The following is a 55,326-nucleotide window of genomic DNA, read 5'->3' on the forward strand; positions in this document are numbered from 1 at the left end:
GGCGGCAGGCGAAGTGTTCTTCCAGCGTCTTGATGTGCCGGCTCACCGCGCTCTGGGTGATCGCCAGCTCCTCGGCGGCGCGGGTAAAGGACGCATGCCGCGCCGCCGCTTCGAAGGCACGCAGGGCATAGAGGGGCGGTAACTGGCGGTTCATGACGGGCTCCCGAAGTCTCAATCATGAGTATGACTCATGGGTGGCATCGTATTTTTCCTTTTGTGCCCGCATCCACGGGCACCGGAAAATGAGGAACTATCCAATGACGCGGCGCCTGCCGCTTACTGAGCCTGACTCATGAAACGCCTGTACCGTGACGAACTTGCCGCCATCCTTCGCCTCGCCGGCCCGCTGATCGCCGCGCAACTGGCCTACGTGGCCATGGTGTTCACCGACACCGTGATGATGGGCAAGCTCGGTCGCGAGGCGCTGGCCGCCGGCGGGCTGGGCGCATCGACCTATGCACTGGTGTCGACCTTCTGTGTCGGTGTGGTGGCGGCCACCGGCAACCTGGTGGCGATCCGGCATGGCGCGAAAGACGCACGCGGCGTCGTGGAAGCAACCCAGGCCGGACTGTGGATCGGTGGCGCGCTGGCGTTGCTGGCGGGCCTGTTGCTGTGGAACCTCGGGCCAATCCTGATCGCTTTCGGCCAGGCGCCGGAAACGGTCGCCGGCACGATGAGCTTTCTGCACAGCATCGTCTTCGCCCTGCCCGGCTACATGGCCTTCATGGTGCTGCGTGGCTTCACCAGCGCCATCGAACGCCCCGGCCCGGTCATGGCTATCAGCCTGATCGGCGCGCTGGCGAACTTCGCCCTCAACTACGCCTTCATCGAGGGCCTGTTCGGCCTGCCGCGCCTGGGGCTGGCGGGGATCGGCATGGTCACCGCGGTGGTGATGAACACGCTGCCGGTGATCTTCGCCCTGTACCTGCGCGGGCATCGGGCCTACGCGGGCTACCCGCTGCTGGCGGGTCTTTCCAAGCCTGACTTCAAGGTAATCGGCGAATCCCTGCGCCTGGGCATTTCCATCGGCGGCACCTACGCGGTGGAGTCGGGCATGTTCACCGTGGCGACCCTGTGCATGGGCGTGATCGGCAGCACCGCGCTGGCGGCGCACCAGATCGCCATCCAGTCTGTGTACGTGGCCTTCATGGTGCCCATGGGGATTTCCTACGCGGTGACCTTCCGTATCGGCCAGCACTACGGCGCCGGCCGATTGGTCGAGGCGCGCCGCGCCGGGCGGCTGGGCATAGGCTTCGGCGCCAGTTGCATGTTCGCCTTCGCCGCGCTGTTCTGGCTCGCGCCGGAGCTGGTCATCGGCCTGTTCATCGACCACAACGACCCGGCCAACCGCGAGGTGGTGCAACTGGCTGTCAGCCTGCTGGCCATCGCCGCGTGGTTCGAGCTGTTCGACGGCACCCAGTGCATCGCCATGGGCGCGATCCGTGGCCTGAAGGATGCGCGCACGACCTTCATCGTCGGGTTGGCCGGCTACTGGCTGGTGGGCGTGCCGATGGCGCTGCTGCTGGCCTTCCCGCTGGGCTGGGGACCGAGTGGCGTGTGGTGGGGCCTGGCGTCGGGTCTGGCCTGCGCGGCCATCGGCTTGACCCTGGCCTTCGAGGCGAAGACGGCGCGACTGCTACGCCCGCGCACGGCCGGCACGGTGCTGGTCGCTAGCTGACCGAGTCCTGCAGGCGCAGCGCACGGTTGGCGCCGAACACCAGGAAGCGCGCCAGCTCCGCCAACGGCAGCGGGCGGCTGATCCAGTAGCCCTGCACCTGATCGCAGCCGAACTGGCGCAGCTCGTCCTGCTGGGCGGCGGTCTCGACGCCTTCGGCCACCACTTCCAGGTTCAGGTTGTGCGCCAGGTTGATCATGGCCCGCACCAGTTGCAGGTTTTCCGGGCGCTCATGCATGCCGCCGACGAAACTCTTGTCGATCTTCAGCAAGGTGATCGGCAGGCTGTTGAGGTGGACGAAAGAGGAGAAGCCGGTGCCGAAATCGTCCAGCGAGAAGCGCACGCCCAGCCGGCCTAACGCCTGCATGGTCTGCAGGACCTGATCGCTGCGGCGCATCACGGCGGTTTCGGTGAGTTCGAATTCCAGCCACTGGGCGTCGACGCCGCGCTCGCGGATCAGGCGCTCCAGGGTCGGCAACAACTGGCTGTCCTGGAACTGGCGGAACGACAGGTTCACCGCCATGTGCAACGGTGGCAGACCGCGCCCGCGCAGCCACTGCATGTCCCGCAGAGCGCGGGAGATGACCCAGTAGCCCAGCGGCACGATCAGCCCGCTTTCCTCGGCCAGCGGCACGAAGTCGCCCGGCGTCAGCAGGCCGCGCTCGGGGTGGCGCCAGCGCACCAGGGCTTCGAGGCCGACGATCTGCCCGGTGTGCAGATCCAGGCGCGGCTGGTAGTGCAGTTCCAGTTCGTCGCGGCGCAGCGCCCGGCGCAGTTCGCTTTCCAGATCAGCGAGGCTGCGGGCGCCGCGGTTGATGCGTTCGTCAAAGACGTGGAAGGTGCAGCCCTGGCGCGACTTGGCCTGCTGCATGGCGATGTGTGCATGCCACAGCAGGGGGTCGGCCGCTTCACCGGCGCGAGCATGGGCCATGCCCAGGCTGCAGCCCAGCAGCAGGCTTTCGCCTTCGACCCAGTAGGGTTCGCCCAGGGATTCGACGATCAGCTCGGCGATCTTCTCCACTCGCGCCGGGTCACGGCGGGTGTCCAGCAGCAGGGCGAACTCGTCGCTGCCCAGACGGGCAATGTCGTCGCCGTTGTCCAGGTGCGCCTTCAGGCGCGCCACCACCTGTAGGATCAGGCGATCGCCTGCCTGGTGGCCGAGGGCATCGTTGACGTGGCGGAAGTTGTCCAGGTCCAGGTGGCCCAGCGCCAGGCCGCGCCCTTCGCTCTCGCTGAGGCGGGCGGCGAGCAGGGTCTGGAAGCCCTGGCGGTTGGCGATGCCGGTGAGCGGGTCCTGTTCGGCCAGGCTCTGCAGGGTGTTCTGCAGCGAGGTACGTTCGCGCACGTAACGCAGGGTGCGGCGCAGGACTTCGACGCTGAGGGATTCGGCCACCAGATAATCGGCAACGCCAACCGGCTCTTCCGCGGGCTCGCGCTCCAGCAGCAGGACCAGCGGCAGATGGCATTGGTGGGCGGACGGCAGTTTGCCGGGCGTGGCGAGCACCAGGCCGACCTGGTCCTCGTCGAACAGGCTGCTGGCCGCCTGCCAGGACGGGGCAGTGATCAGCGAATAGCCCTGCCCCAACGCGGCCAGATGCCCGCGCAGTAGCTGGGCCCACTGCGGCGCTTCCGCCAGCAGGAGCAGGCGCGTTGGTTCGACCGACGCTGCCAAGCGACCCCCATGTATCTCTAGAAAGGGGAGAAACTCCAGGCACCTTCCGTGCGCCCACTTCTCCCGGTTTTGAAGCGACGTCATCCGAACATCCACCGGATGTAGACGAAACTTCAGAGAAACTCTTAAGAGTTTTCTTCAAGTAATGCTGTCACAAGCCTAATACATGTACAGATTTATCCAAAACACATAAGTACGATCGTGTCACAGATCGCCGCTATTCCGAGCGGCACCCCGACGCCCGGCACGGCCTGCTAGAATACGCGCCCGCTCCACTACAGACCCCGCCTTTCATGTCCCGACTCAATCCCCGGCAGCAAGAGGCCGTGAACTACGTCGGCGGCCCGCTCCTGGTGCTGGCCGGCGCCGGCTCCGGCAAGACCAGCGTGATCACCCGCAAGATCGCCTACCTGGTGCAGCAGTGCGGCATCCGCGCCCAGTACATCGTCGCCGTGACCTTCACCAACAAGGCCGCCCGCGAGATGAAGGAGCGCGTCAGCACCCTGCTGCGCCCCGGCGAGGGCAAGGGCCTGACCGTCTCGACCTTCCACAACCTGGGCCTGAACATCATCCGCAAGGAACACGCGGCCCTGGGCTACAAGCCCGGCTTCTCGATCTTCGACGAGAGCGATGTGAAGGCACTGATGACCGACATCATGCAGAAGGAATATTCCGGCGATGACGGTCTGGACGAGATCAAGGGCCTGATCGGCAGCTGGAAGAATGACCTGATCCTTCCGGAAGAAGCGCTGGAAAAGGCGCGCAATCCCAAGGAACAGACCGCCGCGATGGTCTACCTGCACTACCAGCGCACGCTCAAGGCCTACAACGCGGTGGACTTCGACGACCTGATCCTGCAGCCGGTGAAGCTGTTCCAGGAGCATCCGGAGATCCTCGACAAGTGGCGCAACCGCGTGCGCTACATGCTGGTGGACGAATACCAGGACACCAACGCCAGCCAGTACCTGCTGGTGAAGATGCTGGTGCAGCAGCGCGCGCACTTCACCGTGGTGGGCGACGACGACCAGTCGATCTACGCCTGGCGCGGCGCGCGGCCGGAAAACCTGATGCAGCTGAAGGAGGACTTTCCCTCGCTGAAGGTGGTGATGCTGGAGCAGAACTACCGCTCCACCAGCCGCATCCTCAAATGCGCCAACATCCTCATCGCCAACAACCCCCACGTGTTCGAGAAGCAGCTGTGGAGCGAGATGGGCGAAGGCGACCCGATCCGCGTGATCCGTTGCCGCAACGAGGAGTCCGAGGCCGAGCGGGTAGCGATGGAAATCCTCACCATCCACCTGAAGACGCAGCGGCCCTACAGCGAATTCGCCATCCTCTACCGGGGCAACTATCAGGCGAAGCTGATCGAGCTGAAACTTCAGCACCACCAGATTCCCTATCACCTGTCAGGTGGCACCAGCTTCTTCGGACGGCAGGAAGTGAAGGACCTGATGTCCTACTTCCGCTTGCTGGTGAACCCGGACGATGACAACGCCTTCCTCCGCGTGATCAACGTGCCGCGCCGGGAGATCGGTTCCACCACTCTGGAGAAGCTCGGCAACTACGCCACCGAGCGCGGCTGCTCGATGTTCAACGCCTCCGGCGAGCTGGGCCTGTCCGAACACCTGGACGCCCGCTACATCGAGCGTCTGCAGCGCTTCAAGCGCTTCATCGACAAGGTCCGCGAGCAGTGCGCCGGCAGCGACCCGATCGGCGCGCTGCGCAGCATGGTGATGGACATCGACTACGAGAACTGGCTGCGGCAGAACGCGTCCAGCGACAAGATCGCCGACTTCCGCATGGGCAACGTCTGGTTCCTCATCGAAGCACTGAAGAACACCCTGGAGCGCGACGAAGAAGGCGACATGACCATCGAGCAGGCCATCGCCAAGCTAGTGCTGCGCGACATGCTCGAACGCCAGCAGGAAGAGGAAGAAGGCGCCGACGGCGTGCAGATGATGACCCTGCACGCCTCCAAGGGCCTGGAATTCCCCTACGTGTTCATTCTCGGCGTGGAAGAAGAAATCCTCCCGCACCGCTCCAGCATCGAGGCCGACACCATCGAGGAGGAACGGCGCCTGGCCTACGTGGGCATCACCCGGGCAAAGAAGAACCTGGCCATGACCTTCGCCGCCAAGCGCAAGCAATACGGCGAGATCATCGACTGCTCGCCCAGCCGCTTCCTCGACGAATTGCCACCCGAAGACCTGGTCTGGGAAGGCCAGGAAGACGCGCCGCAGGAGGTCAAGGTGGCCAAGGGCAACTCGGCCCTGGCGGATATCCGGGCGATGCTCAAGCGCTGAGGCTGTTCCCTGTAGGAGCGAGCTTGCTCGCGAAGCTCTTCGCCGTGCGGTTCGCGAGCAAACTCGCTCCTACAGAAAGGCACCGCACCGGGATCACGCGCGGCCATCCATCGAAAAACTGTCCACTCGATCAGCAATTGCATTGGTCGGAACGTCGCGCAGATGGCCACTGGCGTTGTAGAATTACGCGCTTCATCAGCGACAGCCGCTCCGGAAGCACCCCCCGTGAACACTCTCAAAGACAAAATTCGCAGCGAAGGCATCGTTCTTTCCGAACAGGTCCTCAAGGTAGACGCCTTCCTCAACCACCAGATCGACCCGGCGCTGATGAAGTTGATCGGCCACGAGTTCGCCGAACGCTTCAAGAACCAGGGCATTACCAAGATCGTCACCATCGAGGCCTCGGGCATTGCCCCGGCGGTCATGGCCGGCCTCGAGCTGGGCATCCCGGTGATCTTCGCCCGCAAGTTCCAGTCGCTGACGCTGAAGAACGACCTGCTGATCTCCAAGGTCTTCTCCTTCACCAAGCAGACCGAAAGCACCATCGCCATCTCCGCCAAGCACCTGACCGCCGCTGACCACGTACTGGTGGTGGATGACTTCCTCGCCAACGGCCACGCCGCCAAGGCGCTGATCGACCTGATCCAGCAGGCAGGCGCCAGCGTCGCCGGTCTGGGCATCGTCATCGAGAAGTCCTTCCAGGAAGGCCGCGCCCTGCTGGAAAGCGAAGGCTACCGCGTGGAATCCCTGGCTCGCGTGAAGTCCCTGGCCAATGGTCAGGTCGAGTTCCTCGAAGACTGATCCACCGCTCCACGAAAAAGGCGGGCGTCGACAGGGCCCGCCTTTTTTACGCCCGCAAGCCAGCCTTGCGTAGGGCGCATAACCTGGAACAGGTTATCCGCCGGCTCCTGGCGGCGGATAACGCTGGCGCGTTATGCGCCCTACCGGCTTGGCTCGGCACTGGCTTTCAGGCCAGCCAGCACCAGCCGCTGATAAAGCTCTTCGCGCAATCCATCCGGCTTCGCCAGCCCCATACGTTGCAGATGTACCGGAAAGGCTTCCGGCTCCGGCGCATCCAGCGTCGCCTTGCCCAGTTCGAGTATCTCGCTTAGCTTCAGCTTGCTCTTGAGCCAGCCCAAGGCCCGCAGCAACTCGCGCTCATGCTCGGTGAAGTCGCACCCCAGGGGGAACTCCGGCAGCAGCTCGCGCAAGTCACGAGTCGCTTCGCGCAGGCGCTCCGGCGTGTTGTCGCGGTAGCGGGCATCGAGCTCAAAATCCTTCGGCAGCTTGCCGGCCTCCTGGGCCTGGGCGATCAGCTCGTCCTGGAAGCGCGAGTCGGCGATGGCCAGCAGCGCGGCGATTACCTCGGCATCGTTCCTGCCGCGCAGGTCGGCGACACCGTACTCGGTCACCACCATGTCGCGCAGGTGCCGGGGGATGGTGGTGTGGCCGTAGCTCCAGACAATGTTGGAACTCAGCTCGCCCTCGGACTCGCGCCAACTGCGCAGCATCAGGATCGAGCGCCCACCTTCCAGCTCATGGGCCTGGGCAACGAAGTTGTACTGCCCGCCGACACCGCTGAGCACGCGACCGTCTTCCAATTGGTCGGCCACACCGGCGCCCAGCAGCGTCACGGTGAAGGCGCTGTTGATGAAGCGCGCATAGCGGCGCTGCTCGCGCTTGAGCTCTTCGTCGCGGTAGAGGTTGTTGACGAAGCCGATGCCGGTCATGCCGATCCCGGCCAGCTCCTCGCGCGGCATCTCGCGGAGGCGCCGGTAGAAGGCCTGTGGGCCGAGGAAGAAGCCGCCGTGGAGCCAGACGCCCGGCTCGCTGGGCGATGAACCCGGCCGCGCCGCGACCCGCCGGCTCAATACGCCCGCTTCGGCCAGCGCCAGCAGGCCGGGAACGAACATTTCACTGCAGCCGTAGAGGCCTTGTTCGAAGGCAGCGAGACCACCGTCGCGTTCGATCAGCTCGGCGTGGCGGGCGGTGGAATCGAGGCTATCGAGCAGCGCCCGATAACCGGCGTTGTCGCGATGGCGGGTAAGCAGGGCCGAGGTCAGGGCGTCGCCCATGGAGCCAATGCCGACCTGCAGGGTGCCGCCGTCACGCACCAGCGCGCTGGCGTGCAGGCCAATGCAGTGATCCTGCAGCCCTACCGGCATGTTGGGTGTGGAAAACAGCGTGCTGCTATCGCCCGGCGCGTCCACCAGCAGGTCGAAGAAGTCTTCGTCCACTTCGGCGTCGCCGGGCATGTAGGGCAACTGGTCGTGGACGACGCCGATGGTGACGATGGTTTCGCCCGCTGCACGGCGGCGCTGCAGCATCGGCAGCAGGTCGAGGGTGATGTCCGGGTTGCAGGCCAGGCTGAGCTTGCCCGGCCGGGCCGGGTCGCGGGCCACCAGCTGGGCAACGGCATTGACGCCCTTGGCGTTGATATCGCGCGCCACGTGGCTGTAATTGCAGCTGATGTAGTTCTGCTGCGCCGGGGCGCTGTCCAGCAGGCTGCCGGGCTGCAGGTAGAACTCCTCGACGCGGATGTTCTCCGGCAGGCTGCCGCTGCGCAGGTCGCGCAGGTAGTCCAGTTCGGGGTAGTCATCGTAGATGCGCTCGACGAAGGGTTCGAGGAAGCGCCGCTGCAGCTCGCCGCCGGCCTGCGGGCGGCCCAGCGACAGCGCGGTGTAGAGCGTCAGCTGCCGGCGAGGGTTCTCGCGGATGTGCCGGTACAGCGCGTTGGCCAACTGGTTGGGCTTGCCCAGCCCGAGCGGCAGGCCAAGGCGGATAGGCCCCTCCAGGCGCTGCAGCAGGTGTTCGACGGCAGTTTCGATCGAGCAGGATTGCACCGGGCGTCCCTCCTGGTTCGTTTCAACGACTGGAGTTTGGACCGGCTTTACGCAAAAGTTGCTCCCGCGACTCACACGGTGACAAATCGCGGGCATGAAAAAGCCGCCCTTGGGCGGCTTTTTCGCACAGGCCGGCTGTTACAGGCCGGACATGTGGTGAATCGCAGCTTTCAGCTCGTCATCGGAGCAATCAGCGCAGGTGCCCTTGGGCGGCATGGCGTTGATACCCGAGATGGCCTTGGCCAGCAGGCCGTCGATACCGCCCTGCTCTTTGGCACGCTTGCCCCAGTCAGCCTTGTCGCCGACTTTCGGCGCGCCCAGCAGGCCGCTGCCGTGGCAAGTGGTGCAGACCTTGCCGACAATCTCTTCGCCCGAACGCGGGGCACCGCCACCGCCGGCAGAAGCGACGGCGCCAACGCCTTCGCATTCCTTGCCCTGGACGCAGACTTTGCCGACAGGTTCGAGACGCTTGGCAATGGCGTCATCGTTGGTCGCGGCCTGAACGCTCACTGCCCACAGGGCCAGTACGGCAGCTTGGGCTGCCAGGATTTTTCTAATCAGGTTCACCCTTTCACCCTCATCGTGGCTTATCACGCCCGGTCGCGGTGCAGTCACAGTCTCGGGCCGCGCGAGCGGGCGCAAGTATAACGGCAAAGCCGGGAAGCTCGAAACAATTGCACCCTCTAGCGGGGTCTTGCGGCATTAGGTCGCAGCGGGTCTGGCCGGTCCTACCGGCTGTTCAAAAATTTGCCGGTGTGGTCGCGCTGATCAGCCGAGCCGGGGCTTCGAACGGGTTGCGGAAGCGGTGCGGCTTGGTGCTGTCGAAATAGTAGCTGTCGCCGCATTCGAGGACGAAAGTCTCGTCGCCGACGGTCAGTTCCAGGCGGCCTTCGACCAAAACGCCGGTCTCTTCGCCTTCGTGGGCGTACATGTCGTCACCGGTGTCGGAGCCTGGCGGATAGGTCTCGTCGAGCAGGGTGATGGCGCGGCTGGGGTAGTCCTTGCCGATCAGCTTCATGATGATCGAGCCGCTGGACAGGTCGCTGAGCTCGTCTGCCTTGTAGACCACAGGAGTGTTGCTGCTCTGCTCAAGATCGAGGGAAAAGAACTCGACCAGGGACATCGGAATACCACCCAGCACTTTCTTCAGCGAACTGATGGAGGGGCTGACGCTGTTCTTCTCGATCATCGAGATTGTGCTGTTGGTCACACCCGCCCGTTTGGCGAGTTCGCGCTGGGACAAACCTTTGAGCTTACGGATGGCTTGCAGACGAGCACCGACGTCCAAGGGTGGGGTCCTCCTTATTCTTGTGATCAGGCAGGCTCTGAAAGGCAGAACCCGCAACGGCTTGAGCCGAGCGGGTTCCAAGTGCCACGTATCATGGCAACACCGTTCAGTATTTACAACAGATCGCCCGTCGATCCTGCGCAAACTTTACGGGCGGTATCCGTCATTCGCCACTATAGACCCGCGGGACGCGCTTGAGGTTGCAGAACAGCTGGTAGGGGATGCTGCCGCAGCGGGCGGCGAGGTCGCTGGCTGGCACATTCGGGCCCCAGAGCTCGACGCGGCTGCCCAGGCCGGCAGCCGGCAGATCGGTCAGGTCCACGGTGAGCATGTCCATGGAAACGCGACCGATGATGCGGCTGGGCTTGCCGTCGATGAACACCGGCGTGCCGTCCGGCGCATGGCGCGGATAGCCGTCGGCGTAACCCATGGCGACCACGCCCACGCGCACCGGGCGGTCGGCGATGAAGCGCGCGCCATAGCCCACCGGCTCGCCGGCCGGCAGTTCGCGGATGCTGATGACCTGGGACTCCAGGGTCATCACCGGGCGCAGCTGGTCGGCCAGCGGGTGTGCCTGTTCGAAGGGGGTGGCGCCATAGAGCATGATGCCGGGGCGCACCCAGTCACTGGGCACTTCGGACCAGCCGAGGATGCCGGGAGAGTTGCGCAGGCTGACTTCATGGCCCTGGCCCGCGACTTCGCGCACGGCCTGGAAAGCGGCGACCTGCTCCTCGGTGCGCGGGCAGTCAAGCTCGTCGGCACGGGAGAAGTGGCTCATCAGCACGACCTTGGCCACGTGGGGCAGCGCCTTCAGGCGCGCCAGCGCGGCGGCGTAATCCTGCGGGAAGAAACCGACGCGGTGCATGCCCGAGTCCATCTTCAGCCAGACGGTCAGCGGCTTGCTCGGGCGCGCTTGCTCGATGGCCTCCAGCTGCCAGGCCGAATGCACCACACACCAGAAGTCATGGGCGTCGATCAGCTCCAGCTCGCTGGCTTCGAAGAAACCTTCAAGCAGCAGGATCGGTGCGCGGATGCCGGCTTCGCGCAGCTCCAGCGCTTCCTCGATGCAGGCCACGGCGAAACCGTCGGCCTCACCCTCCAGCGCACGAGCGCATACCACCGCACCATGGCCGTAGGCGTCAGCCTTGACCACCGCCAGCGCTCGGGCGCCGGTGACTTCACGGGCCAGGCGGTAGTTGTGGCGCAGGGCGGCGAGGTCGATCAGGGCACGGGCGGGACGCATGGCGAGGCTCTCTTAGAGTGGGTGGAACAGAAACGACGGACGAAAAAAACCCGGCGCTCCGGCCGGGCCACGCAAAACAGTCAGGGCAGTGCGGCGACGATGGAGACCTCGACGAGGATCTCCGGGTAGCACAGCGCCGCCTGGACGGTGGCGCGCGCCGGGGCGCAGCCCTGCGGGACCCACTGGTCCCAGACGCCGTTCATGCCGGCGAAGTCGGCAGCGACGTCCTTGAGGTAGATGGTTGCCGAGAGGATCCGCGACTTGTCAGTGCCGGCCTCATCGAGCAGACGCTCGATACTGGCGAGGACTTCGCGGGTCTGCTGCTCGACATCGGCAGTAAGGTCATCGGCCACCTGGCCGGCCAAGTAGGCCGTGCCGTTGTGGACGACGACCTGGCTCATCCGCTGATTAGTGTGCAGGCGCTGGATGGCCATTCTGTGCCTCCGAAGTGGAACCGTAGCGGGAGATGTCCAGACCTTCGGTGCTGATCTGCGGGCGCTTCTTGGCCATCAGGTCGGCGAGATAGCGGCCCGAGCCGCAAGCCATGGTCCAGCCCAGGGTACCGTGGCCTGTGTTGAGATACAGGTTGCGGAAGCGGGTGCCCCCCACGATCGGGGTGCCGTCCGGGGTGGCCGGGCGCAGGCCGGTCCAGAACTCCGCCTGGCTGACGTCGCCGCCTTCCGGGTAGAGGTCGGTGGTGATCATTTCCAGGGTGGCGCGGCGACGCGGGTTCAGCGACAGGTCGAAGCCGGCGATTTCCGCCATGCCGCCGACGCGGATGCGCTGGTCGAAACGGGTGATCGCGACCTTGTAGGTCTCGTCGAGGATGGTCGAGGTCGGCGCCATGTCCGGGTTGGTGATCGGCACGGTCAGCGAGTAGCCCTTGAGCGGGTAGACCGGGGCGTCGATACCCAGCGGCTTGAGCATCTGCGGCGAGTAGCTGCCCAGCGCCAGCACGTAGCGGTCGGCGGTGACCAGCTGGCCATCGACCCAGACGCCATTGATGCGGTCGCCGGCGAAGTCCAGGCGCTGGATGTCCTGGCCAAAGCGGAATTCGACGCCCAGGGCCTTGGCCATCTCGGCCAGCTGGGTGGTGAACATCTGGCAGTCGCCGGTCTGGTCGTTGGGCAGGCGCAGGGCGCCAACCAGCTTGTCGGCGACCTTGGCCAGGGCCGGCTCGACGCGGGCGATGCCGGCGCGGTCCAGCACTTCATAGGGAACGCCGGTGCTTTCCAGGACGGCGATGTCCTTGGCGGCGGAGTCCAGCTGGGCCTGGGTGCGGAACAGCTGGGTGGTGCCCAGGGAACGGCCTTCGTAAGTGATGCCGGTCTCGGCGCGCAGTTCGTCGAGGCAGTCGCGGCTGTACTCGGACAGGCGCACCATGCGCTCCTTGTTCACCGCGTAGCTCTTGGCGTTGCAGTTGCGCAGCATCTGCCACATCCAGCTGTACTGGCTCGGGTCGCCGGTCAGCTTGATGGCCAGGGGGGCGTGGGTCTGCAGCAGCCATTTCATGGCCTTGAGCGGGATGCCCGGGGCGGCCCAGGGCGAGGCGTAGCCAGGGGACACCTGGCCGGCGTTGGCGAAGCTGGTTTCCAGGGCCGGGCCGGGCTGGCGGTCGACGACGACCACTTCGAAGCCGGCACGGGCGAGATAGTAAGCACTGGCGGTACCGATCACACCGCTGCCAAGCACCAGAACGCGCATCTTTGCCTCCTACGTCGCGCCAGGGGCGCGGACGTTTCTTATTCTGAACGTAGATGCGCGCAGTATAGGAAGTCAGGCTCAGCGATATTCACTGATTGCGATGCATGTTTTGACGAAAATTCCTGGCAAAAGTCGCTTTCACGGAGTGACATCCACCATGGTTGCGCTCATTTCACCCAAGACCGGATGGTCGAGGATCTGGCGAAAGTTTCATCAAGTCGAGAGGAAATAGCGAACAGGACGGTATTGACCAGAACTTCTCGCGCCAACCCCTTCACCAGCGGGAATTACCTGCTTTCGCCGAAGTATCCGTGACTCGCCGCCAGACACGGCGGCGAGCAGGGAAATCCCCTTGGCGCGCTTACTTGCGCACCCACTGGCCGTTGACCTGCACATACTGCCCCGAGGGCGTGCGCTCGATGGCCTTCTTGCCGGCCAGGGATTCCACGTCCTTGAGGGTGGCGCCACTCTGGCTGGCGACCTTCTGGTACTCGGCGCGGCGCGCGGCATTGATCTGCGCGGCAACTTCGGCGGCGTCACCGCCGTTCTTCACGACGCCCAGGTAACCGTCGGCCTGCTCGCCGACCAGCCCCTGGGACTTGGCGCCACCCAGCGCGGACATCGCCTGCTCCAGGCTCATGGCCATGACCGGCAGGCTAAGGCAGAGGGCGACCAGCGCGACGCCCAGTTTGCGGTGCAATCTCATGCAAAGACTCCTTATCAGAACAGGCCGCTGTTCTCGTTGATGATGCCGTCGAGCGCCTTGTCGACCTTGATATAGATCTCGTGCTCGATCTTCACGTTGAGGTTGATGTTGATCGGCTCCTTGGGAGCTGCCAGCTGCACGGTGGGCGTGCAACCCTGGGCAAGGCCTGCCAGGAGCAGTAGTGCGAATAGGGCGCGGAGGCGCATTTCAGGTTCTCCTTGCGGTCATGGCGCGGCGGCCGGGTCGTTGCGCAGGCGATCCTGCACGCGCTTGCGGATGGTGTCGCTGACCCGGTCGCTCAATTGCAGGCTGGTGAGCAGCTTGGGCACGTTCTCCTCCAGGTTGACGTTGAGGTTGATCGGCCGGCCCTGTTCCAGTTCGGGATTGCGCCCGCTCAGGCTCAGGGCGAGAAGCAATTTGCCGGATTCATCATAATCCACACGGCTGCTGAGCTTGTCGTAACGGAAATCGTCGATGGCCGTGGCCACCAGCTGCATGGCCGGGTTGCTCTGGCCGAGCGCCTGGATCTTCGCCGAGCGGAACTGCAACACACCCGGTTCACGAGCCGCTACCTCGCCACCCTGGATGACCAGCTTGCCATCGTGGAGGCCGAGCGGCAGGTTGCCGTCGATGATCCCGCTACCGGACAGCCCTTCGGCCGGATAGGCCGCCAGAATCGCCTCCAGTGCCAACCCTTCCAGCTTCAGGGTAAGACCCTGGCCACGGGTGGAAAGATCCACGGTACCGGCCGGCAACCAGGCACGTCCGTTGAACAAGCCGAGTTCCGCCTGCTGCCAGTCGATCCGCCCAGCCAATGGCGCGTCCAGCGAAGCCTTATAGCGGCCCTGCAGGGACAGCGGGCCGAGGGTGACGCCGGGGTTGAGCGAGGCGACTTTGACCTGCGGTAATTGCAGGTCCATCTGCGAGCCATTAAGGGCGAGCTTCGCCTGCAGGTCGAGGCCATGGACCTCGCTGCGGTCATAGACACCCTCCAGCCCGCTGCCGCGCAGATTCAGGTCGAAGCTCTGCGGCGCAGTACCCGGCGGCAGTCGCCAGTTCAGGTCGAAGCTCGCCTTGCCATTGTTCAGGCTGAGCAGGCCCGGCCAGTCGGCCAGGGACTTTTCCACCGGGTTGCCAGTGCGCAGGAAGAACTCCGCCTGCCGCGCGAGCAACGCGACGCCCTGCTTTGTCGAGTTATTCAGGTCGACCTCGGCATTCAGCCCGCCGCTGTTCAACAGGCGGCCCTTGAACTGCTGGGCGTCGAGGCTTGCGGCGAATGTACCCATCGCATTCCAGGACAGCGGTTTGACGTGGGGCTGACGCAGCTCGCCCACGGCCAGTTTCAGCGGGGCATTCAGTTGCAGGCTGACGGGCGCCTCGCTCGCATAGCCCAAGTTCAGCGTGCCTTTACCCAGAGTAGCGACGAGCTTGCTGGCCTTGAGCGACTGCGGGCCGATCAGCGTGCCGACCTGCAGTTGCCCACCATCGGCCAGGTTGAAACTCGCCGACTGCTGATCCACCCGGGCGTCGAAGCTCAGGTCGACGCGGCTGTTATCACCGCGCAGGCCGGCCAGTTCCATATGCGGAATCTTGCCCTCCAGCCGTGAGTCATTCAGTTGCAACGCCAGCGGGGTCGCCTCCAGCAGGGCCACACGGGAGCGCAAGCGCAGGTCGGCGGCCCCCACGGCGCGCAGGTCGGCGCGTACGCTGCCAGTCTCTTCTTCTACCCCGGGCTCGAGGTGCAGCGTCAGGCGTGCCGGGCGCAAACCGACCGGCAGCGCCTGCAGCCAGTCGCCGTAGAGATCGGAAAGACGCAGGTCACCACTGATCACCGAGGGCCGCCAACCGATATCGGTGCCACTGGCAATCAGTCGCAGATCGCCCTGCAGGCTGCCCGCGCCCGGTAGCGGCCAGGGTTGCGGCAGTTGCAGGGACAGATCGACGCTGCCACGGCCATCGCGCAGGCCCGGCCAGTCCGGCCAGGCGGCGTCGCCGGCCAGTTGCGTGTCCCAGCTCAGGCGCAGGCGCCCGGCCTCGGGGATCGGCAACGGCAGGTTCGGCGTCGGCAGCCACATGCCCAGCCAGTTGCGCACTGCCTGCACCGGCGGCACGGCGGGGCTGGCGATGTTGCCGCTGAGCTGGCGGCTGGCCGGCGCCCAGCTGGAGTCCAGGGAAAGCAGCTGCTCGTTGTCCAGGTAGCTGTCCAGTTGCAGGCGCCACCGGCCATCGCCGGGTTGCAGCAGGCCGTTGAACGCCAGTTGCTGGCCGCCCTGGCGCAGCTCTCCGCCCAGCGCGGCGGCGCCGCCCTGGATCTGCTGCCAGTGCGCGCTGCCATTGAGGGTGCAGCGCTGCTCGCGGGCACAGGGCAGCTCGACGGCGATGTGCTCCAGCGCCAGCCGACCGGGCAGCAGGGCCAGCCAGCGGTTGAGCTGGGCAATATCCGGCAGCGCGGCGTCTTCCTCCAACGCCGCTTGCCCCGGCCATTGGCGTACATCGACGCTGCGGGCGCCCAGTTCCTTGAGCCGCCAACGCCCGTCTTCATGCTCGGGCCAACCGACGCGCAGGTCCTGCAGTTGGATCGCGAGTCGCGAACCGTCCGGTGTCTGGCGCTGGAGGGCCAGGCGCTGCAGCGCCAGGCCTTGCCGGGAGACGCCCAGGCCCTGCCATTGCTCGACGCTCACCCCGGCATTCGCCAACAGGCGCGGAACCGCCAGCCACACAGCACCGACCGCCATTGCCAGGAGCAGCAATAGCAGCAGGAGAACGGTGCGCCAGCGGGGAAGCGACATGCGAAAACCTCGGCGGAAAGCGGCCGGCCTCGCCGAAAGGGACGAAGCGTTGGCCTACAGGCTGGCCGTCCGGCGCGGGAAGTTCAAGGGATGCCAGTGATATTCCCTGCACAACCGACTATATTGCCGACATTCCCCCAAAGCTCATCGCTCGACTTCAGAGTCCCTCCCATGAGAACCCAGCACCAAAGCCGTCGCGAACTGGACAAGATCGACCGCAACATCCTGCGTATCCTGCAGGAAGAAGGTCGCATCTCCTTCACCGAACTGGGCGAGCGCGTCGGCCTCTCCACCACGCCGTGCACCGAGCGCGTGCGCCGGCTGGAGCGCGAGGGAATCATCATGGGCTACAACGCCCGGCTGAACCCGCAGTACCTCAAGGCCAGCCTGCTGGTGTTCGTCGAGATCAGCCTGGACTACAAGTCCGGCGATACCTTCGAGGACTTCCGCCGCTCGGTGCTCAAGCTGCCCCACGTGCTGGAATGCCACCTGGTGTCGGGCCACTTCGACTACCTGGTGAAGGCGCGCATCTCCGAGATGGCCTCCTACCGCAAACTGCTGGGCGACATCCTGCTCAAGCTGCCCCACGTGCGCGAATCCAAGAGCTACATCGTGATGGAAGAGGTGAAGGAAAGCCTCACGCTGCCCATCCCCGACTGAAAAGCGGGCTGATTCCCCGCCGTTTGCGGCAAGCTCATTCGATCTATTTACGACGTCCCGGCGCTTTTTCCGGCCAAGGCTATTGGCTGGGCGGGAAGTCGGCGTTTATCCTGCGTAAAATTTTAACAACACAAAAATCAGGATATCGCACATGAACGCCCGCGTTCACCAGCCGGTGCACACCGACCGCCACGCCCCGTCCTACTACGCCGCGAGCGTCAACCGCCGCCTCGAAGTACCGCCCCTGGCCGGCGAGGAAAAGGCCGACGTGTGCGTCATCGGCGGTGGCTTCTCCGGGCTGAACACGGCCATCGAGCTGGCCGAGCGCGGGCTCTCGGTGATCCTGCTGGAGGCCCACCAGATCGGCTGGGGCGCCAGCGGGCGCAACGGCGGTCAACTGATCCGCGGCGTCGGCCACGGCCTGGAGCAGTTCGAGCCGGTGGTGGGCGCCGACGGCGTCCACGCCATGAAGCTGATGGGCCTGGAAGCGGTGGAGATCGTCCGTCGCCGCGTCGAGCAGTACACCATCGATTGCGACCTGACCTGGGGCTACTGCGACCTGGCCAACAAGCCCTCGGATGTCGAGGGCTTCCAGGAAGATTTCGACGAACTGAAAGGCCTCGGTTACCGCCACGAACTGCGCGTGGTCCCGAAAGAGGATATGCGCTCCATCGTCGGCTCCGACCAGTACGTCGGCGGCATGGTGGACATGGGCTCGGGCCACCTGCACCCACTCAATCTCGCCCTCGGCGAAGCCGCCGCAGCGCAGAGCCTGGGCGTCAGGCTGTTCGAGAACTCTGCCGTCACCGGCATCGACTATGGCAACGAAGTGCGTGTGCGCACCGCCAACGGCAGCGTGCGCGCCAAGTCCCTGGTGATCGCCTGCAACGCTTACCAGAACCGGCTGAACCCCTATCTCGACGGCAAGGTACTGCCCGCCGGCAGCTACGTGATCGCCACCGAACCGTTGTCCGCCGAGCAGGCGCACGCGCTATTGCCGCAGAACATGGCAGTGTGCGACCAGCGCGTGGCGCTGGACTACTACCGGCTTTCCGCCGACAACCGTCTGCTGTTCGGCGGCGCCTGCCACTACTCCGGGCGCGACCCAGCGGACATCGCCGCGTACATGCGACCGAAGATGCTCAAGGTGTTCCCGCACCTGGCGAACGTGCGCATCGACTACCAGTGGGGCGGCATGATCGGCATCGGCGCCAACCGCCTGCCGCAGATCGGTCACCTGCCCGACCAACCCAACGTGTACTTCGCCCAGGCCTACGCCGGCCATGGCGTCAACGCCACCCACCTGGCCGGCAAGCTGCTCGCCGAAGCCATCGCCGGGCAGCATGGCAGCGGCTTCGAGCTGTTCGCCAAGGTGCCGCACATCACCTTCCCTGGCGGCAAGCTGCTGCGCTCGCCGCTGCTGGCCCTGGGCATGGCCTGGTACCGCTTCAAGGAAACCCTCGGCGGCTGACCGCCGCTGCGTTCCAGCGGCTAGAATCTTCCGCAGCCCGTCACCGGCGGGCTTGTCGGAGACTCCTCTTTGCTTCCACGCCTGCTCCTGCTGATCCTGCTGGCCCTGGGTGGCTGCGCCAGCGCGCCGCCGCCCGAGCCTTCGCACGTGCTGCCGGTGCAGGGCACCCGGCTGGACAACCAGATCAGCGAGCAGGCCGCCTCCCATCCCGGCCAGTCAGGCTTCCACCTGCTGGCCTCCAGCGTCGACGCCTTCCTCGCCCGCGCCGAGTTGATCCGCAAGGCCCAGCGCAGCCTCGACGTCCAGTACTACATCGTCCACGACGGCCTCACTACCCGGGCGCTGATCCGCGAGTTGCTACACGCAGCGGACCGCGGCGTGCGCGTGCGTATCCTGATCGACGACACCAGCAGCGATGGCTGGGACTACGAGCTGGGCGCCCTCGCCGCCCACCCGAACATCCAGGTGCGCCTGTTCAACCCGCTGCACCTGGGCCGCAGCACCGGTGTGACGCGCAACCTCGGGCGACTGTTCAACCTCTCCGAGCAGCATCGACGGATGCACAACAAGCTGCTGCTGGCGGACAACAGCGTGGCCATCGTCGGGGGCCGCAACCTGGGCGATGAGTACTTCGACGCCAAGGCCGAGATGAACTTCAGCGACCTCGACCTGATGGGCGTCGGCCCGGTGGCGCAGTCGCTGGGGCAGAGCTTCGACCAGTACTGGAACAGCCGCATCAGCCGCCCAATCGAGGACTACCTGTGGGGTGAGCCGGACCTCGACGAACTCAACCGCATGCGCCGCAAGCTGGATCACTACCTGGCGAAGGAGCGGGTGAAAAGCTCCAGCTACATTGCGCGGCTGAACCGCAACAGCGATCGCCCGCACCTGCAGAACTGGCTGGACGACCTGGTCTGGGCGCCGGGCAAGGCGGTCTGGGATACGCCACTGAAAGTGCTCGACCAGGGCGACCCGAAGGGTGAGCAGCTGCTCAGCACCCAGCTGCAGCCGCTGTTCGATGGCGTGTCGAAGGAGCTGATCCTGGTCTCGGCCTACTTCGTGCCGACCAGCGCCGGCGTCGACTACCTGACCCAGCGCGCGGACAGCGGCGTCAGCGTGCGCCTGCTGACCAACTCGCTGGAGGCGACCGATGTGCCCGCCGTGCACGCCGGCTATGCGCCCTATCGACTGGAACTGCTGGAGCACGGGGTGAAGCTCTACGAGCTGCGCGCCGATCCGGACCAGCGCCTGTCCGGGGCGCCATGGATGGTGCGCGGGTCGAGCAGCGCCAGCCTGCACAGCAAGGCGGCGGTGTTCGACCAGCAGAAAGTGTTCGTCGGCTCGCTGAACTTCGACCCGCGCTCGGTGCTGTGGAACACCGAGGTCGGCATCATCGTCGACAGCCCGGAGCTGGCCGATCAGGTGCGCCGCCTGGCGCTGGCGAGCATGTCGCCGAGCGTCAGCTACCAGGTGAAGGTCGCGCCGAACAGCGACCCGCCGAAGCTGGTCTGGATCGAGGAGCGCGGCGGCAAGCTGGTGGCGCTGGATCGTGAGCCGGGCAACGCCTGGCGCCGGCTCAACGCATGGATCGCCGGCGCCATCGGGCTGGAGAAGATGCTCTAGGAACGCTCCTGTTGCAGTTCGGCGTCGGTCGAGCGCATCACCGGCGGCAAGCCGCGCAGGCTCACCAGGATCACAAAGCCGACCGCCCCCAGCGCCATCACCAACGGCAGCGCGTGGCCGCTGATCCACTGGCTGGCTGCTCCCGTGGCCAGCGGCCCGATCAGGCAACCGATGCCCCACAGCTGGGCAATGTGGGCATTGGCGCGGACCAGCGCGTCATCGCGATAACGCTCGCCGATGAGGATCAGCGACAGGGTGAACAGCCCGCCGGCACTCGCGCCGAACAGCACCAGCACCGGCCAGATGGCGATGTGATGCAGCAGTGGCGGCATGGCCAGGCTACTGAGGAACAGCACGATGCCGCAGCCCTTGAACAGCGTCTGCCGCGAGATACGGTCAGCCAGCCAGCCGATGGGCAGTTGCAGCAGCGCATCGCCGACCACCACGGTGCTCACCATCGCCAGCGCCACCGCCTGGGTGAAGCCCTGCTGGATGCCGTAGACCGGCAGCAGGGTGAGGATCATCGCCTCGAAGCCGGCGAACAGCACCACCGCCCAGGCAATCGCCGGGAGCTGGCCGCAGAAGGCGAAAAGCCCGCGCCCATTGGCGCTGTGCGGGTCGACCTTGGGGGCGCCGGTACGGCCGAGCAGCAGCAGGGAGCCGCCCACCAGCAGGCAGACGCTGAACCAGAAGCCACGGTTATCGACGGTGCCGATGAAGGTCAGCAGCACCGGGCCGGACAGCTGGCTCAACGCGTAGCCGGTACCGTACAGGGCAACCAGGCGACCGCGCCATTTCTCGATGGCCAGCTGGTTGATCCAGCTCTCACCGAGGATGAACACGACGGTCAGTTGCACGCCGATCAGCAGGCGCAGGAACAGCCAGATCGGGTAGCTCTGCAGCAGCGCCAGCAGGCCGACCGAGAAGGCCCCGGAAAGCAGGCACAGGCGCATCAACAGCGGCGTGCCGACGCGCGCCGCGAGGCGCCCGGCAATCATCGCACCCAGCAGCACACCCACCGCCGGCGTGGACGCCATGACGCCGATGGCGAAGTTGCCATAGCCCCAGCCTTCCAGGCGCAACGAGACCAGCGGCATGGTCAGGCCCAGGGCTAGACCGATGCTGATGACGGCAGCACACACAGCAAAATATGGACCCCAACGCATTGTCTTTCTCCCGTTCCATCCGGAGCGCACGCCAGGCGCGAGGGTGCCCGATGCGCAATGCACAGCGGCCGGGTTTCCCTGAGGGAAACCCGGCCGCGGGTGTGGCTCTTTGTCAGAGCCGGCCCCTGGATCGGGGCCGACCTGCTTCAGCCGAGGATCAGAGCTTGATCCAGGTGGCTTTCAGCTCGGTGTACTTGTCAAAGGCGTGCAGCGACTTGTCGCGACCGTTGCCGGACTGCTTGAAGCCACCGAACGGAGCGGTCATGTCGCCGCCGTCGTACTGGTTCACCCACACGCTGCCGGCGCGCAGCGCCTTGGCGGTCAGGTGGGCCTTGGACAGGTCGCTGGTCCACACCGCGGCGGCCAGGCCGTACGGAGTGTCGTTGGCGATGCGCACGGCTTCTTCGGCATCGGTGAACTCGATGACCGACAGCACCGGGCCGAAGATCTCTTCACGGGCGATGCGCATGGCGTTGGTCACGCCGTCGAAGATGGTCGGCTCGACGTAGGTACCGCCGGTCTCTTCCAGGGTGCGCTTGCCGCCGGCCACCAGCTTGGCGCCGTCGTCGTGGCCAGCCTGGATATAGCTCAGCACGTTGTTCATCTGGGTGGTGTCGACCAGCGCACCGACGTTGGTTTCCGGGTCCAGCGGGTTGCCCGGCTTCCAGGCCTTGATGGCTTCGACGACCATCGGCACGAACTCGGCCTTGATCGACTTCTCCACCAGCAGGCGCGAGCCGGCGGTGCAGACTTCGCCCTGGTTGAAGGCGATGGCGCTGGCGGCAGCTTCAGCAGCGGCTTTCAGGTCCGGAGCGTCGGCGAAGACGATGTTCGGGCTCTTGCCACCGGCTTCCAGCCAGACGCGCTTCATGTTCGATTCGCCCGCGTAGACCATCAGCTGCTTGGCGATCTTGGTCGAACCGGTGAACACCAGGGTATCGACGTCCATGTGCAGGGCCAGGGCCTTGCCGACGGTGTGGCCGAAGCCCGGCAGGACGTTGAACACGCCTTTCGGGATACCGGCCTCGATGGCCAGCTGGGCGATGCGGATGCCGGTCAGCGGCGACTTCTCGGAAGGCTTGAGGATCACCGAGTTACCGGTGGACAGCGCCGGGCCGAGTTTCCAGCAGGTCATCAGCAGGGGGAAGTTCCACGGCACGATGGCGGCAACCACGCCGACCGGCTCGCGGGTGACCAGGCCCAGTTCGTTGTGGGCGGTGGCGGCGACTTCGTCGTAGATCTTGTCGATCGCTTCACCGCTCCAGCGCAGGCTGTTGGCGGCGCTGGACACGTCGATGCTCAGCGAATCGCTGATCGGCTTGCCCATGTCGAGGGTTTCCAGCAGGGCCAGTTCCTCGGCGTTCTCCAGCAGCAGCTCGGAGAAACGGATCATGACCTTCTTGCGCTTGGCCGGGGCCAGGCGCGACCAGGAGCCGGAATCGAAGGCGGCACGGGCAACCTGCACGGCACTTTCGGCATCGGCCAGGTCGCAGCTGGCGACCTTGGCCAGGAAGCGGCCATCCACAGGGCTGATGCAATCGAAGGTGGCGCCGGATGCGGCGTCGACGTATTCACCGTTGACGAAGGCGCGGCCTTCGATCTTCAGGTCCTTGGCGCGAGCTTCCCAATCGGCGCGAGTGAGGGTACCCATGACAACGTGTCCTCTTATTAATGTACTTATCAGGTGCAGGCGCCCGGCGGGCGCACTGTCAAAAATATCGCAAGGCGGAGCGAACGCATGCTGTTCGCCACCCTAAACCGGAGGCAGCCAATTTTCAATATTTTTTACACTAAGCGGCCAAATGGCCTTGTCACGTTCGTTTTATTAAACATAGACTGCCTTGATTCGTCGGCTGATGGTTTTCCGACAGCCGCTTCGGAGTAAATATCCAACAGCGCTGCGCGTGCCCGCACGCACTCTCGCCAACAACTCTAAAGAACCGAGACCGCCATGAACGTCGAGCAGATCGTCGATTTCGCCCAGGCCACCACCGCCCCCGAACACTACCGTCCCGCCCCGGACCGCATCATCAAGGGCGACCCGGCGCAGAACGTACGCAACCACTACGCCAGCGACTGCGGCCAGTTCAACGTGGGCATCTGGGAAGGCGAGCCGGGCCACTGGAACGTCAGCTACACCGAGCACGAGTACTGCGAGATTCTCCAGGGTGTGTCGGTGATCCGTGACGCCAATGGCGGCGCCAAGACCGTGCGCGTCGGCGACCGCTTCGTCATCCCGGCCGGCTTCAGCGGCACCTGGGAAGTACTGGAGCCCTGCCGCAAGGTCTATGTGATCTTCGAGCAGAAGGCCTGAGCACCCGAACCTGAAAAAGCCCGCCGAATGGCGGGCTTTTTTGTGCCTGCCGTTTCACAGGAAAAACGGCAGGCAAGAAAAAACCCGCCACGAGGGGCGGGTTTCTTCACAAGGGCGAAGATCAATTACTTGATCTTGGCTTCCTTGTAGATCACGTGCTTGCGAACAACCGGATCGTATTTCTTGATCTCGATTTTCTCAGGCTTGGTACGCTTGTTCTTGTCGGTGGTGTAGAAATGGCCGGTACCGGCGCTGGACACCAAACGGATCAGTTCGCGCATGACTGCAGCTCCTTAGAATTTTTCGCCGCGGGCGCGCAGGTCGTTCAGAACGGCCTCGATGCCACGCTTGTCGATGATACGCATGCCTTTGGCGGAAACGCGCAGACGCACGAAGCGCTTCTCGGATTCAACCCAGAAACGGTGGTGCTGCAGGTTCGGCAGGAAACGGCGGCGGGTTTTGTTGTGTGCGTGGGAAATGTTGTTCCCGGTAACCGGACCCTTACCGGTCACTTGGCAAACTCTCGACATGGCTCAGCCCTCTGTAAACCACATGCCAAACCCGGCATGGGTTGGCTGCTTAACTCAATAGGATTCTCAGTTTCACCGGGGTCTTAACTGCCGCTTCGCCGCGATCGAGTCGCAGGATCAGAGCAGGGCCCCAGAAAAGAGCGCAGCTTTATATCAGAAAGACACTTCCAGCTGCAAGGGAAAGCATGACTCGAAAAAGCCGACGCCAGCCCCCGCGGGCCGCGGCACTGGTGCCGTTCGTCGCCTGTCATCGTTGTGACGGGCGGCGGCTTGGTCTAGGGTAGCTCCTTCGAGGCTGCCAACAGCCTTGCATGACCCGCCCAGCCTCGCGGATGGGCATCTTGCCAGCTTACACGGAGTCCGTCATGCGTCTTGCCCTTCTCGCCCTCCTGCTTTCCCCTGCTCTCGCCAGCGCCGCCTCGCTGAGCGTGTGCACCGAAGCCAGCCCCGAAGGCTTCGACGTGGTCCAGTACAACTCGCTGACCACCACCAACGCCTCGGCCGACGTGCTGATGAACCGCCTGGTGGACTTCGATGCCGCCCGCGGCGAAGTAGTGCCGAGCCTGGCCGAGAGCTGGAAGGTCTCCGACGATGGCCTGACCTATGACTTCCAGCTGCGCGACGGCGTGGCCTTCCACCACACCGACTACTTCAAGCCGAGCCGGACGCTTGCCGCCGACGACGTGGTGTTCAGCTTCCAGCGCATGCTCGACCCGGCCCAGCCCTGGCACAAGGTCGCCCAGAGCGGCTTCCCCCATGCCCAGTCGATGCAGCTGCCGAGCCTGGTCAAGGCCGTGGAGAAGGTCGATGAGCACCATGTACGCTTCAGCCTCAACCACCCGGACGCCACCTTTCTGGCAATGCTCAGCATGGGCTTCGCCTCCATCTATTCGGCCGAGTACGCCGACCAGTTGATGAAGGCCGGCACCCCGGAGAAGCTCAACGCCCAGCCGATCGGCACCGGCCCCTTCGTCTTCAAGCGTTTCCAGAAGGACGCCGTGGTGCGCTACGCCGCCAACACCGAGTACTTCGGCGGCAAGCCAGCTGTGGATAACCTGGTGTTCGCCATCACCCCGGACGCCAGCGTGCGCCTGCAGAAGCTCAAGCGCGGCGAATGCCAGATCGCCCTGTCGCCCAAGCCGCTGGACGTAGAGGCCGCTACCAAGGACGCCAGCCTGAAGGTCGAACAGACCCCGGCCTTCATGACCGCCTTCGTCGGCATCAACAGCCAGCACCCGCCGCTGGACAATCCCAAGGTACGCCAGGCGATCAACCTCGCCTTCGACAAGGGCACCTACCTCAAGAGCGTGTTCGCCGGCAGCGCCACCACCGCCGATGGCGTATACCCGCCCAACACCTGGAGCTACGCCAAGGACATCCCCGGCTACCCCCGCGACCTGGACAAGGCTCGCGCGCTGCTGGCCGAGGCCGGGCACAAGGACGGCTTCAAGACCACTATCTGGACCCGCCCCTCCGGCAGCCTGCTCAACCCCAACCCCAGCGTCGGCGCGCAGCTGCTGCAGGCGGACCTGGCACAGATCGGCATCCAGGCCGAGATCCGCGTGATCGAGTGGGGCGAGCTGATCCGCCGCGCCAAGGCCGGCGAGCATGACCTGCTGTTCATGGGCTGGGCCGGCGACAACGGCGACCCGGATAACTTCCTCACCCCGCAGTTCTCCTGCGCCAGCGTGAAATCCGGGCTGAACTTCGCGCGCTACTGCGACGACAAGCTCGACGGCCTGATCAGCCAGGGCAAGGCGGTAGCGGACCAGGCCAAGCGCAGCGAGCTGTATCACCAGGCGCAGCAAATCATCCACGACCAGGCGCTGTGGCTGCCGCTGGCACACCCGACCGCCTCGGCGCTGACCCGCCAGAACGTCAAGGGCTACACGGTGAACCCTTTCGGCCGCCAGGACTACTCGAAGGTGCAGCTCTGAGCAGCGAATTGCTCGACCATCTGCTGCCCGAGTTCCAGTTCGCCGAGCGGCACTCGCTGACCATGCGGGCATCGCCCGGGCAGGTGCTGGACGCAGTGAGCCAGCTGACCGCCGAGCACGACCCGCTGGTGCAGCGCCTCCTGCAGATCCGCGAGGCGCCTGCACGGCTCGCCCTGCACCTGGGGCTGCGCAATGCCCTGGAGGATCGTCCACGCTTCGGCTTGCATGAATTCACCCTGCTGGGCCGCCATGGCGATCACGAGATCGCCTATGGACTGGTCGGGCGCTTCTGGCGCAGCGACTTCGGCCTGCGTCCGTGCGCCGACGGCGACGCCTTCCGGCGCTTCGCCGAACCCGGTACGCCCAGGCTGATGCTGCATTTTTCCTGCGCACCGGCAGAGCAGGACGGCTTCACCCATGTCCGCACGGAAACCCGCGTGCACTGTCCGGACCGCCGCAGCCGCCTGCTGTTCACCCCTTACTGGCTCGCTATCCGCCCGGTCAGCGGACTGATCCGCCGGCGCCTGCTGCGCGACATCCAGCGGCGCGTCTCAGAGCATCCCCAGCTCGGCCATTGACTGTGGCTCGCCGTCACCAACGATGAAGTGATCGAGCACGCGCACGTCGATCAGCGCCAGCGCCTGTACGATGCGGCGGGTCAGCAGGTCGTCGGACTGGCTCGGCTCGGCGATCCCTGAGGGGTGGTTGTGGGCCAGGATCAGCGCAGCGGCGTTATGCGCCAGGGCGCGCTTGACGATCTGCCGGGGGTAGACGCTGGCACTGTCGATGGAACCGTGGAACAGCACTTCGAAGTCCAGCAGGCGGTGGCGATTGTCCAGGAACAGGCAGGCGAAGACCTCGTGGGGCTCGTGGCGCAGCCGCGCCTTGAGGAAGTCGCGCACTGCCTGCGGGCTTTCCAGGGCGGGGCCACGGTCCATGTCCTCGGCCAGGTGCCGGCGCCCCATTTCCAGCACCGCCTGGAGCTGGGTGAACTTGGCCGGACCCAACCCGCGATGGCTGCAGAACGCGTCAAGGTCGGCCTCCAGCAGCGCGCGCAAACTGCCGAACTCAACCAGAAGCCGGCGCGCCAGGTCGACGGCACTGCAACCGGTGACACCGGTGCGCAGGAAGATGGCCAGCAATTCAGCATCGCTCAGGCTTGCTGCTCCCTGTTCGAGCAAGCGCTCCCGGGGGCGCTCCGACGCAGGCCAATCCAGAATTCTCACGCAACCTCCCAGGTCTGGTCCGCCCGCTGTTCCGGCGCAGGCGCTGTGCTATCTTAGCCCCCTCGCTGCGCGCGGCCGGAGGCCTGGGGAGGCGTCATCGGCTTCAGCGCGCGTCATCCATTTCCGTATTTAAGGCTGGCCTATGCAGCGGCTCTATCGTAAACGCATCGTTCTGGGCGTCGGCGGCGGTATCGCCGCCTACAAGAGCGCCGAACTGGTCCGCCGGTTGCGCGACCAGGGCGCCGAGGTGCGTGTCGTGATGACCCAGGGTGGCCGCGAGTTCATCACGCCGCTCACCCTTCAGGCCCTTTCCGGACACCCGGTGCACCTGGACCTGCTCGACCCTGCCGCCGAAGCGGCCATGGGGCATATCGAGCTGGCCCGCTGGGCCGACCTGGTACTGATAGCCCCCGCCACCGCCGACCTGATGGCGCGCCTGGCCCAGGGCGTGGCCAATGACCTGCTGACCACCCTGGTGCTCGCCACCGACGCGCAGGTCGCCCTGGCCCCCGCGATGAACCAGGCCATGTGGCGCGACCCGGCCACCCAGGTGAATGCCGAGCTGCTGCGTAGCCGCGGCCTGCACTTCTTCGGCCCCGCCGCGGGCAGCCAGGCCTGCGGTGACGTCGGACCAGGGCGCATGCTCGAGGCCGAGGAGCTGGCACAACTGGCCGCCGACTGCTTCGAGTTCAAGGCCCTGACCGGCCAGCACATCCTGATCACCGCAGGGCCGACTCAGGAAAACATCGACCCGGTGCGCTACATCACCAACCACAGCTCCGGGAAGATGGGCTTCGCCCTGGCCGAAGCGGCCGCCGAAGCCGGCGCCCGCGTGACCCTGGTGACCGGCCCCGTGCACCTGCCGACCCCGGACCGCGTGAGCCGCGTCGACGTGGTCAGCGCCCGCGACATGCTCGCCGCCTGCGAAGCGGCGATGCCGGCCGACATCCTGATCGCTTCCGCCGCCGTAGCCGACTACCGCCCGGAACTGGTCGCCACGCAGAAACTCAAGAAAGACCCCACCACCGGTGACGGCCTGCTCTTGCAGCTGGTGCGCAATCCCGACATCCTCGCCACCCTCTCGCTGCGCGAGGACCGGCCCTTCAGTGTCGGCTTCGCCGCGGAGACCGAGAACCTGCTCGAGTACGCCTCGCGCAAGCTCAAGGACAAGAATCTCGACCTGATCGTCGCCAATGACGTCGCAAATCCGTCCATCGGCTTCAATAGTGAAGAGAACGCCATCACGGTCATCGACCGCGAATTGCACAAGACTGCGTTTGCCCAGACCAGCAAGGGCAAGATCGCCCGCCAGCTGATCGCCTTCATCGCCGAACGCATCAATCAACACTGAGAACTCAATGCATTCCCTGCAAGCCAAGATCCTCGACCCCCGCCTGGGCAGCGACTTCCCGCTGCCGCAGTACGCCACCCCGGGTTCCGCCGGCCTCGACCTGCGCGCCATGCTCAAGGAGGACTGCGTCCTCGAGCCGGGCCAGACCGTACTGATCCCCACTGGCCTGTCCATCTATGTCGCCGATCCCGGCCTGGCCGCGCTGATCCTTCCGCGCTCGGGCCTGGGCCACAAGCACGGCATCGTGCTGGGCAACCTGGTCGGCCTGATCGACTCGGACTACCAGGGCGAGCTGATGGTCTCCTGCTGGAACCGCGGCCAGACGGCCTTCAAGATCGCCATTGGCGAGCGCATCGCCCAGTTGGTACTGGTGCCGGTGGTGCAGGCGCACTTCGAGCTGGTCGAGAGTTTCGACGAAAGCCAGCGCGGCGCCGGCGGCTTCGGTCATTCCGGCAGCCATTGACCCTTTACCCTTTCAGGATGAATCGCCGAGGAGACGTTGCATGAAACTTTTCCAACGCACTGCCAAGGACAGCGCCGAACTGCCGGAACTGGTTCCGGCGGAGAAGGCCGTCAAAGGCCCCGCGGCCAAGGTCGACCTCAAGCCGCTGCTGCCCGCCCTCGCACTTACCGTCGGTGGCGTGGCGGCGGCCGGCGCGCTGCTGTGGTTCAGCCTGTTCGGTCAGGCGGACAGGACCCACGTCGCACAACTGAGCAGCGCCTGGTCGGAAAGCCAGGCCGGTACGCTGCGCCAGTCTCTCAGCCTGCTGGCCGCGGACAGCCGCGCCATGGCGAGCGACCCGCAGTTGCTGCCGGCCCTGCAGAGCAATGATCCGACACGCATCGCCGCGCTGGAGAAGACCCTGACCCAGGGCCATCTGGACGCACTGCTGGACGTTCACCTGAACGCCAATGGCCAGGCCGTGCAGGACACTTCCCGCCCCGGCCCGCTCAACTATGCCGCGCTGGACATGCTGCACCGCGTCGAGAGCGGCCAGGCCGTGGCGCCGGAGGCCTACAAGGTCGGCACCCGCTGGCTGGTCTACAGCCCCATTGCCCTGCGCGGTGCGGACAACACCATCCAGGGCTCGCTGCTGCTGGTGGTCGACCTGCAGCGCCTGCTCGGCAGTCTGCCGCCGATGTCCACCGATATCGGCCAGTTGCAGCTGTCCCAGCAGTTTGGCAACTCGCCAGCGCAGGTATTGCTGCAGCGCGGCCAGGCCGGTGACGCCGCGCCAATCAGTCTGTCCAGCGGCAACCCCAACTGGAAGCTGAGCTTCACCCCGGGCCCGACCATCACCAACCCGCTGTACTCGCCGACCCTGCTGGGCATCGCCGCGCTGCTCGCCCTGGCGGGCGGCCTGCTCGGTCTCTATCTTGCGCAAAGTGCGATGCAGCGCCGCGTCAGCAAGGATGCCCAGGCCCTGGGGCAGTTCATTCAGGAACTCGCCGGCCAACGCACTGCCAAAGCTCCTGAGCTGAGCCTGCCGAGCCTGCAGGCGCTGGCTCAGGCGCTGGCCCGTCAGCCGCGCCGCAAGACCGAAACACCCGGTGCCGGCGTCCCCGCCGCGCCTGCAGTCGCCGCCCAGCCGGTTCCGGCTGTTGCCGCTGCCAGCGCCCCGGCCGCTGCCACTGATACGCCATTGGTCGATCCGCTATTCCAGAACACCGACATTCTGGACATCGACATTCTTGATGAAGACCAGGATCTCCTGGGATTGGAGCAAACACCCGCTATGAGCACGCCTAAAGCCCCGCAGCTGCCCGCCAGCATCTTCCGCGCCTACGACATCCGTGGCGTGGTCGGCGACACCCTGACCACCGAGACCGCCTACTGGGTCGGCCGTGCGATCGGCTCCGAAAGCCTTGCGCGCGGCGAGCCGTGCGTTTCCGTGGGCCGCGACGGCCGCCTGTCCGGCCCCGAGCTGGTCCAGCACCTCATCCAGGGTCTGCTCGACTGCGGCTGCCAGGTCACCGACGTCGGCATGGTGCCGACTCCGGTCCTGTACTACGCGGCCAACGTCCTGGAAGGCAAGTCGGGCGTGATGCTCACCGGCAGCCACAACCCGCCGGACTACAACGGTTTCAAGATCGTCGTCGCCGGCGAGACCCTGGCCAACGAGCAGATCCAGGCGCTGCGCGAGCGCATCCAGAATGGCGATCTCGCCTCCGGCGTGGGCAGCGTGCAGCAGGTCGACATTCTGCCGCGCTACTTCCAGCAGATCCGCGACGACATCGCCCTGGCCAAGCCGCTGAAAGTGGTGGTGGACTGCGGCAACGGCGTGGCCGGTGTGATCGCCCCGCAACTGATCGAGGCCCTGGGCTGCACCGTGATCCCGCTGTACTGCGACGTCGACGGCACCTTCCCCAACCACCATCCGGACCCGGGCAAGCCCGAGAACCTGGAAGACCTGATCGCCAAGGTGAAAGAGACCGGCGCCGACCTCGGCCTGGCCTTCGACGGCGACGGCGACCGCGTGGGCGTGGTGACCAACGAAGGCACCATCATCTACCCCGACCGCCTGCTGATGCTGTTCGCCAAGGACGTGGTATCGCGCAATCCGGGCGCCGACATCATCTTCGACGTCAAATGCACCCGTCGCCTGATCTCGCTGATCAGCGGCTACGGCGGTCGCCCGGTGATGTGGAAGACCGGCCACTCGCTGATCAAGAAGAAGATGAAGGAAACCGGCGCGCTGCTCGCTGGCGAAATGAGCGGCCATATCTTCTTCAAGGAACGCTGGTACGGCTTCGACGATGGCATCTACAGCGCCGCGCGCCTGCTGGAAATCATCAGCCTGGACAAGCGCGACGCCGAGCGCGTGTTCTCCGCGTTCCCGATGGACATCTCCACCCCGGAAATCAACATCACCGTCACCGACGAGGGCAAGTTCGCCCTGATCGAAGCGCTGCAGGCCCGTGGCCAGTGGGGTGAAGCCAACCTCACCACCCTCGACGGCGTGCGCGTGGATTACCCCAAAGGCTGGGGCCTGGTTCGTGCGTCCAACACCACTCCGGTGCTGGTCCTGCGTTTCGAGGCGGATTCCCAGGAAGAACTGGAACGCATCAAGGAAGTGTTCCGCACCCAGCTGAAAGCGGTCGATCCCGCCCTCAGCCTGCCCTTCTGACCCTCAAGTAAGACTATGCCGGAGCCCACCATGACCCAGAGCCGCGATGACGCCGCCCAGGTTGCCCGCGTCCTTGCCGAAGCCCTGCCCTATATCCGCCGGTTCGTCGGCAAGACGCTGGTGATCAAGTACGGCGGCAACGCCATGGAAACGGACGAGCTGAAGAACAGCTTCGCCCGCGACGTGGTGCTGATGAAAGCCGTCGGCATCAACCCGGTGGTGGTCCATGGTGGTGGTCCGCAGATCGGCGACCTGCTCAGCCGCCTGTCGATCGAGAGCCACTTCATCGATGGCATGCGCGTCACCGACGCGCAGACCATGGACGTGGTGGAGATGGTCCTCGGCGGCCAGGTGAACAAGGACATCGTCAACCTGATCAACCGCCATGGCGGCAGCGCCATCGGCCTGACCGGCAAGGACGCTGAACTGATCCGCGCGAAGAAGCTCACCGTTACCCGCCAGACGCCGGAGATGACCAAGCCGGAAATCATCGACATCGGCCATGTGGGCGAAGTCACCGGGGTCAACGTCGACCTGCTGAACATGCTGGTGCAGGGTGACTTCATCCCGGTCATCGCACCGATCGGCGTGGGCGCCAACGGCGAGTCCTACAACATCAATGCCGACCTCGTGGCCGGCAAGGTGGCCGAGGCGCTGAAGGCCGAGAAGCTGATGCTGCTCACCAACATCGCCGGCCTGATGGACAAGCAGGGCCAGGTGCTCACCGGCCTGACCACCGAGCAGGTCAACGAGCTGATCGCCGACGGCACCATCTACGGCGGCATGCTGCCGAAGATCCGCTGCGCCCTGGAAGCGGTGCAAGGCGGCGTGACCAGCGCGCACATCATCGATGGCCGTGTGCCCAATGCCGTGCTTCTGGAGATCTTCACCGACAGTGGCGTCGGCACCCTGATCACCAATCGCAAGCAGCGCTGATCAAAGACACCCGCCAGGAGCGATCCTCGCGGGTGTTTTTCTGCCTGTTCGGGGCCCCTTCAGCCTGATGGACGTCCTGCCTCGAACAGGTCTTCAGGAGATTTTGCATGGCCGCGTCCCCCGTTTCCCGCAACGATTTCAGCTTCTTCCACGGCCTGCGCGTGCGCTGGTCGGAGGTCGACCCCCAGGGCATCGTCTTCAACGGCAACTACCTGACCTACGCCGATGTCGCCACCACCGAGTACTACCGCCACCTGGGCGTGAGCTACCCGGCTGACCTGCTGCGCGGCGGTGGCGATCTGTTCGCGGTGAAGACCACCCTGGAATACCTGGCGCCCGCGCGCTTCGACGACTGGCTGGAAATGGGCGTGCGCGTCAGTCGGCTGGGCCGCAGCAGCCTGACCTTCCAGGTATCGATCTGGTGTGATGAAACCCTGCTGACGCTGGGGGAGCTGATCTACGCCTATGCCGGAGAAGACCGGACAAGCCAGCCCTTGCCGGACTGGCTGCGCGGGAAGATAAACGAATTCGAGCGCGTCTCTCCGCAACAGTGAGCGGCGAAAGGCGGGCTCAGTTTCCCATCAGCTGGGCTACGCGGGCGCGGTCCTCGCCGAAGCTGCTCACCGCCTGGGTGCGTAGCTGCTGATAGCGGGCGATGTCCTGCTGCAGGCGCTGTTCGTCGCTGCGCAGGTTACTCAGTTGCGCGACCAGGTCATCCGGCACCTGGCGCCCGGCACGCTCCTGATCGGCGGCGCGGGCCTGCAGGTTGGCCTGCTGCGTTTTCAGCGACTGCAGGTTGCCCTTGGCCACGCTGGTCAGCCCATCGAGCTCGGCGAGCTTGCGGTCGCGGGCACGGTCGACGTCTTCCACGCTGGTGTACATGCGCATCAGCTGCTGGTCGGAACTGGCGCGGGCGGCGTCCGCCTTGCGCTGCTCGATCTCGGCGGCGGTCGGCGCCGGCGGCACCTCACGGATTACCCGGCCCTGGTCGTTGAGCACCTGGTAGCCCTTGCCAATGTACTGCGGCGGCACGCCCAGGCGGTCGATGACGGTGATGCCCTTGTCATTGACGTAGCGGTACATCTCCACCTGGCTGGTCGGCTGACCGGCAGCCGCCGCCTGCCCCGCGAGCACGGCCCCCAGAAGCCCCATCAACACCCTGTAGCGGTAAGCACCCTGCTTGGCCATGCCGACACCCTTGTTCCGGTTAGATACCGTACTGCGCCCGATAGGCCTCGACGGCCCCGAGGTGCTGCTTGAGCTGACCGTCGCCGGCCAGATACTCCAGCACTTGTTCCAGCGAGACAATGCTTACGACCGGGATCGAGAAGTCCCGTTCAACTTCCTGGATCGCAGACAGTTCGCCCTTGCCACGCTCCTGGCGGTTCAGCGCGATCAACACACCGGCTGCCTGGGCACCCTGGGCGTCGATGATCTGCATGACCTCGCGGATCGCCGTGCCGGCAGTGATCACGTCATCGATGATCAGCGCGCGACCGGTCAGCGGAGCGCCGACCAGCGTGCCGCCTTCGCCATGGTCCTTGGCTTCCTTGCGGTTGAAGCACCAGGGCAGGTCGCGGCCGTGCTGTTCTGCCAGCGCAATGGCTGTAGCGGCCGCCAGCGGAATTCCTTTATAGGCCGGGCCGAACAACACGTCGAAAGGTATGCCGCTATCGACCACCGCGCTGGCGTAGAAACGACCCAGCTGGGACAGCGCAACGCCGGTGTTGAACAGGCCGGCATTGAAGAAGTACGGACTGGTGCGCCCGGACTTGAGGGTGAATTCGCCGAAGCGAAGAACGCCGCGCTCGATGGCGAAGCGGATGAAATCGCGTTGATATGCGTGCATGGGAGAGAACCGGCCGGTATGAATTTAGCTAAACCGTTTGAGCTCGGGTATCATACACACACGTGATTTTGGGGGCCATTTATGCGGATCATCAGTGTGAACGTGAATGGTATTCAGGCTGCAGCCGAGCGTGGTTTGCTCAGTTGGCTGCAAGCCCAGAATGCCGACGTGATCTGCTTGCAGGATACCCGCGCCTCCGCTTTCGATCTGGATGACCCATCCTACCAACTGGATGGCTACTTCCTGTACGCCTGCGATGCCGAAGTGCCCAGTCAGGGCGGCGTCGCACTCTATAGTCGTCTGCAACCCAAGGCTGTCATAAGCGGCCTGGGTTTCGAGATGGCCGATCGTTACGGGCGCTACCTGCAAGCCGATTTCGATAAGGTGAGTATCGCCACTCTCCTGCTGCCTACCGGGCAGGAAGGGGACGAGAACCTGAACCACAAGTTCAAGTTCATGGACGATTTCGCCCAGTACATGAACAAGCAGCGCCGCAAGCGCCGCGAATACATCTATTGCGGCTCGCTGTACGTCGCGCATCAGAAGCTGGACGTGAAGAACTGGCGCGAATGCCAGCAATCTCCGGGCTTCATGGCGCCGGAGCGTGGCTGGATGGATGAGATCTTCGGCACCATGGGCTACGTCGACGCCCTGCGCGAGGTCAACCGCGAAGGCGACCAGTACAGTTGGTGGCCGGAAAGCGAACAGGCCGAGCTGCTCAACCTGGGCTGGCGCTTCGACTATCAGATCCTCACGCCGGGTCTGCGCCGCTTCGTGCGTAGCGCCAAGCTGCCGCGGCAGCCACGCTTCTCCCAGCATGCGCCGCTGATCGTCGATTACGACTGGACCCTGAGTATCTGAGTCCTTTCGCGCCGCCGCAAGGCGGACAGAAAAAAGCCGGCTTCGAGCCGGCTTTTTCGTGTCTGGAGCGCGCTTACTTGATCGGACGCCAGGTGAAGGGATAGCGGTAATCCAGCCCTTCGTTGGCCTTGATCCCGGCGATGATGGTCAGTACCAGCGCCCCGATACTCACCAGGCCCAGCAGGAAGAAGCCGATCACCACCAGCATCAGCAGGAAGCTGACCACCACCGCGAGGCTCACGGTGATCTGGAAGTTCAGCGCTTCCTTGCCCTGGCGATCCACGAACGGGTCCGATTCACGCTTGATCTGCCAGACGATCAGCGGCCCGAGCAGGTTGCCGAAGGGGAAGATGAAGCCGAGGAAGGCAGCGAAGTGGCAGAACATCGCCCACTGCCGGGCTTCCTGGCTCGGCTGAACCTGCTGTACCGGTACTTCGTCGCTCATCCTTTCGCTCCTTGCACTTGATAGTCAGGCGGCCTCGCCGCCCGTCAGATCACTCGGCCAGCGCTGCGCGTTGCAGCTCAAACAGCTCTTGCAGGCCTTTCTGGGCCAGTTCCAGCATGGCATTGAGCTCGGCCGGCTGGAAGGGGGCGCCCTCGGCGGTGCCCTGAACTTCGATGAAGCCGCCGGCATCGGTCATGACCACGTTCAGGTCGGTCTCGGCGGCGGAGTCTTCCAGGTAATCCAGGTCCAGTACCGGCTCGCCCTGGTACATGCCCACGGAAACCGCAGCGACCATCTGCTTGAGCGGGTTGCCCTTGAGGGCGCCGCGCTTCTTCAGCACGGCCAGGGCATCGATCAGCGCCACGGTGGCACCGGTGATGGAAGCGGTGCGGGTGCCTCCGTCGGCCTGGATCACATCGCAGTCGATGTACAGGGTGTTCTCGCCCAGCTTGGACAGGTCCAGCGCGGCACGCAGGGAGCGGCCGATCAGGCGCTGGATTTCCAGGGTGCGGCCACCCTGCTTGCCGCGCGCGGCTTCACGCTGGTTACGCTCGCCGGTGGAACGCGGCAGCATGCCGTACTCGGCGGTCAGCCAGCCCTGGCCCTGGCCCTTGAGGAAGCGCGGCACACCGGATTCGGCGCTGACGGTGCAGATCACCTTGGTGTCGCCGAACTCGACCAGCACGGAGCCCTCGGCGTGCTTGGTGTAATGGCGGGTGATACGGATCGGGCGCAGTTGGTCGGCGGCGCGGCCACTGGGACGGTTCATGGAGGCATCCTGTACAGATTACTGGCGGGGGAATGTCCGCCATTATAGAGGCCAGCGGACGGGCGCAACCACCGCCAGCGTGCTGCTGCGCGCTACGCTGGGGTACAATTACCGGTTTCCGACGACCTGTCGGCCGTTTTCCCAGCCCATTCAGAGAGGTGACTCCATGGTCCACAGCATGACCGCCTTCGCCCGCGTCGAGCGCGCCAGCACCCATGGAACCCTGAGCTGGGAGCTGCGCTCGGTCAACCATCGCTACCTCGAGCCCAACCTGCGCCTGCCCGAAGCCTTCCGCGACCTCGAAGGCGCGGTGCGCGAGGCCCTGCGCCAGGGCCTGTCGCGCGGCAAGGTGGAATGTACCCTGCGCTTCAACGAGGAGAGCGCCGGCAAGGCGCTGCAAGTCGATCGCGAGCGCGCCGCGCAACTGGTCGCCGCTGCCGAGACCGTCGCCGACCTGATCAAGAGTCCCGCCCCGCTCGACCCGCTGGCCGTGCTGGCCTGGCCGGGAGTACTGGTGGGCGATGCCGCCGACCCGCAGGCGCTCAACGCCAGCGCACTGGCCGCCTTCACCCAGGCCCTGGACGAGCTCAAGGCTGGCCGCGCCCGCGAAGGTGCAGAGCTTTCGAAGATCATCGATGAGCGCCTGACTGCCATGCAGGAAGACGTTGCCAACCTGCGCCAGCTGGTGCCGGAAATGCTCGCCAACCAGCGCCAGAAAGTGCTGGACCGCTTCACCGAAATGAAAGCCGAGCTCGACCCGCAGCGCCTGGAGCAGGAAATGGTCCTGCTGGCGCAGAAGAGCGATGTCGCCGAGGAACTCGATCGCCTGACCACCCACGTCACCGAAGTACGCCGCGTGCTCAAGGCTGGTGGTGCCGCTGGCCGACGCCTGGACTTCCTGATGCAGGAACTCAACCGCGAGGCCAACACTCTAGGTTCGAAGGCTTTCGACCCGCGCTCTACCCAGGCCGCGGTCAACCTCAAGGTCCTGATCGAGCAGATGCGCGAACAGGTCCAGAATATCGAGTAAGCCGGACGCCTCCGGCCCCAATCCACCGCAACTCCAGGAAAGCGCCATGTCCGGCACCCTGTACATCGTTTCCGCGCCGTCGGGCGCCGGCAAGACCAGTCTGGTCAAGGCCCTGCTCGACGCCATGCCCAACGTGCGCGTCTCCGTCTCCCATACCACCCGCGGCATGCGTCCGGGCGAAGTGGACGGGGTGAACTATCACTTCGTCGGCCACGACACCTTCCGGGCCATGCTCGAGCGCAACGAATTCCTCGAACACGCGCAGGTCTTCGACAACCTCTACGGCACCTCGCAGCGCTGGGTCGAGAAGACCCTCGCCGAAGGCAACGACCTGATCCTGGAGATCGACTGGCAGGGCGCGCAGCAGGTGCGCCGGCTGATGCCCCAGGCGCAATCGATCTTCATCCTGCCGCCGACCCAGGAAGCCCTGCGCCAGCGCCTGACCAACCGCGGCCAGGACAGCGACGAGGTGATCGAACGGCGCATGCAGGAAGCCGTCAGCGAAATGAGCCACTATGTGGAATACGATCACCTGGTGATCAACGACGATTTCGCCCACGCACTGGAAGACCTCAAGGCGATCTTCCGCGCCCGACAGCTGCGCCAGGATGCCCAGCAACAGCGTCATACCGACCTGCTGCAACGCCTGCTCGCCTGATTCGGGCGAGAGAAGGCACTTCCATAAAGATTGGCGATTTTTTAGACTATCCAGTCCGCCCGGTATTTCTCCGGGTCTCCATTTGCGTAATGAGGAACACCATGGCCCGCGTCACCGTTGAAGACTGCCTGGACAACGTCGATAACCGTTTCGAGCTGGTCATGCTCGCCACCAAGCGTTCGCGCCAGCTGGCTACCGGCGGCAAAGAGCCCAAGGTACCGTGGGAAAACGACAAGCCCACCGTTGTCGCCCTGCGCGAAATCGCCTCGGGCCTGGTGGATGCTGACATCGTTCAGCAGGAGGACGTGGTTGAAGAAGAGCCGCTGTTCGCTGCCTTTGAAGACGAGGCCAACAACGAGGCCCTGTAAGTCGATGTCCGGCCGACGAATCGGCGCACCGCGATATGCCGCTCGGCAGGGGGTAAGCCCATGCCGAGCATAGACGCCTTCGCCGACCGTCTGTCGAGCTACCTGGGCCCGGATCAGGTCAACCTGGTTCGCCGCGCCTACTACTACGCCGAGCAGGCCCACGACGGGCAGCGCCGCCGCAGCGGTGAGGCTTACGTCACCCATCCGCTCGCCGTCGCCAACATCCTCGCCGACATGCACATGGACCATCAGAGCCTGATGGCAGCCATGCTGCACGATGTGATCGAGGACACCGGCATCGCCAAGGAAGCGCTCACCGCGCAGTTCGGCGAAACCGTCTCGGAACTCGTGGACGGGGTCAGCAAGCTGACCCAGATGAACTTCGAGTCCAAGGCCGAGGCACAGGCCGAGAACTTCCAGAAGATGGCCATGGCCATGGCGCGCGACATACGCGTGATCCTGGTGAAGCTGGCCGACCGCCTGCACAACATGCGCACGCTGGAAGTCCTGTCCGGCGAGAAGCGCCGGCGCATCGCCAAGGAAACCCTGGAAATCTACGCGCCCATCGCCAACCGGCTGGGCATGCACAGCATGCGCGTGGAATTCGAAGACCTGGGCTTCAAGGCGATGCACCCGATGCGCTCCGAGCGCATCCGCCAGGCGGTGAAGAAGGCCCGCGGCAACCGCCGCGAGATCGTCGGCAAGATCCAGGAGTCGCTGGTCAACTGCCTCGCCCGCGAAGGCATGGAAGGCCAAGTCCTGGGCCGCGAGAAGCACCTGTTCAGCATCTACAAGAAGATGCGCGGCAAGCGCAAGGCGTTCAACGAGATCATGGACGTCTACGCCTTCCGCATCATCGTCGACAAGGTCGACACCTGCTACCGCGTGCTCGGCGCCGTGCACAACCTGTACAAGCCGTTCCCCGGCCGCTTCAAGGATTACATCGCGATTCCCAAGGCCAACGGCTACCAGTCGTTGCACACCACGCTGTTCGGCATGCATGGCGTGCCCATCGAGATCCAGATCCGCACCCGCGAGATGGAAGAGATGGCCAACCACGGCATCGCCGCGCACTGGCTGTACAAATCCAGTGAAGAGGAAGCGCAGAAAGGCACCCATGCCCGCGCCCGCCAGTGGGTGAAGGGCATCCTCGAACTGCAGCAGCGCGCCGGCAACTCGCTGGAATTCATCGAGAACGTGAAGATCGACCTGTTCCCGGACGAGGTCTACGTCTTCACGCCCAAGGGCCGCATCATGGAGCTGCCCAAGGGGTCCACGGCCGTCGACTTCGCCTACGCGGTGCACACCGACGTCGGCAACAGCTGCATCGCCTGCCGCATCAACCGCCGCCTGGCGCCGCTGTCCGAGCCCCTGCAAAGCGGTGCGACCGTGGAAATCGTCACTGCGCCAGGCACCCGGCCGAACCCGGCGTGGCTCAACTTCGTGGTCACCGGCAAGGCGCGCACGCACATCCGCCACGCGCTCAAGCTGCAACGCCGCTCCGAGTCGATCAACCTCGGCGAGCGCCTGCTGAACAAGACCCTGGCCGGCTTCGACAGCCACCTGGAGAAGATCCCGCAGGAGCGCATCCAGGGCGTGCTCACCGAGTACCGCATGGAAGTCTTCGAGGACCTGCTCGAAGAGATCGGCCTGGGCAATCGCATGGCCTACGTGGTCGCGCGCCGGCTGCTGTCCAGCGAAGGCGCAGAAGCGCCGAGCGCCGAAGGTCCGCTGGCGATCCGCGGCACCGAAGGCCTGGTACTCAGCTACGCCAAGTGCTGCACGCCGATCCCGGGCGACCCGATCGTCGGCCACCTGTCGGCCGGCAAGGGCATGGTCGTGCACCTGGAGAACTGCCGGAACATCAGCGAAATTCGCCACAATCCGGAAAAGTGCATCCAGCTCAGCTGGGCCAAGGATGTCACCGGCGAATTCAACGTCGAGCTGCGCGTCGAGCTGGAGCACCAGCGCGGCCTGATCGCCCTGCTGGCGACCAGCGTCAACGCCGCCGATGGCAACATCGAGAAGATCAGCATGGACGAGCGCGACGGCCGCATCAGCGTGGTCCAGCTCGTCGTCAGCGTGCATGACCGTGTGCACCTGGCCCGCGTCATCAAGAAGCTGCGCGCGCTCAAGGGCGTGATCCGCATCACCCGCATGCGCAGCTGATCCCACCCTAAGGAGTCGACATGACCAAGACCGTAATCCATACCGACAAAGCCCCGGCCGCCATCGGTACCTACTCCCAGGCCATCAAGGCTGGCAACACCGTCTATGTCTCCGGTCAGATCCCGCTGGACCCGAAAACCATGGAACTGGTCGAGGGCTTCGAAGAGCAGACCGTCCAGGTCTTCGAGAACCTGAAAGCCGTCATCGAGGCTTCCGGCGGCTACCTGCACGACGTCGCCAAGCTGAACATCTTCCTCACCGACCTGTCGCACTTCGCCAAGGTCAACGAGATCATGGGCAAGTACTTCGTCCAGCCCTACCCGGCCCGCGCCGCCATCGGCGTTGCCGCCCTGCCCAAGGGCGCCCAGGTCGAGATGGACGCCATCGTCGTCCTGGAATAAGCGTCACGAAATACCTACGGGGCCCCAGCGGCCCCGTTCCTTTGTCTGCAAGGAGCAAACATGCGTCGCGCCCTGATCCTGAGCGCCCTGATCGGCCTGCTCACCGGCTGCGCCGGCACCCCGTCCGACCCTTCCGGTGTCTGGGTCAACCAGGCCGCCATCGATGCCGCCGGCAAGGGTGGCAAGCTGCGCGAGGCGCTGCTGGCCTACGGCCCGAACCTGGAATGGAAGCTGGACACCCAGGCCAGCCAGGCCACCTTCAGCAACGGCTTCGAGCTGGGCGAAGGCCAGCTGACCCAGACCGATCCCAAGCACTACCGCGTCGACTTCTACGGCAGTAACCAGGAAGCCCTGGAGCTGGACGGCAAGGAGCTGGTGCAGGTGGGCAGCGACAACTGGCCCGAGCAGCGCTTCCTGCGTCCCAAGGAGCAGCCCGCCGCGCAGAGCCCGGCCGGCAGCACCTTCGAGAACGCCCTCTACGCCGCCTACCTCAGCGGCACCTGGATCATCGAGGAAGGCGAAGGCAAGGGCAGCAAGGTCAAGTTCGCCTCCAACGGCAGCCTCGAAGGCATGCCCGGCTTCGATCGCTACGCGCTTTGCCTGGCCGGCGACTGTGCGGCGATGAGCGGCGACAACGACAGCATCTGGCTGCAACAGGGCCAGCAGGGCCGTGAATTCCTGTTCGAGCGCGACGGCGACAAGCTGGAGCTGTTCGAGGCAGTGAACCGCGCCCAGTCCGACGAGATGCCGCAGTACGCGCCGGGCAACAAGGTCTGGACCCTGGAACGCGACTGATCCGCGAGCGAGCGGGCTGACAGGTTCAGCGCAGCCCGCTCCACAGCAGCCAGCCGCCCAGCACCAGCAGCAGGCCGCCGCAAAGGCGGTCCAGCGCCGTCACCCGGCGCTTCAGCCAGGCGCGCCAGCGTGGGCGATCCAGCAGGCGCACCAGCGCCATGTCCCACAGCAGCACCACTGCGCCCATCCACAGCACGCAGACGCCCAGCGACCAGCCCGGCAGGTGGAACTGCCCGAGCACGCCGAACAGCCCGGTGTAGAAGATCGGCAACTTGGGGTTCAGGCTGCTGGCGAGCAGACCTTCGCGCATACCCCGCAGAAATCCCCCGCTGCGTGGCTCGCCCAGCCCAGGGGGAATCTCCAGCTCCCGCTGCGCCAGCAGTGCCTGCGCGCCGAGCCAGACGAAGTAGGCGCCTCCCAGCAACTGCACTACCCGCAGCCCGTGGCTGGCCACTTCCGGCAGTAGGCCGAGGACGAACAGCACCAGCAACATGCTCGCCAGATTGGCCAGGGCGATGCCCGCCGCACAGCCGTCGGCATGGCGCCGACCCCGTAGCAGCGCAGCGCGGATCAGCAGGAAGAAGTCCGGTCCCGGTGACAGCAGGGCGGCGAAGTGGGTGCTGGCGACCAGCGCGAAGGCGGCGAACATGGTGATCTCCCGGATAGCGGCGTCGCGCAGTCTGGAAGTGCCGGGGTTCGCCGGTCTTGGAAGAAAGTCAGGTACGCGTGGCGCGCAGGAAGCGCCCAGGGGTGACGCCGGTAAAGCGGCGGAAGGTGCCGGAGAAATGCGCCTGGTCGTAGAAACCCAGGGTCAGCGCGACCTCCAGCGGCTTCTCGCCGGCCACCAGCAGGCGCTTGGCCTCGCGGATGCGTCGCTGCAGCAGGTAGGTATGCGGCGGCACACCGTACGCGTTGCGGAAAGCTTCGATCAGGTGGCGCGGATGGCGCTGCAACAGCGCGGCAAGCTCTTCGAGACTGACCGCCTCGCGGTAATGCGCTTCCAGGTAATCCCGCAACTTGGCAGTGACGCTGCCATCGCGCGATGCCGAAGCTGTCGGGCGCATGCCGCCGTGGCGGACGAACACCAGCTCCAGCAACGCCAGCAGTTCGCTCTCCAGCGCCAGCGCGTCGTTGCGCTCGAACTCCGTGGCGACGCGCCGCAGCGCCTCGGCAACCCGGCCGTCATCATGCGGATTGAGCGCCTGGAAACCACGCGGCAGCTGCTTGCGGCCAAGCAGCGGGAGCAGGCGCGATTCCTCGATGTAGAGCATGCGATAGACCAGGCGCTCGGACTCGGCATTGCCGGTGTGCGGCTCCTCCGGGTTCATCAGCGACAGGGTCCCGGCAGGCAGCACATGGTGCGCGCCACGGCACTGGTAGCCGCCGGCACCGTGGAGGATGGCGCCGATGGCAAAGGCGTCGTGGCTGTGGCGACCAAACGGCTGGCCGGAGAAGTCCGCATGGAACAACTCCACCCCCGGCAACCAGGGGCGCGCCAGCAGCCGGTTGGCGTCCATCTCAGTCCTGTTTGCCGGCGAGGATCGCCGCGTAGCCTTCACGGAAGCTCGGGTAGCGCGGCTCCCAGCCCAGCGCACGGGCGCGGGCGTTGCTGCAGCGCTTGCTGCCGGCGCGGCGCACGGTCTGCTCTTCAGACCATTGGCTGACGCCCAGTTGCTCGCGCAGCCAGCCGACCACCTCGTGCAGCGCCGCCGGGTCGTTGTCGACGCCGAGGTAGCAATCTTCCAGTGCAACGCCGCTGCGGTCGGATTCCAGCAGATGGGCCAGCAGGCCGGCGCAGTCTTCGGCGTGGATGCGGTTGGCATACAACGGCGGCTCGCTGGCCACGCGATAGCCTTCGCGCACCTGCTTGAGCAGCCACTCGCGGCCCGGGCCGTAGATGCCGGTGAGGCGCACGACGCTGGCGGGAATGCCGCTCTGCAACGCCACCTGCTCAGCTTCAAGCATCACGCTGCCGGAATAGCTCTGGGCTTCGGCGGGCGAGGTCTCGTCGATCCACTCGCCATCCTTCTGGGCGTACACACCGCTGCTGGATACGAACAACAGGCGCTTGGGTGTTTGCCCGCGCTGCTGCAACCAACCGAGCGTATTGCGCAGGCCTTCGACGTAGGCGGCGCGATAACCGGCCTCGTCGTGTTGGGTCGCGGCGGCGCAGTACACCAGGTAATCGAGCGGGCCGATCGGCCAGGAGTCGGGGCACTCCAGCTGGCCCAGATCGCCGGCCACCGGCAGCACTTCCAGCGGCAACGCGGCAATGTGGCGGCGCAAGCCGTGGACGCGCCAGTCCCGCGCGGCCAGCTGGCGTCCCAGGCGGCTTCCGACGTCACCACAACCAACGATCATCAGGCTGGGGAAGGTGCTCTTGCTCATGCTTGGCTCCGCGAATCAAAGCTCGGCAGTTTAGCGCGGTTGGTTCGCGGCGGTGCAGCCGCTATGCTTGGGCCACCTCAACGGACTTAGTCGCCATGACCCTTACCGAACTGCGCTACATCGTCACGCTTGCCCAGGAGCAACACTTCGGCCGCGCCGCGGAGCGCTGCCACGTCAGCCAGCCGACCCTGTCGGTGGGCGTGAAGAAGCTGGAAGACGAACTCGGCGTACTGATCTTCGAGCGCAGCAAGAGTGCGGTGCGCCTGACCCCGGTCGGCGAAGGCATCGTGGCGCAGGCGCAGAAGGTGCTCGAGCAGGCCCAGGGCATCCGCGAGCTGGCCCAGGCCGGCAAGAACCAGCTGACCTCGCCGCTCAAGGTCGGTGCGATCTACACCATCGGCCCGTACCTGTTCCCCCACCTGATTCCGCAGTTGCACCGGGTCGCCCCGCAGATGCCGCTGTACATCGAGGAAAACTTCACCCACATCCTGCGCGACAAGCTGCGCACCGGCGAGCTGGACGCGATCATCATCGCCCTGCCGTTCCAGGAAGCCGACGTGTTGACCCTGCAGCTGTTCGATGAGCCCTTCTACGTGCTGATGCCAGCGGACCACCCGTGGACCGCGAAGAAAACCATCGACCCGGAGCTGCTCAACGACAAGAGCCTGCTCCTGCTGGGCGAGGGCCACTGCTTCCGCGACCAGGTCCTGGAAGCCTGCCCGACGACCCACAAGGGCAGCGAAAACAAGCACACCACCGTGGAATCCAGCTCGCTGGAAACCATTCGCCACATGGTCGCCTCCGGCCTTGGCGTATCCGTGCTGCCCTTCTCCGCCGTGGACAGCCACCACTACGCACCGGGCGTGCTGGAAGTGCGCCCGTTCAGCGCGCCGGTCCCCTTCCGCACCGTCGCCATCGCCTGGCGCGCCAGCTTCCCGCGGCCGCGCGCCATCGAGGTGCTGGCCGACTCGATCCGCCTGTGCTCGGTCGCCAAACCGACCGTCAAGGGTGAAGCCGAGCCGGCATGACCGATCTGTCGAACGTCCCGGTCACCGCGCTCAAGGGCGTGGGCGCCGCGCTGGAGGAGAAGCTGGCGAAGGTCGGCCTGGAAAACCTCCAGGACATCCTCTTCCACCTGCCGCTGCGCTACCAGGACCGCACCCGCATCACCCCCATCGGCGCGCTTCGTCCGGGACAGGATGCGGTGGTCGAAGGCGTGGTCTCCGGCGCTGACGTGGTGATGGGCAAGCGCCGCAGTTTGCTGGTGCGCCTGCAGGACGGCACCGGCGTATTGAGCCTGCGCTTCTACCACTTCAGCCAGGCGCAGAAAGAGAATCTCAAGCGCGGCACGCACCTGCGTTGCTACGGTGAGGCGCGTCCCGGCGCTTCCGGCCTGGAGATCTACCACCCCGAATACCGCTCGCTCACCGATGCCGCCGCGGCGCCGGTGGAGCAGACGCTCACGCCGATCTACCCGACCACCGAGGGCCTCACCCAGCAGCGCCTGCGCCAGCTCAGCGAGCAGACCCTGGCGCGCCTGGGCCCGTCGAGCCTGCCGGACTGGCTGCCAGCGGAGCTGGCCCGCGACTACCGACTGGGCCCGCTGGACGAAGCCATCCGCTACCTGCACCGGCCACCGCCGGACGCCGACCTGGAAGAGCTCGCCGAAGGCCGCCACTGGGCCCAGCACCGCCTCGCCTTCGAGGAGCTGCTGACCCACCAGCTGTCGTTGCAGCGCCTACGCGAGAGCGTGCGTTCCCAGGCCGCGCCGCAACTGCCACCGGCCAAGCGCCTACCGGCGCTGTACCTGAAAAATCTCGGCTTCAAGCCCACCGGCGCGCAGCAGCGCGTGGGCGCGGAGATCGCCTACGACCTCGCCCAGCCCGAACCCATGCTGCGCCTGGTACAAGGCGATGTCGGAGCCGGCAAGACCGTGGTCGCCGCCCTCGCCGCCCTTCAGGCACTGGAAGCCGGCTACCAGGTGGCGCTGATGGCGCCCACCGAGATCCTCGCCGAGCAGCACTTCCTCAACTTCACCAAATGGCTGCAGCCGCTGGGCATCGAAGTCGCCTGGCTGGCCGGCAAGCTCAAGGGCAAGGCCCGCGCCAGCGCACTGGAGCAGATTGCCGGCGGCGCGCCGATGATCGTCGGCACCCACGCGCTGTTCCAGGACGAAGTGAAGTTCAAGCGCCTGGCCCTGGTCATCATCGACGAGCAGCACCGCTTCGGCGTGCAGCAGCGCCTCGCCCTGCGCCAGAAAGGCGTCGACGGCCGGCTCTGCCCGCACCAGCTGATCATGACCGCCACGCCCATCCCGCGGACCCTGGCGATGAGCGCCTACGCCGACCTGGACACCTCGATCCTCGACGAGCTGCCGCCCGGCCGTACCCCGGTGAACACCGTGCTGGTGGCCGACAGCCGCCGCATCGAAGTGATCGAGCGTGTTCGTGCGGCCTGCGCCGAAGGGCGACAGGCGTACTGGGTGTGCACGCTGATCGAGGAATCCGAGGAACTGACCTGCCAGGCCGCCGAAACCACCTACGAGGAACTCTCCTCGGCGCTGGGCGAACTGCGCGTGGGGCTGATCCACGGGCGTATGAAGCCGGCGGACAAGGCCGTCGTCATGGAAGCCTTCAAGGAAGGCCTGCTGCAGTTGCTGGTCGCCACCACAGTGATCGAGGTCGGCGTGGACGTGCCCAACTCCAGCCTGATGATCATCGAGAACCCCGAACGCCTCGGCCTGGCCCAGCTGCACCAGCTGCGCGGCCGCGTCGGCCGGGGCAGCGCGGCGAGCCACTGCGTGCTGCTCTACCATCCGCCGCTGTCGCAGATCGGCCGCGAACGCCTGGGGATCATGCGCGAGACCTGCGACGGCTTCGTCATCGCCGAAAAGGACCTGGAACTGCGTGGTCCCGGCGAAATGCTCGGCACCCGCCAGACTGGCCTGCTGCAATTCAAGGTGGCCGACCTGATGCGCGACGCCGACCTGCTGCCGGCAGTACGTGATGCGGCCCAGGCCCTGCTGGCACACTGGCCGCAATCGGTCAGCCCGTTGCTGGCGCGCTGGCTGCGACACGGGCAGCAATACGGGCAAGTGTGATCTATTTCACTTTCATCGGTCAGTTGACTGCTCGGTCACGCTGACTGCGTGGTTATACTCCGACCCAGCCGTTGATAACCGGATCACATTCATGAGCGACGCCGCACGCGCCCCATCCGACTCCTCGCAGGCCCCCGAGGTCATCCTGCAGCTGCTCGCCAAGCTGGGCATACCGTCTCGCGAAGTCTGCGATGCCACGACGCTTCCGGCCGCGCGCCGGGTGCAGGCCAGCCTGCTGGAAGATGCCGTCGGCACCCTGCTGGTGCTGTTCCCGCAAAGCCAGCTGCTGGACCTGAACCGCCTGGCCGAACTCACCGGGCGCAAGCTGGTGGCGGTCAAGCCCGACCGCCTGGAGCGCATGCTCGGCAAGCACCAGCTCGGCCGCCTGCCGGCGCTACCACCGCTGACCAGCTCGCCCTGCCTGTATGACGAGCGCCTGCTGCAGGAACCCCAGTTGCTGATCGAGTCCGGCACCGCAGGTACGCTGCTGGAGATTCCCACCGCGTCCTTCCGCAGCCTGCTGGAGAAAGCCAGCGCGGCACGCTTCGGCGTGGCGCTGGAATCGATCCGGCCGAACCTCGACCGCCCGGACGACGACCGCAAGGAAATCACCCAGGCCGTGCAGGCGTTCACCGCCCGCCGCATCCAGCAGCGCCTCGAGGAAACCATCGAGATTCCACCGCTGCCGGAAACCGCACAGAAGATCATCAAGCTGCGCGTCGATCCCAACGCCACGGTGGACGACATCACCGGCGTGGTGGAGACCGATCCGGCACTGGCCGCGCAGGTAGTGAGCTGGGCGGCTTCGCCGTACTACGCCGCGCCCGGCAAGATCCGCTCAGTGGAGGACGCCATCGTCCGCGTACTGGGCTTCGACCTGGTGATCAACCTCGCCCTCGGCCTGGCCCTGGGCAAGACCCTGAGCCTGCCCAAGGACCAGCCGCAGCACGCCACGCCCTACTGGCACCAGGCAATCTACACCGCCGCAGTGATCGAGGGGCTGACCCGCGCCGTGCCACGCGCCGAGCGTCCGGAAGCCGGCCTGACCTACCTGGGCGGCCTGCTGCACAGCATCGGCTACCTGGTCCTGGCGCACATCTTCCCGCCGCACTTCTCGCTGATCTGCCGGCACCTGGAGGTGAATCCGCACGTCGAGCACAACCTCGTCGAGCAGCACCTGCTGGGCATCACCCGCGAGCAGATCGGCGCCTGGCTGATGCGCACCTGGGATATGCCGGAAGAGATCTACACCGCGCTGCGCTTCCAGCACGACCCGACCTATGCCGGCGACTGCTCGGCCTACGCCAACCTGGTCTGCCTGGCGACCCGCCTGCTGCGCAACCACGGCATCGGCAGCGGCCCCGAGACCGACATTCCGCAGGACCTGCTGGATCGCCTGGATATCCCGCGCGAGAAGGCCGAAGACGCCGTGCGCAAGGTACTCGACGCCGAAGCGGTGCTGCGCGAGCTGGCCAGCCAGTTCAATCCCGCGCACTGAAGCGGGCCTGACCTCGCCGCAGGATGGCGTGGAGCGATACCCATCAATCCGAATGCACCGACAGCATGGGTATCGCTTCGCTCCACCCATCCTACGAGTGCCCTTCCAGCGCATTTCTTCCGGCAGAAATGAAAAAGGCCCGTCGGGGGCCTTTTTCGAGCGCGCAGGAAACTCAGGCGGCTTTCTTGTCGCTGGCCGGCGCGGCCTTCTTCTTCGGCTTGAGGTACTTCACCAGACCCTGGAACCAGATCACCAGGCCGGGGTTGCCCTGGATCTGGATGTCCTTGTTCTGGATACCCTGCATGAAGGCCAGCTGCGGATTCTTCGAGGTCATGGTAGCGAAGCCGTAGGCGCCGTCCTTGAAGCCCAGCGCGAAGGCCGGCTGCGGATGGGTGCCGCGACGGGCGCTGACCTTGAGGTCCTTGACGATATAGTGGCGGGCGACCTTGCCGTCGAGCGTGTGGAGCTGGAACACCAGGTCCTTGCCTTCGAGCTGCTTCTGGAACGCGGGGTTTTCGCGGCTGGCCTTGGCCATCAGGCGACCGAGCATCCACAGGAGTAGACGGAATTTCATGCACAAACCTCGACGTTCGAGACAATAGTCTGCGCATTGTAGCCAGTTTGAAAACGGACTACATCCGGTCTTTTGGAGGGATTATGTAACCGGAGGAAGCAACCCGGAGCCGCTCTGGCTCCGGGTCAGACGCGATCAGTTGACGGCGTCTTTCAGCGCCTTGCCTGGTTTGAAGGCAACGGTGTTGCTGGCTTTGATCTTGACCGGCTGGCCGGTTTGCGGGTTCTTGCCGGTACGGGCGCCACGGTGGCGCTGAACGAAGGTACCGAAACCGACAAGGGTAACGCTGTCCTTGCGGTTGAGCGCGCCAGTGATTTCATCCAGCAGCGCATTCAGCACCTTGTTGGCTTGTTCTTTGGTGAGGTCGGCCTTCTCGGCGATCGCGGCGGCGAGTTCTGGTTTACGCATAAATGCCTCTTTGACGGTTTGTTGTTGTTGTGTCCGTGCTGTCTTCCCAACAGCGCCCCAAGGCACCGCAGGCTTGCCGTACAGGCTCTAGGCTGCGGCAGACGGGGGGAGAATGGCACGCCGAAAGCTGGTACGCCAGTATCGTCTGACAATTTGCGGGCTCTTTCCCACGGCAAATCCGCCATAGGCGACGCCTGTCACGCCAGCAGCGCTGGCAACTCCTTGTTCAGGGAGAGTTTTTCACTCACAGCGGCCCCCGTCAGGGCGTATCCGAGCAATCGACCGGCGGTATCCCGGCACAGCACCTTGAGGTCCGGGCCAGAGCCTTCCACCTGCCATTCGCCCTCGCTGCCACGCGGCGGCGGCGACACCACCAGCGGGCAAACCGGCGTCTTCACGGTCACCGGCATGGCACCGTAGGCCACCGGCGTCGGCTTGCCGGCCAGGGTCTGCGCCAGCGCGCGGGCGCAGGACATCAGTGGCATCACGTAGAGCAGGTTGAGACCGTCGACCTCGGCGCAATCACCCAGGGCGTAGATATTGGCATGGGAGGAACGCAGTTCGCGGCTGACCATCACGCCGCGGTTGATATCCAGGCCGGCGGCAGCGGCCAGGTCGATGCGCGGGCGCAGGCCGACGGCGGAGACGACCAGGTCGCAGGCGATCACCTGACCATCGGAGAGGTGCGCTTCCAGGGCATTGTCGGCGCGAACCAGGCGGTTCAGCACCGGGCCGAGGTGGAAGCGCACGCCGAGGCCTTCCAACCCCTGCTGCACCGCCAGGGCGGCTGCCGGATGGAGCAGGCCGGGCATGACCTGCTCGCAGGGCGCCACTACGTCGATCTGGAAGCCGCCGCTGGAGAGGTCGTTGGCGAACTCGCAGCCGATCAGGCCGGCACCCAGCAGCAGCACCCGACGCTTGCCAGCGGCGGCGCTGCGGAAGCGTGCGTAGTCTTCCAGGTCGTTGATCGGGAAGATCAGGTCCTGGGCATCACCCTCGACCGGTACGCGAATGGTTTCTGCACCCCAGGCCAGCACGAGGTCGCGGTAGTGGATCTCTTCCTCGCCGATCCAGATGCGCCGATGGCCCGGGTCGATGCCGGTGACACGGGTGTGGGTGAGGATGCGCGCCTTGAGCTGGTCGGCCATGGCGCCCGCTTCGGCCATGGCCAGGCCGTCGGCATCCTTGTCCTTGGAGAATCCGGTGGAGAGCATCGGCTTGGAGTAGGAGCGACCGTCGTCGGCGGTGATCAGCAGCAGCGGCGTCTCGCTGTCCAGCTTGCGCCACTCGCGGGCCAGGTTGTAGCCGGCCAGGCCCGTGCCGATGATGACCAACGGTGCGTTTTCGCTCATTGCGCTCTCCACTTCTGAAAATGTTCATTGTCTGAAGACAGCACGGCGGCCACCGGGCCGCCGCATGAATTCGTCGTGCTGGGGCGGGCTCAGGAGATTTCGATCATCTCGAAGTCGATCTTGCCGACGCCACAATCCGGGCAGACCCAGTCCGGCGGGATGTCTTCCCAGCGCGTGCCAGGGGCGATGCCCTCGTCGGGCAGTCCCAGTGCTTCGTCGTAGATGAAGCCACAGACCACGCATTGCCATTTGCGCATCAGCCAAGCCCTCCTGCGATTGCGAAGTGAACCTAACCCACTTTACTGGCGCCGGCCAACGGCGCCCCTGCCGCCGGGCAGCGTCAGCAAAGCCAACCCGGACTCAAGCAGTCTACCGCGCCTGACCGCGGCCTGCCGGCCCCGCAAACGCAGACGGCGGCCCGAAGGCCGCCGTCGCGGGAATCCATCCTGGCGGGATCAGCCGATCTCGATCATCTCGAAATCCAGCTTGCCGACGCCGCAATCCGGGCACAACCAGTCTTCCGGCACGTCTTCCCAGCGGGTACCGGCGGCGATGCCCTCTTCCGGCCAACCCTTGGTCTCGTCATAGATCAGGCCACAAACCACGCATTGCCACTTCTTCATCAGCTATCACCCTCATGTTCTTGTCGCTTGGACGTCAGTGCATCCAATGTCCGGCTTTGTACTGGCGATACCGCCCGCGCGCAAGCCCCCGGAAAAATGCCGGCGACCGGCCAAACCTTTGGTGGGGTTTTGCGTAAGGCACTCTTGCGGACAACGCAATCGGCCGCGCAAAGGTGCCATGTTAAGCTGCCGCGTCCCTGGCCACCCGCAGTCGAAGCCGTGCCCGAAGCCGCCCTGATCCACCCGCCCCGCTGGCTCACCGCCGCCCAGTTGCACCCTGCCCCCGCCGCCCAGGTCGTGGGCTGGTTGTTCGACGAAGGCTCGCTAACGCGCCGGCTGACGGCGCTGTCCGATGGCGCATTTGCCGTGCAACCGCTGGCCGAGGGCTGGCACCGCCTGCGCACCGACGAGTGCGCCGCGCTGGGCGTGCCGGACGGCAGCCAGGGCTGGGTGCGCGAGGTGTACCTCAAAGGCCACGGCACGCCCTGGGTGTTCGCCCGCAGCGTAGCAGCGCGCTCGGCACTGGAAGGTTCCGGCTTCGACCTGCGCCTGCTCGGCACGCGCTCTCTGGGTGAGTTGCTGTTCAGCGACCGCGCCTTCCAGCGCGGCCCCATCGAGGTCTGTCGCTACCCGGCTGCCAGCCTGCCGGCCGAAGTGCGCGCCGAACGCCTCTGGGGCCGTCGCTCCTGCTTCAGCCGCGACGGCCTGGGCGTGCTGGTTGCCGAGGTTTTCCTGCCATCGCTGTGGCACCGCGTGGAACAACAGCCCGTATAATTCCCGGATCGTTTTCCGGAGGCCGCCATGTTCGTCGCCCTGATCAAACCCCTCGCCCGCCTGCATCCCCGCGCCTGGGACTTCATCCAGCTGACGCGCATGGACAAGCCGATCGGCATCTACCTGTTGCTCTGGCCGACACTCTGGGCGCTGTGGATGGCCAGCGGCGGCGTGCCAAGCGTGAAGAACCTGGTGATCTTCGTCCTCGGCACCGTGCTGATGCGCATGGCGGGCTGCGTGATCAACGACTTCGCCGACCGCAAGCTCGACGGCCACGTCGAACGCACCAAGGCACGCCCGCTGGCAACCGGCAGGATCACCGTGCGCGAGGCCTGGATTGCCTTCTTCACGCTGCTGGGCCTGAGCTTCCTGCTGGTGCTGTGCACCAACGAGCAGACCATCTGGCTATCCTTCGGCGGCGCGGCGGTGGCGGCGCTTTACCCCTTCATGAAACGCTACACCTACTACCCGCAGGTGGTGCTGGGCGCGGCGTTCTCCTGGGGCATCCCGATGGCCTTCACGGCGGCCAACGGCACTCTGCCGGCGGTAGCCTGGCTGCTGTTCTTCGCCAATGTGCTGTGGACGGTCGCCTACGACACCTACTACGCGATGACCGACCGCGAGGACGACCTGAAGATGGGCATGAAGTCCACGGCGATCCTCTTCGGCGACGCCGACCGCGCGATCAACCTGACGCTACAGGGCCTGATGCTCCTGCTGCTGATCCTCGCCGGCAACAAGCTGGGCATGCACCTGACCTACTACCTGGGCCTGGCCGTGGCGGCGGGCTGCTTCGCCTGGCAGTTCCATTCGACCCGTGACCGCGAGCCGATGAAATGCTTCAAGGCCTTCCTGCACAATCACTGGGCCGGGCTGGCGATCTTCCTCGGCACCGTGCTGGACTTCGCGCTGCGCTGATGCAAACCCCGCAGGAGCGTGCTTGCTCGCGAACCCGCTTGATACCCAAGGTGCCAGGCCAGGTTCGCGAGCAAGAACAGGGCGTCCCCCTCGCTCTCACGAATAGCTTTACGGCTTGGCCATGTGCCAGACGCCCATCTTGCCTTCACCGGCCATATCGCCGGCCTTCTTGTCCTGGACGAAGGTGTACAGCGGCTTGCCCTTGTAGGCCCACTGGGCGCTGCCGTCATCACGCTTGATCAGCGTCCAGTCCCCCATGGCGCTGTCATCCGCAGCAGCCATCAGGGGCGGCCAGTTCTGCGCACAACCACCGTTGCACATCGACTTGCCGCCACTGTCCTTGTCGAAGGTGTAGAGCGTCATGCCCTTGGCGTCGACCAGCATGCCGTTCTTTTCCATGCCAGGGCCGGCAGCCAGGGCGGACATGGCCGGGAACATCAGGCCCAGTGCCAGGGCCGGGAATAGCAGTTTCATAACGCTTCTCCTCTGGTGAGGTGGAAACGGCGCGAGCAGCGGCGCAGAGGCGGGCGGGACTGCAGGCAGGGCCGGCCAGGGCGACGTCGACAACGCACTCACAACCGTCATCGCAAGACTCCGGCAGGCTCTCTGCCGGGCACACCGCCGACCGGGCCGGTGGGTTCCGCTTGTGCCGCGCAGTAAACGCGTGGCGACCCAATGAGCATAGACGAGCGCTCTGGCACGAGGCTCAGCTACCATCGCGGTGTCACATTCATGAAATATTTCCGTTATCTAATGCGGCGCATTACAGAATTTCTGAGGCCTCAGCATGGTTGGCAAGACAATCCTCATCGTCGATGACGAAGCTCCGATCCGGGAAATGATCGCCGTGGCCCTGGAGATGGCCGGCTACGAATGCCTGGAGGCCGATAGCGCCCAGACGGCTCACGCGGTGATCGTCGATCGCAAGCCGGACCTGATCCTGCTCGACTGGATGCTCCCGGGCACCTCCGGCATCGAGTTGGCCCGCCGCCTCAAGCGCGACGAGCTGACCTCGGCCATCCCGATCATCATGCTCACCGCCAAGGGCGAAGAGGACAACAAGATCCAGGGCCTGGAAGTCGGCGCGGATGACTACATCACCAAGCCCTTCTCCCCGCGCGAACTGGTCGCCCGCCTGAAGGCCGTGCTGCGCCGCACCGGCGCTGGCGACAGCGAGACGCCGATCGAAGTCGGCGGCCTGCTGCTGGACCCGATCAGCCACCGCGTGACCATCGACGGCAAGCCGGCCGAGATGGGCCCGACCGAATACCGCCTGCTGCAGTTCTTCATGACCCACCAGGAGCGCGCCTACACTCGCGGCCAGCTGCTGGACCAGGTCTGGGGCGGCAACGTCTATGTCGAGGAGCGCACCGTCGACGTGCACATCCGCCGTCTGCGCAAGGCCCTGGGCGAGGTCTACGAAAATCTGGTTCAGACCGTGCGCGGCACCGGGTATCGTTTCTCGACCAAAAGCTGATCGGGTCTCTGGCTCGACGGGTACAAGGAACGGAATTTCGTGACCCAGAACTGGAGTGGCGTGCTGATACGCCACCTGCTGCTAGTCGTCGCCGCCGGCGCACTGCTTGGCCTGATCACCGGCCAGTACGGCTGGGCGATCGCCGTGGCGCTGGCCGCCTACCTCGGCTGGTCGACCTGGCAGCTGCTGCGCCTGCACAAATGGCTGAAGAACCACCAGCCCGATGAGGCCCCGCCCGATGGCTACGGCCTGTGGGGCGAGGTGTTCGACAGCATCTACCACCTGCAGCGGCGCAACCAGCGCG

57 protein-coding genes (2 of these 57 only partly in view) are annotated in these 55,326 nt (G+C 65.5%); 28 read left to right on the forward strand and 29 right to left on the reverse strand.

Features of this window, described 5'->3' with window-relative positions; genetic code table 11:
* Positions 1–154, reverse strand: partial view of a LysR substrate-binding domain-containing protein gene (locus tag ACKI1H_RS03575; protein ID WP_440467678.1) — the start only. The gene continues 767 nt to the left of window position 1, outside the view; only the first 154 of its 921 coding nucleotides appear in the window; its start codon is at positions 152–154; the stop codon falls past the left edge of the window.
* 138 nt (positions 155–292) lie between these two features.
* On the opposite strand from ACKI1H_RS03575, the gene ACKI1H_RS03580 reads away from it, so the two are divergent.
* Complete coding sequence (locus ACKI1H_RS03580; protein WP_440467679.1) at positions 293–1,678, forward strand: NorM family multidrug efflux MATE transporter; 1,386 nt, start codon at positions 293–295, stop codon at positions 1,676–1,678.
* Here ACKI1H_RS03580 and ACKI1H_RS03585 read toward each other — a convergent pair.
* Positions 1,671–3,347 carry a putative bifunctional diguanylate cyclase/phosphodiesterase gene (locus tag ACKI1H_RS03585; protein WP_440467680.1) on the reverse strand — a complete coding sequence of 559 codons (1,677 nt, stop codon included), beginning with the start codon at positions 3,345–3,347 and terminating at the stop codon, positions 1,671–1,673. The genes ACKI1H_RS03580 and ACKI1H_RS03585 overlap by 8 nt on opposite strands.
* Positions 3,348–3,640: 293 nt before the next feature.
* On the opposite strand from ACKI1H_RS03585, the gene rep reads away from it, so the two are divergent.
* Complete coding sequence (gene rep / locus ACKI1H_RS03590) at positions 3,641–5,650, forward strand: DNA helicase Rep (RefSeq protein WP_138217085.1); 2,010 nt, start codon at positions 3,641–3,643, stop codon at positions 5,648–5,650.
* A 225-nt stretch (positions 5,651–5,875) separates the two neighbouring features.
* Complete coding sequence (locus ACKI1H_RS03595; RefSeq protein WP_081515169.1) at positions 5,876–6,451, forward strand: xanthine phosphoribosyltransferase; 576 nt, start codon at positions 5,876–5,878, stop codon at positions 6,449–6,451.
* Positions 6,452–6,591: 140 nt separating this feature from the next.
* On the opposite strand, the gene ACKI1H_RS03600 is transcribed toward ACKI1H_RS03595, so the two are convergent.
* The 9 genes from ACKI1H_RS03600 to ACKI1H_RS03640 all read right to left on the reverse strand — a co-directional run bounded on the left by ACKI1H_RS03600 (position 6,592) and on the right by ACKI1H_RS03640 (position 16,223).
* Complete coding sequence (locus ACKI1H_RS03600) at positions 6,592–8,433, reverse strand: acetyl-CoA hydrolase/transferase C-terminal domain-containing protein (RefSeq protein WP_440468818.1); 1,842 nt, start codon at positions 8,431–8,433, stop codon at positions 6,592–6,594.
* A 198-nt stretch (positions 8,434–8,631) separates the two neighbouring features.
* On the reverse strand, positions 8,632–9,060 hold the full coding sequence (locus ACKI1H_RS03605; RefSeq protein WP_338110203.1) for a c-type cytochrome: 429 nt from the start codon (positions 9,058–9,060) through the stop codon (positions 8,632–8,634).
* Positions 9,061–9,232: 172 nt separating this feature from the next.
* Positions 9,233–9,781 (reverse strand): cupin domain-containing protein, encoded by a 549-nt coding sequence (locus ACKI1H_RS03610; protein ID WP_024762080.1) that lies wholly within the window; start codon positions 9,779–9,781, stop codon positions 9,233–9,235.
* Between the two features lie 163 nt (positions 9,782–9,944).
* Positions 9,945–11,024, reverse strand: coding sequence for an alanine racemase (gene alr, locus ACKI1H_RS03615; RefSeq protein ID WP_138525950.1), 1,080 nt, complete (start codon positions 11,022–11,024; stop codon positions 9,945–9,947).
* Between the two features lie 80 nt (positions 11,025–11,104).
* A complete protein-coding gene (locus ACKI1H_RS03620; RefSeq protein ID WP_138525949.1) occupies positions 11,105–11,458 on the reverse strand; it encodes a RidA family protein in 354 nt (117 codons plus the stop codon).
* Entirely contained in the window at positions 11,433–12,728 is a 1,296-nt protein-coding gene (gene dadA / locus ACKI1H_RS03625; RefSeq protein WP_138525948.1) for a D-amino acid dehydrogenase, read from the reverse strand. The genes ACKI1H_RS03620 and dadA overlap by 26 nt, the downstream gene beginning before the upstream one ends.
* Before the next feature lie 361 nt (positions 12,729–13,089).
* Positions 13,090–13,434, reverse strand: coding sequence for a YdbL family protein (locus ACKI1H_RS03630; RefSeq protein ID WP_138525947.1), 345 nt, complete (start codon positions 13,432–13,434; stop codon positions 13,090–13,092).
* A 14-nt stretch (positions 13,435–13,448) separates the two neighbouring features.
* Positions 13,449–13,640: a YnbE family lipoprotein gene (locus ACKI1H_RS03635; protein WP_081515164.1), complete on the reverse strand. Its 192-nt coding sequence runs from the start codon at positions 13,638–13,640 to the stop codon at positions 13,449–13,451.
* A gap of 18 nt (positions 13,641–13,658) precedes the next feature.
* Positions 13,659–16,223, reverse strand: coding sequence for an intermembrane phospholipid transport protein YdbH family protein (locus tag ACKI1H_RS03640; protein WP_440467681.1), 2,565 nt, complete (start codon positions 16,221–16,223; stop codon positions 13,659–13,661).
* 171 nt (positions 16,224–16,394) lie between these two features.
* Between ACKI1H_RS03640 and dadR the strand changes: the two genes are divergently transcribed.
* The 3 genes from dadR (at position 16,395) to ACKI1H_RS03655 (ending at position 19,977) form a co-directional block, all read left to right on the forward strand.
* Entirely contained in the window at positions 16,395–16,883 is a 489-nt protein-coding gene (dadR, locus tag ACKI1H_RS03645) for a transcriptional regulator DadR (RefSeq protein WP_015479539.1), read from the forward strand.
* 151 nt (positions 16,884–17,034) lie between these two features.
* Positions 17,035–18,354: an NAD(P)/FAD-dependent oxidoreductase gene (locus ACKI1H_RS03650; RefSeq protein ID WP_440467682.1), complete on the forward strand. Its 1,320-nt coding sequence runs from the start codon at positions 17,035–17,037 to the stop codon at positions 18,352–18,354.
* A 69-nt stretch (positions 18,355–18,423) separates the two neighbouring features.
* The gene (locus tag ACKI1H_RS03655) at positions 18,424–19,977 is read left to right on the forward strand and encodes a phospholipase D family protein (protein WP_440467683.1); all 1,554 of its coding nucleotides are present in this window, start codon (positions 18,424–18,426) and stop codon (positions 19,975–19,977) included.
* Here the strand turns inward: ACKI1H_RS03655 and ACKI1H_RS03660 are convergent.
* A complete protein-coding gene (locus ACKI1H_RS03660) occupies positions 19,974–21,143 on the reverse strand; it encodes an MFS transporter (protein WP_440467684.1) in 1,170 nt (389 codons plus the stop codon). The genes ACKI1H_RS03655 and ACKI1H_RS03660 overlap by 4 nt on opposite strands.
* A gap of 157 nt (positions 21,144–21,300) precedes the next feature.
* Complete coding sequence (locus ACKI1H_RS03665; protein WP_045217682.1) at positions 21,301–22,794, reverse strand: aldehyde dehydrogenase; 1,494 nt, start codon at positions 22,792–22,794, stop codon at positions 21,301–21,303.
* Between the two features lie 300 nt (positions 22,795–23,094).
* Here ACKI1H_RS03665 and ACKI1H_RS03670 point away from each other — a divergent pair, with 300 nt between their 5' ends.
* Entirely contained in the window at positions 23,095–23,457 is a 363-nt protein-coding gene (locus ACKI1H_RS03670) for a cupin domain-containing protein (protein ID WP_024762072.1), read from the forward strand.
* A gap of 125 nt (positions 23,458–23,582) precedes the next feature.
* Here ACKI1H_RS03670 and rpmG read toward each other — a convergent pair whose 3' ends face one another.
* Together rpmG and rpmB are read right to left on the reverse strand one after the other, a co-directional pair.
* Entirely contained in the window at positions 23,583–23,738 is a 156-nt protein-coding gene (gene rpmG, locus ACKI1H_RS03675) for a 50S ribosomal protein L33 (protein ID WP_017520721.1), read from the reverse strand.
* A 12-nt stretch (positions 23,739–23,750) separates the two neighbouring features.
* Positions 23,751–23,987 (reverse strand): 50S ribosomal protein L28, encoded by a 237-nt coding sequence (rpmB, locus tag ACKI1H_RS03680; RefSeq protein WP_009614118.1) that lies wholly within the window; start codon positions 23,985–23,987, stop codon positions 23,751–23,753.
* Between the two features lie 365 nt (positions 23,988–24,352).
* Here rpmB and ACKI1H_RS03685 point away from each other — a divergent pair, with 365 nt between their 5' ends.
* Both ACKI1H_RS03685 and ACKI1H_RS03690 read left to right on the forward strand, forming a co-directional pair.
* Positions 24,353–25,924 carry an ABC transporter substrate-binding protein gene (locus ACKI1H_RS03685; protein WP_440467685.1) on the forward strand — a complete coding sequence of 524 codons (1,572 nt, stop codon included), beginning with the start codon at positions 24,353–24,355 and terminating at the stop codon, positions 25,922–25,924.
* An 8-nt stretch (positions 25,925–25,932) separates the two neighbouring features.
* Entirely contained in the window at positions 25,933–26,502 is a 570-nt protein-coding gene (locus tag ACKI1H_RS03690; protein WP_440467686.1) for a hypothetical protein, read from the forward strand.
* On the opposite strand, the gene radC is transcribed toward ACKI1H_RS03690, so the two are convergent.
* Positions 26,476–27,150, reverse strand: coding sequence for a RadC family protein (gene radC, locus ACKI1H_RS03695; protein WP_138525940.1), 675 nt, complete (start codon positions 27,148–27,150; stop codon positions 26,476–26,478). The two genes, ACKI1H_RS03690 and radC, sit on opposite strands and share 27 nt — an antisense overlap.
* A gap of 142 nt (positions 27,151–27,292) precedes the next feature.
* Here radC and coaBC point away from each other — a divergent pair, with 142 nt between their 5' ends.
* The 5 genes from coaBC to ACKI1H_RS03720 all read left to right on the forward strand — a co-directional run bounded on the left by coaBC (position 27,293) and on the right by ACKI1H_RS03720 (position 33,119).
* Positions 27,293–28,501 carry a bifunctional phosphopantothenoylcysteine decarboxylase/phosphopantothenate--cysteine ligase CoaBC gene (gene coaBC / locus ACKI1H_RS03700; protein ID WP_045217692.1) on the forward strand — a complete coding sequence of 403 codons (1,209 nt, stop codon included), beginning with the start codon at positions 27,293–27,295 and terminating at the stop codon, positions 28,499–28,501.
* Positions 28,502–28,508: 7 nt separating this feature from the next.
* Positions 28,509–28,964 (forward strand): dUTP diphosphatase, encoded by a 456-nt coding sequence (gene dut, locus ACKI1H_RS03705; protein WP_081515156.1) that lies wholly within the window; start codon positions 28,509–28,511, stop codon positions 28,962–28,964.
* Positions 28,965–29,004: 40 nt separating this feature from the next.
* Complete coding sequence (locus ACKI1H_RS03710) at positions 29,005–31,629, forward strand: phosphomannomutase/phosphoglucomutase (RefSeq protein ID WP_440467687.1); 2,625 nt, start codon at positions 29,005–29,007, stop codon at positions 31,627–31,629.
* Positions 31,630–31,659: 30 nt separating this feature from the next.
* The gene (gene argB, locus ACKI1H_RS03715) at positions 31,660–32,565 is read left to right on the forward strand and encodes an acetylglutamate kinase (RefSeq protein WP_024762065.1); all 906 of its coding nucleotides are present in this window, start codon (positions 31,660–31,662) and stop codon (positions 32,563–32,565) included.
* A 107-nt stretch (positions 32,566–32,672) separates the two neighbouring features.
* A complete protein-coding gene (locus tag ACKI1H_RS03720; protein WP_138525938.1) occupies positions 32,673–33,119 on the forward strand; it encodes an acyl-CoA thioesterase in 447 nt (148 codons plus the stop codon).
* A 16-nt stretch (positions 33,120–33,135) separates the two neighbouring features.
* Here ACKI1H_RS03720 and ACKI1H_RS03725 read toward each other — a convergent pair whose 3' ends face one another.
* Positions 33,136–33,753 carry a DUF4124 domain-containing protein gene (locus ACKI1H_RS03725; protein WP_138525937.1) on the reverse strand — a complete coding sequence of 206 codons (618 nt, stop codon included), beginning with the start codon at positions 33,751–33,753 and terminating at the stop codon, positions 33,136–33,138.
* A 19-nt stretch (positions 33,754–33,772) separates the two neighbouring features.
* Positions 33,773–34,414 carry an orotate phosphoribosyltransferase gene (gene pyrE, locus ACKI1H_RS03730; RefSeq protein WP_440467688.1) on the reverse strand — a complete coding sequence of 214 codons (642 nt, stop codon included), beginning with the start codon at positions 34,412–34,414 and terminating at the stop codon, positions 33,773–33,775.
* An 81-nt stretch (positions 34,415–34,495) separates the two neighbouring features.
* Between pyrE and ACKI1H_RS03735 the strand changes: the two genes are divergently transcribed.
* Positions 34,496–35,275, forward strand: a complete 780-nt coding sequence (locus ACKI1H_RS03735; protein ID WP_138525935.1) for an exodeoxyribonuclease III — start codon at positions 34,496–34,498, stop codon at positions 35,273–35,275.
* Positions 35,276–35,348: 73 nt separating this feature from the next.
* Here ACKI1H_RS03735 and ACKI1H_RS03740 read toward each other — a convergent pair whose 3' ends face one another.
* Both ACKI1H_RS03740 and rph read right to left on the reverse strand, forming a co-directional pair.
* Positions 35,349–35,720, reverse strand: a complete 372-nt coding sequence (locus ACKI1H_RS03740; RefSeq protein ID WP_416748726.1) for a DUF4870 domain-containing protein — start codon at positions 35,718–35,720, stop codon at positions 35,349–35,351.
* A gap of 49 nt (positions 35,721–35,769) precedes the next feature.
* A complete protein-coding gene (gene rph / locus ACKI1H_RS03745; RefSeq protein WP_440467689.1) occupies positions 35,770–36,489 on the reverse strand; it encodes a ribonuclease PH in 720 nt (239 codons plus the stop codon).
* 166 nt (positions 36,490–36,655) lie between these two features.
* Here rph and ACKI1H_RS03750 point away from each other — a divergent pair, with 166 nt between their 5' ends.
* From ACKI1H_RS03750 to ACKI1H_RS03775, 6 genes are all read left to right on the forward strand, one after another.
* A complete protein-coding gene (locus ACKI1H_RS03750) occupies positions 36,656–37,519 on the forward strand; it encodes a YicC/YloC family endoribonuclease (RefSeq protein ID WP_440467690.1) in 864 nt (287 codons plus the stop codon).
* A gap of 46 nt (positions 37,520–37,565) precedes the next feature.
* On the forward strand, positions 37,566–38,177 hold the full coding sequence (gene gmk, locus ACKI1H_RS03755; RefSeq protein ID WP_138525931.1) for a guanylate kinase: 612 nt from the start codon (positions 37,566–37,568) through the stop codon (positions 38,175–38,177).
* Between the two features lie 101 nt (positions 38,178–38,278).
* Positions 38,279–38,545 (forward strand): DNA-directed RNA polymerase subunit omega, encoded by a 267-nt coding sequence (gene rpoZ, locus ACKI1H_RS03760; protein WP_024762058.1) that lies wholly within the window; start codon positions 38,279–38,281, stop codon positions 38,543–38,545.
* Positions 38,546–38,605: 60 nt separating this feature from the next.
* Positions 38,606–40,714 carry a bifunctional GTP diphosphokinase/guanosine-3',5'-bis pyrophosphate 3'-pyrophosphohydrolase gene (gene spoT / locus ACKI1H_RS03765; protein WP_138525930.1) on the forward strand — a complete coding sequence of 703 codons (2,109 nt, stop codon included), beginning with the start codon at positions 38,606–38,608 and terminating at the stop codon, positions 40,712–40,714.
* Positions 40,715–40,734: 20 nt separating this feature from the next.
* The gene (locus ACKI1H_RS03770) at positions 40,735–41,115 is read left to right on the forward strand and encodes a RidA family protein (protein WP_017520704.1); all 381 of its coding nucleotides are present in this window, start codon (positions 40,735–40,737) and stop codon (positions 41,113–41,115) included.
* Positions 41,116–41,175: 60 nt separating this feature from the next.
* Positions 41,176–41,910, forward strand: coding sequence for a hypothetical protein (locus ACKI1H_RS03775; protein ID WP_440467691.1), 735 nt, complete (start codon positions 41,176–41,178; stop codon positions 41,908–41,910).
* 25 nt (positions 41,911–41,935) lie between these two features.
* Here the strand turns inward: ACKI1H_RS03775 and ACKI1H_RS03780 are convergent, their stop codons facing one another.
* From ACKI1H_RS03780 to ACKI1H_RS03790, 3 genes are all read right to left on the reverse strand, one after another.
* Positions 41,936–42,559 carry a LysE family translocator gene (locus tag ACKI1H_RS03780; RefSeq protein WP_440467692.1) on the reverse strand — a complete coding sequence of 208 codons (624 nt, stop codon included), beginning with the start codon at positions 42,557–42,559 and terminating at the stop codon, positions 41,936–41,938.
* A 67-nt stretch (positions 42,560–42,626) separates the two neighbouring features.
* Positions 42,627–43,427: a helix-turn-helix transcriptional regulator gene (locus ACKI1H_RS03785; protein WP_138525927.1), complete on the reverse strand. Its 801-nt coding sequence runs from the start codon at positions 43,425–43,427 to the stop codon at positions 42,627–42,629.
* A gap of 1 nt (position 43,428) precedes the next feature.
* Positions 43,429–44,298, reverse strand: coding sequence for an SDR family oxidoreductase (locus ACKI1H_RS03790; RefSeq protein ID WP_440467693.1), 870 nt, complete (start codon positions 44,296–44,298; stop codon positions 43,429–43,431).
* A 95-nt stretch (positions 44,299–44,393) separates the two neighbouring features.
* On the opposite strand from ACKI1H_RS03790, the gene ACKI1H_RS03795 reads away from it, so the two are divergent.
* The 3 genes from ACKI1H_RS03795 to ACKI1H_RS03805 all read left to right on the forward strand — a co-directional run bounded on the left by ACKI1H_RS03795 (position 44,394) and on the right by ACKI1H_RS03805 (position 48,896).
* Complete coding sequence (locus tag ACKI1H_RS03795; protein ID WP_138525925.1) at positions 44,394–45,326, forward strand: hydrogen peroxide-inducible genes activator; 933 nt, start codon at positions 44,394–44,396, stop codon at positions 45,324–45,326.
* A complete protein-coding gene (gene recG / locus ACKI1H_RS03800) occupies positions 45,323–47,398 on the forward strand; it encodes an ATP-dependent DNA helicase RecG (protein ID WP_138525924.1) in 2,076 nt (691 codons plus the stop codon). Before ACKI1H_RS03795 ends, recG begins: the two co-directional genes overlap by 4 nt.
* A gap of 91 nt (positions 47,399–47,489) precedes the next feature.
* Entirely contained in the window at positions 47,490–48,896 is a 1,407-nt protein-coding gene (locus ACKI1H_RS03805) for an HDOD domain-containing protein (protein WP_440467694.1), read from the forward strand.
* Between the two features lie 172 nt (positions 48,897–49,068).
* Here the strand turns inward: ACKI1H_RS03805 and ACKI1H_RS03810 are convergent, their stop codons facing one another.
* From ACKI1H_RS03810 to ACKI1H_RS03830, 5 genes are all read right to left on the reverse strand, one after another.
* Positions 49,069–49,470, reverse strand: a complete 402-nt coding sequence (locus tag ACKI1H_RS03810; protein ID WP_045217727.1) for a hypothetical protein — start codon at positions 49,468–49,470, stop codon at positions 49,069–49,071.
* Between the two features lie 135 nt (positions 49,471–49,605).
* On the reverse strand, positions 49,606–49,878 hold the full coding sequence (locus ACKI1H_RS03815; RefSeq protein WP_017520695.1) for an HU family DNA-binding protein: 273 nt from the start codon (positions 49,876–49,878) through the stop codon (positions 49,606–49,608).
* Positions 49,879–50,075: 197 nt separating this feature from the next.
* The gene (locus ACKI1H_RS03820) at positions 50,076–51,230 is read right to left on the reverse strand and encodes an NAD(P)/FAD-dependent oxidoreductase (RefSeq protein WP_440467695.1); all 1,155 of its coding nucleotides are present in this window, start codon (positions 51,228–51,230) and stop codon (positions 50,076–50,078) included.
* A gap of 89 nt (positions 51,231–51,319) precedes the next feature.
* Complete coding sequence (locus tag ACKI1H_RS03825; RefSeq protein WP_138525920.1) at positions 51,320–51,487, reverse strand: rubredoxin; 168 nt, start codon at positions 51,485–51,487, stop codon at positions 51,320–51,322.
* A gap of 198 nt (positions 51,488–51,685) precedes the next feature.
* Complete coding sequence (locus tag ACKI1H_RS03830) at positions 51,686–51,853, reverse strand: rubredoxin (protein ID WP_015479573.1); 168 nt, start codon at positions 51,851–51,853, stop codon at positions 51,686–51,688.
* 234 nt (positions 51,854–52,087) lie between these two features.
* Between ACKI1H_RS03830 and ACKI1H_RS03835 the strand changes: the two genes are divergently transcribed.
* Together ACKI1H_RS03835 and ubiA are read left to right on the forward strand one after the other, a co-directional pair.
* Positions 52,088–52,627, forward strand: coding sequence for a chorismate lyase (locus ACKI1H_RS03835; RefSeq protein ID WP_440468819.1), 540 nt, complete (start codon positions 52,088–52,090; stop codon positions 52,625–52,627).
* A 27-nt stretch (positions 52,628–52,654) separates the two neighbouring features.
* Positions 52,655–53,545 (forward strand): 4-hydroxybenzoate octaprenyltransferase, encoded by an 891-nt coding sequence (gene ubiA, locus ACKI1H_RS03840; RefSeq protein WP_138525919.1) that lies wholly within the window; start codon positions 52,655–52,657, stop codon positions 53,543–53,545.
* Positions 53,546–53,653: 108 nt separating this feature from the next.
* Here ubiA and ACKI1H_RS03845 read toward each other — a convergent pair whose 3' ends face one another.
* Positions 53,654–54,019, reverse strand: coding sequence for a COG4315 family predicted lipoprotein (locus ACKI1H_RS03845; protein ID WP_138525918.1), 366 nt, complete (start codon positions 54,017–54,019; stop codon positions 53,654–53,656).
* Positions 54,020–54,332: 313 nt separating this feature from the next.
* On the opposite strand from ACKI1H_RS03845, the gene phoB reads away from it, so the two are divergent.
* Both phoB and phoR read left to right on the forward strand, forming a co-directional pair.
* Positions 54,333–55,022, forward strand: a complete 690-nt coding sequence (gene phoB / locus ACKI1H_RS03850; RefSeq protein WP_024762043.1) for a phosphate regulon transcriptional regulator PhoB — start codon at positions 54,333–54,335, stop codon at positions 55,020–55,022.
* A 39-nt stretch (positions 55,023–55,061) separates the two neighbouring features.
* Positions 55,062–55,326: the 5' end (the start) of a phosphate regulon sensor histidine kinase PhoR gene (gene phoR / locus ACKI1H_RS03855; RefSeq protein WP_138525917.1), read on the forward strand. It continues 1,040 nt past the right edge of the window; only the first 265 of its 1,305 coding nucleotides appear in the window; it begins with the start codon at positions 55,062–55,064; its stop codon lies off the right edge, out of view.

This window comes from Pseudomonas sp. YH-1 (assembly GCF_051990045.1).
GTDB lineage: Bacteria > Pseudomonadota > Gammaproteobacteria > Pseudomonadales > Pseudomonadaceae > Pseudomonas > Pseudomonas nicosulfuronedens.

Bases quoted from the DNA above. Each gene is read 5' to 3' on its own strand.
- ACKI1H_RS03750 (WP_440467690.1), top strand. From the start codon at position 36,656: ATGGTCCACAGCATGACCGCCTTCGCCCGCGTCGAGCGCGCCAGCACC.
- alr (WP_138525950.1), bottom strand. From the start codon at position 11,024: ATGCGTCCCGCCCGTGCCCTGATCGACCTCGCCGCCCTGCGCCACAAC.
- ACKI1H_RS03770 (WP_017520704.1), top strand. From the start codon at position 40,735: ATGACCAAGACCGTAATCCATACCGACAAAGCCCCGGCCGCCATCGGT.
- ACKI1H_RS03740 (WP_416748726.1), bottom strand. From the start codon at position 35,720: ATGAGCGACGAAGTACCGGTACAGCAGGTTCAGCCGAGCCAGGAAGCC.
- ACKI1H_RS03825 (WP_138525920.1), bottom strand. From the start codon at position 51,487: ATGCGCAAATGGCAATGCGTGGTCTGTGGCTTCATCTACGACGAAGCA.
- coaBC (WP_045217692.1), top strand. From the start codon at position 27,293: ATGCAGCGGCTCTATCGTAAACGCATCGTTCTGGGCGTCGGCGGCGGT.
- ACKI1H_RS03635 (WP_081515164.1), bottom strand. From the start codon at position 13,640: ATGCGCCTCCGCGCCCTATTCGCACTACTGCTCCTGGCAGGCCTTGCC.
- ACKI1H_RS03640 (WP_440467681.1), bottom strand. From the start codon at position 16,223: ATGTCGCTTCCCCGCTGGCGCACCGTTCTCCTGCTGCTATTGCTGCTC.
- ACKI1H_RS03775 (WP_440467691.1), top strand. From the start codon at position 41,176: ATGCGTCGCGCCCTGATCCTGAGCGCCCTGATCGGCCTGCTCACCGGC.
- ACKI1H_RS03845 (WP_138525918.1), bottom strand. From the start codon at position 54,019: ATGAAACTGCTATTCCCGGCCCTGGCACTGGGCCTGATGTTCCCGGCC.
- ubiA (WP_138525919.1), top strand. From the start codon at position 52,655: ATGTTCGTCGCCCTGATCAAACCCCTCGCCCGCCTGCATCCCCGCGCC.
- ACKI1H_RS03630 (WP_138525947.1), bottom strand. From the start codon at position 13,434: ATGAGATTGCACCGCAAACTGGGCGTCGCGCTGGTCGCCCTCTGCCTT.
- phoB (WP_024762043.1), top strand. From the start codon at position 54,333: ATGGTTGGCAAGACAATCCTCATCGTCGATGACGAAGCTCCGATCCGG.
- ACKI1H_RS03780 (WP_440467692.1), bottom strand. From the start codon at position 42,559: ATGTTCGCCGCCTTCGCGCTGGTCGCCAGCACCCACTTCGCCGCCCTG.
- rpmB (WP_009614118.1), bottom strand. From the start codon at position 23,987: ATGTCGAGAGTTTGCCAAGTGACCGGTAAGGGTCCGGTTACCGGGAAC.
- ACKI1H_RS03830 (WP_015479573.1), bottom strand. From the start codon at position 51,853: ATGAAGAAGTGGCAATGCGTGGTTTGTGGCCTGATCTATGACGAGACC.
- ACKI1H_RS03660 (WP_440467684.1), bottom strand. From the start codon at position 21,143: ATGCGTTGGGGTCCATATTTTGCTGTGTGTGCTGCCGTCATCAGCATC.
- ACKI1H_RS03710 (WP_440467687.1), top strand. From the start codon at position 29,005: ATGAAACTTTTCCAACGCACTGCCAAGGACAGCGCCGAACTGCCGGAA.
- ACKI1H_RS03785 (WP_138525927.1), bottom strand. From the start codon at position 43,427: ATGGACGCCAACCGGCTGCTGGCGCGCCCCTGGTTGCCGGGGGTGGAG.
- dadA (WP_138525948.1), bottom strand. From the start codon at position 12,728: ATGCGCGTTCTGGTGCTTGGCAGCGGTGTGATCGGTACCGCCAGTGCT.
- ACKI1H_RS03620 (WP_138525949.1), bottom strand. From the start codon at position 11,458: ATGGCCATCCAGCGCCTGCACACTAATCAGCGGATGAGCCAGGTCGTC.
- spoT (WP_138525930.1), top strand. From the start codon at position 38,606: ATGCCGAGCATAGACGCCTTCGCCGACCGTCTGTCGAGCTACCTGGGC.
- rep (WP_138217085.1), top strand. From the start codon at position 3,641: ATGTCCCGACTCAATCCCCGGCAGCAAGAGGCCGTGAACTACGTCGGC.
- ACKI1H_RS03815 (WP_017520695.1), bottom strand. From the start codon at position 49,878: ATGCGTAAACCAGAACTCGCCGCCGCGATCGCCGAGAAGGCCGACCTC.
- argB (WP_024762065.1), top strand. From the start codon at position 31,660: ATGACCCAGAGCCGCGATGACGCCGCCCAGGTTGCCCGCGTCCTTGCC.
- ACKI1H_RS03805 (WP_440467694.1), top strand. From the start codon at position 47,490: ATGAGCGACGCCGCACGCGCCCCATCCGACTCCTCGCAGGCCCCCGAG.
- ACKI1H_RS03650 (WP_440467682.1), top strand. From the start codon at position 17,035: ATGAACGCCCGCGTTCACCAGCCGGTGCACACCGACCGCCACGCCCCG.
- ACKI1H_RS03820 (WP_440467695.1), bottom strand. From the start codon at position 51,230: ATGAGCGAAAACGCACCGTTGGTCATCATCGGCACGGGCCTGGCCGGC.
- dut (WP_081515156.1), top strand. From the start codon at position 28,509: ATGCATTCCCTGCAAGCCAAGATCCTCGACCCCCGCCTGGGCAGCGAC.
- ACKI1H_RS03735 (WP_138525935.1), top strand. From the start codon at position 34,496: ATGCGGATCATCAGTGTGAACGTGAATGGTATTCAGGCTGCAGCCGAG.
- ACKI1H_RS03665 (WP_045217682.1), bottom strand. From the start codon at position 22,794: ATGGGTACCCTCACTCGCGCCGATTGGGAAGCTCGCGCCAAGGACCTG.
- rph (WP_440467689.1), bottom strand. From the start codon at position 36,489: ATGAACCGTCCCAGTGGCCGCGCCGCCGACCAACTGCGCCCGATCCGT.
- ACKI1H_RS03725 (WP_138525937.1), bottom strand. From the start codon at position 33,753: ATGGCCAAGCAGGGTGCTTACCGCTACAGGGTGTTGATGGGGCTTCTG.
- pyrE (WP_440467688.1), bottom strand. From the start codon at position 34,414: ATGCACGCATATCAACGCGATTTCATCCGCTTCGCCATCGAGCGCGGC.
- recG (WP_138525924.1), top strand. From the start codon at position 45,323: ATGACCGATCTGTCGAACGTCCCGGTCACCGCGCTCAAGGGCGTGGGC.
- ACKI1H_RS03720 (WP_138525938.1), top strand. From the start codon at position 32,673: ATGGCCGCGTCCCCCGTTTCCCGCAACGATTTCAGCTTCTTCCACGGC.
- ACKI1H_RS03790 (WP_440467693.1), bottom strand. From the start codon at position 44,298: ATGAGCAAGAGCACCTTCCCCAGCCTGATGATCGTTGGTTGTGGTGAC.
- rpmG (WP_017520721.1), bottom strand. From the start codon at position 23,738: ATGCGCGAACTGATCCGTTTGGTGTCCAGCGCCGGTACCGGCCATTTC.
- ACKI1H_RS03795 (WP_138525925.1), top strand. From the start codon at position 44,394: ATGACCCTTACCGAACTGCGCTACATCGTCACGCTTGCCCAGGAGCAA.
- dadR (WP_015479539.1), top strand. From the start codon at position 16,395: ATGAGAACCCAGCACCAAAGCCGTCGCGAACTGGACAAGATCGACCGC.
- ACKI1H_RS03580 (WP_440467679.1), top strand. From the start codon at position 293: ATGAAACGCCTGTACCGTGACGAACTTGCCGCCATCCTTCGCCTCGCC.
- ACKI1H_RS03810 (WP_045217727.1), bottom strand. From the start codon at position 49,470: ATGAAATTCCGTCTACTCCTGTGGATGCTCGGTCGCCTGATGGCCAAG.
- gmk (WP_138525931.1), top strand. From the start codon at position 37,566: ATGTCCGGCACCCTGTACATCGTTTCCGCGCCGTCGGGCGCCGGCAAG.
- ACKI1H_RS03685 (WP_440467685.1), top strand. From the start codon at position 24,353: ATGCGTCTTGCCCTTCTCGCCCTCCTGCTTTCCCCTGCTCTCGCCAGC.
- rpoZ (WP_024762058.1), top strand. From the start codon at position 38,279: ATGGCCCGCGTCACCGTTGAAGACTGCCTGGACAACGTCGATAACCGT.
- ACKI1H_RS03670 (WP_024762072.1), top strand. From the start codon at position 23,095: ATGAACGTCGAGCAGATCGTCGATTTCGCCCAGGCCACCACCGCCCCC.